Source organism: Phaeobacter sp. JH204B, from assembly GCF_048055755.1.
GTDB classification, from domain to species: Bacteria; Pseudomonadota; Alphaproteobacteria; order Rhodobacterales; family Rhodobacteraceae; genus Phaeobacter; species Phaeobacter bryozoorum.
On the sequence record NZ_JAYMXF010000010.1, the window covers coordinates 112,523 to 168,870 of the forward strand.

General features: G+C 61.4%; 52 protein-coding genes (2 of these 52 running past the window's edge). 29 read left to right on the plus strand and 23 right to left on the minus strand.

Features of this window, described 5'->3' with window-relative positions:
• On the plus strand, nt 1–17 hold the end of the coding sequence (locus VXL81_RS06110) for an RluA family pseudouridine synthase (RefSeq protein ID WP_416553345.1). Its footprint begins 637 nt before the window's first position; the window shows 17 of its 654 coding nt (coding positions 638–654); the start codon falls outside the window, past its left edge; it ends in the stop codon at nt 15–17.
• A 12-nt stretch (nt 18–29) separates the two neighbouring features.
• Here VXL81_RS06110 and VXL81_RS06115 read toward each other — a convergent pair whose 3' ends face one another.
• Together VXL81_RS06115 and VXL81_RS06120 are read right to left on the minus strand one after the other, a co-directional pair.
• Complete coding sequence (locus VXL81_RS06115; protein WP_416546611.1) at nt 30–887, minus strand: alpha-1,2-fucosyltransferase; 858 nt, start codon at nt 885–887, stop codon at nt 30–32.
• Between the two features lie 71 nt (nt 888–958).
• Complete coding sequence (locus VXL81_RS06120) at nt 959–1,462, minus strand: VOC family protein (protein ID WP_416553347.1); 504 nt, start codon at nt 1,460–1,462, stop codon at nt 959–961.
• Between the two features lie 359 nt (nt 1,463–1,821).
• Between VXL81_RS06120 and VXL81_RS06125 the strand changes: the two genes are divergently transcribed.
• Nucleotides 1,822–2,280, plus strand: a complete 459-nt coding sequence (locus VXL81_RS06125; RefSeq protein ID WP_416553349.1) for a glyoxalase superfamily protein — start codon at nt 1,822–1,824, stop codon at nt 2,278–2,280.
• A 123-nt stretch (nt 2,281–2,403) separates the two neighbouring features.
• On the opposite strand, the gene VXL81_RS06130 is transcribed toward VXL81_RS06125, so the two are convergent.
• Nucleotides 2,404–3,843: an aldehyde dehydrogenase family protein gene (locus VXL81_RS06130; protein ID WP_416553351.1), complete on the minus strand. Its 1,440-nt coding sequence runs from the start codon at nt 3,841–3,843 to the stop codon at nt 2,404–2,406.
• Nucleotides 3,844–4,163: 320 nt separating this feature from the next.
• On the opposite strand from VXL81_RS06130, the gene VXL81_RS06135 reads away from it, so the two are divergent.
• Nucleotides 4,164–4,814 carry a peroxiredoxin gene (locus tag VXL81_RS06135; RefSeq protein ID WP_340546903.1) on the plus strand — a complete coding sequence of 217 codons (651 nt, stop codon included), beginning with the start codon at nt 4,164–4,166 and terminating at the stop codon, nt 4,812–4,814.
• Nucleotides 4,815–4,903: 89 nt separating this feature from the next.
• On the opposite strand, the gene VXL81_RS06140 is transcribed toward VXL81_RS06135, so the two are convergent.
• Both VXL81_RS06140 and pnp read right to left on the minus strand, forming a co-directional pair.
• On the minus strand, nt 4,904–5,620 hold the full coding sequence (locus VXL81_RS06140) for a glycosyltransferase family 25 protein (protein ID WP_340546902.1): 717 nt from the start codon (nt 5,618–5,620) through the stop codon (nt 4,904–4,906).
• Nucleotides 5,621–5,742: 122 nt separating this feature from the next.
• Nucleotides 5,743–7,881, minus strand: a complete 2,139-nt coding sequence (gene pnp / locus VXL81_RS06145) for a polyribonucleotide nucleotidyltransferase (RefSeq protein ID WP_340546901.1) — start codon at nt 7,879–7,881, stop codon at nt 5,743–5,745.
• A gap of 353 nt (nt 7,882–8,234) precedes the next feature.
• Between pnp and VXL81_RS06150 the strand changes: the two genes are divergently transcribed.
• Nucleotides 8,235–9,851 (plus strand): class I SAM-dependent methyltransferase, encoded by a 1,617-nt coding sequence (locus VXL81_RS06150; protein ID WP_416553353.1) that lies wholly within the window; start codon nt 8,235–8,237, stop codon nt 9,849–9,851.
• 98 nt (nt 9,852–9,949) lie between these two features.
• Here the strand turns inward: VXL81_RS06150 and rpsO are convergent, their stop codons facing one another.
• The 6 genes from rpsO to rbfA all read right to left on the minus strand — a co-directional run bounded on the left by rpsO (nt 9,950) and on the right by rbfA (nt 14,330).
• Nucleotides 9,950–10,219: a 30S ribosomal protein S15 gene (rpsO, locus tag VXL81_RS06155; protein ID WP_340546899.1), complete on the minus strand. Its 270-nt coding sequence runs from the start codon at nt 10,217–10,219 to the stop codon at nt 9,950–9,952.
• A gap of 213 nt (nt 10,220–10,432) precedes the next feature.
• Nucleotides 10,433–11,473 carry a calcium-binding protein gene (locus VXL81_RS06160; protein ID WP_416553355.1) on the minus strand — a complete coding sequence of 347 codons (1,041 nt, stop codon included), beginning with the start codon at nt 11,471–11,473 and terminating at the stop codon, nt 10,433–10,435.
• 109 nt (nt 11,474–11,582) lie between these two features.
• Nucleotides 11,583–12,101: a DUF1643 domain-containing protein gene (locus VXL81_RS06165; RefSeq protein WP_416553357.1), complete on the minus strand. Its 519-nt coding sequence runs from the start codon at nt 12,099–12,101 to the stop codon at nt 11,583–11,585.
• Between the two features lie 43 nt (nt 12,102–12,144).
• Nucleotides 12,145–13,050 (minus strand): tRNA pseudouridine(55) synthase TruB, encoded by a 906-nt coding sequence (gene truB, locus VXL81_RS06170; RefSeq protein ID WP_416537645.1) that lies wholly within the window; start codon nt 13,048–13,050, stop codon nt 12,145–12,147.
• 129 nt (nt 13,051–13,179) lie between these two features.
• Complete coding sequence (locus VXL81_RS06175; protein WP_416553394.1) at nt 13,180–13,923, minus strand: phosphodiester glycosidase family protein; 744 nt, start codon at nt 13,921–13,923, stop codon at nt 13,180–13,182.
• An 11-nt stretch (nt 13,924–13,934) separates the two neighbouring features.
• On the minus strand, nt 13,935–14,330 hold the full coding sequence (gene rbfA, locus VXL81_RS06180; RefSeq protein WP_340546895.1) for a 30S ribosome-binding factor RbfA: 396 nt from the start codon (nt 14,328–14,330) through the stop codon (nt 13,935–13,937).
• A 113-nt stretch (nt 14,331–14,443) separates the two neighbouring features.
• On the opposite strand from rbfA, the gene dapB reads away from it, so the two are divergent.
• Entirely contained in the window at nt 14,444–15,265 is an 822-nt protein-coding gene (gene dapB, locus VXL81_RS06185; protein WP_416553359.1) for a 4-hydroxy-tetrahydrodipicolinate reductase, read from the plus strand.
• A gap of 60 nt (nt 15,266–15,325) precedes the next feature.
• On the opposite strand, the gene VXL81_RS06190 is transcribed toward dapB, so the two are convergent.
• Nucleotides 15,326–15,532 carry a DUF1674 domain-containing protein gene (locus VXL81_RS06190; protein ID WP_416553361.1) on the minus strand — a complete coding sequence of 69 codons (207 nt, stop codon included), beginning with the start codon at nt 15,530–15,532 and terminating at the stop codon, nt 15,326–15,328.
• A gap of 91 nt (nt 15,533–15,623) precedes the next feature.
• Here VXL81_RS06190 and VXL81_RS06195 point away from each other — a divergent pair, with 91 nt between their 5' ends.
• The 7 genes from VXL81_RS06195 to VXL81_RS06225 all read left to right on the plus strand — a co-directional run bounded on the left by VXL81_RS06195 (nt 15,624) and on the right by VXL81_RS06225 (nt 24,524).
• Nucleotides 15,624–16,886, plus strand: a complete 1,263-nt coding sequence (locus tag VXL81_RS06195; protein ID WP_416537642.1) for an RsmB/NOP family class I SAM-dependent RNA methyltransferase — start codon at nt 15,624–15,626, stop codon at nt 16,884–16,886.
• A 126-nt stretch (nt 16,887–17,012) separates the two neighbouring features.
• Nucleotides 17,013–18,755 (plus strand): heparinase II/III family protein, encoded by a 1,743-nt coding sequence (locus VXL81_RS06200; protein ID WP_416537641.1) that lies wholly within the window; start codon nt 17,013–17,015, stop codon nt 18,753–18,755.
• A gap of 22 nt (nt 18,756–18,777) precedes the next feature.
• Entirely contained in the window at nt 18,778–20,367 is a 1,590-nt protein-coding gene (gene purH / locus VXL81_RS06205) for a bifunctional phosphoribosylaminoimidazolecarboxamide formyltransferase/IMP cyclohydrolase (protein WP_416537640.1), read from the plus strand.
• Nucleotides 20,368–20,438: 71 nt separating this feature from the next.
• Nucleotides 20,439–20,921 carry a signal peptidase II gene (gene lspA / locus VXL81_RS06210; RefSeq protein WP_340546889.1) on the plus strand — a complete coding sequence of 161 codons (483 nt, stop codon included), beginning with the start codon at nt 20,439–20,441 and terminating at the stop codon, nt 20,919–20,921.
• A gap of 53 nt (nt 20,922–20,974) precedes the next feature.
• Nucleotides 20,975–21,490, plus strand: coding sequence for a DUF3035 domain-containing protein (locus VXL81_RS06215; protein WP_416537638.1), 516 nt, complete (start codon nt 20,975–20,977; stop codon nt 21,488–21,490).
• A 293-nt stretch (nt 21,491–21,783) separates the two neighbouring features.
• The gene (locus VXL81_RS06220) at nt 21,784–23,208 is read left to right on the plus strand and encodes a M16 family metallopeptidase (protein ID WP_416534492.1); all 1,425 of its coding nucleotides are present in this window, start codon (nt 21,784–21,786) and stop codon (nt 23,206–23,208) included.
• Nucleotides 23,205–24,524 (plus strand): M16 family metallopeptidase, encoded by a 1,320-nt coding sequence (locus tag VXL81_RS06225; protein WP_340546886.1) that lies wholly within the window; start codon nt 23,205–23,207, stop codon nt 24,522–24,524. Before VXL81_RS06220 ends, VXL81_RS06225 begins: the two co-directional genes overlap by 4 nt.
• 106 nt (nt 24,525–24,630) lie before the next feature.
• Here the strand turns inward: VXL81_RS06225 and VXL81_RS06230 are convergent, their stop codons facing one another.
• Together VXL81_RS06230 and deoC are read right to left on the minus strand one after the other, a co-directional pair.
• A complete protein-coding gene (locus VXL81_RS06230; RefSeq protein WP_416553364.1) occupies nt 24,631–26,967 on the minus strand; it encodes an aldehyde dehydrogenase family protein in 2,337 nt (778 codons plus the stop codon).
• Between the two features lie 86 nt (nt 26,968–27,053).
• The gene (gene deoC / locus VXL81_RS06235) at nt 27,054–28,043 is read right to left on the minus strand and encodes a deoxyribose-phosphate aldolase (protein WP_340546884.1); all 990 of its coding nucleotides are present in this window, start codon (nt 28,041–28,043) and stop codon (nt 27,054–27,056) included.
• A gap of 281 nt (nt 28,044–28,324) precedes the next feature.
• Here deoC and VXL81_RS06240 point away from each other — a divergent pair, with 281 nt between their 5' ends.
• The 8 genes from VXL81_RS06240 (at nt 28,325) to VXL81_RS06275 (ending at nt 37,283) form a co-directional block, all read left to right on the plus strand.
• Nucleotides 28,325–29,278, plus strand: coding sequence for a metal ABC transporter solute-binding protein, Zn/Mn family (locus VXL81_RS06240; RefSeq protein ID WP_416553396.1), 954 nt, complete (start codon nt 28,325–28,327; stop codon nt 29,276–29,278).
• 14 nt (nt 29,279–29,292) lie between these two features.
• Nucleotides 29,293–30,141 carry a metal ABC transporter ATP-binding protein gene (locus tag VXL81_RS06245; RefSeq protein ID WP_416534495.1) on the plus strand — a complete coding sequence of 283 codons (849 nt, stop codon included), beginning with the start codon at nt 29,293–29,295 and terminating at the stop codon, nt 30,139–30,141.
• The gene (locus VXL81_RS06250) at nt 30,141–31,346 is read left to right on the plus strand and encodes a metal ABC transporter permease (protein ID WP_416553366.1); all 1,206 of its coding nucleotides are present in this window, start codon (nt 30,141–30,143) and stop codon (nt 31,344–31,346) included. Before VXL81_RS06245 ends, VXL81_RS06250 begins: the two co-directional genes overlap by 1 nt.
• The gene (locus tag VXL81_RS06255; protein ID WP_416553368.1) at nt 31,343–32,272 is read left to right on the plus strand and encodes a metal ABC transporter permease; all 930 of its coding nucleotides are present in this window, start codon (nt 31,343–31,345) and stop codon (nt 32,270–32,272) included. The genes VXL81_RS06250 and VXL81_RS06255 overlap by 4 nt, the downstream gene beginning before the upstream one ends.
• A gap of 78 nt (nt 32,273–32,350) precedes the next feature.
• A complete protein-coding gene (gene mutL / locus VXL81_RS06260) occupies nt 32,351–34,300 on the plus strand; it encodes a DNA mismatch repair endonuclease MutL (RefSeq protein ID WP_416553370.1) in 1,950 nt (649 codons plus the stop codon).
• Entirely contained in the window at nt 34,300–35,529 is a 1,230-nt protein-coding gene (locus VXL81_RS06265; protein WP_416553372.1) for a DNA recombination protein RmuC, read from the plus strand. The genes mutL and VXL81_RS06265 overlap by 1 nt, the downstream gene beginning before the upstream one ends.
• Nucleotides 35,529–36,830: an adenylate/guanylate cyclase domain-containing protein gene (locus VXL81_RS06270; RefSeq protein ID WP_416553374.1), complete on the plus strand. Its 1,302-nt coding sequence runs from the start codon at nt 35,529–35,531 to the stop codon at nt 36,828–36,830. The genes VXL81_RS06265 and VXL81_RS06270 overlap by 1 nt, the downstream gene beginning before the upstream one ends.
• Nucleotides 36,831–36,959: 129 nt before the next feature.
• Nucleotides 36,960–37,283 (plus strand): DUF3775 domain-containing protein, encoded by a 324-nt coding sequence (locus VXL81_RS06275; RefSeq protein WP_416553376.1) that lies wholly within the window; start codon nt 36,960–36,962, stop codon nt 37,281–37,283.
• Nucleotides 37,284–37,442: 159 nt separating this feature from the next.
• Here VXL81_RS06275 and VXL81_RS06280 read toward each other — a convergent pair whose 3' ends face one another.
• The 7 genes from VXL81_RS06280 to VXL81_RS06310 all read right to left on the minus strand — a co-directional run bounded on the left by VXL81_RS06280 (nt 37,443) and on the right by VXL81_RS06310 (nt 44,237).
• The gene (locus VXL81_RS06280) at nt 37,443–38,585 is read right to left on the minus strand and encodes a saccharopine dehydrogenase family protein (protein WP_416553378.1); all 1,143 of its coding nucleotides are present in this window, start codon (nt 38,583–38,585) and stop codon (nt 37,443–37,445) included.
• Nucleotides 38,586–38,617: 32 nt separating this feature from the next.
• Nucleotides 38,618–39,670 carry a saccharopine dehydrogenase gene (locus VXL81_RS06285; RefSeq protein ID WP_416553380.1) on the minus strand — a complete coding sequence of 351 codons (1,053 nt, stop codon included), beginning with the start codon at nt 39,668–39,670 and terminating at the stop codon, nt 38,618–38,620.
• 10 nt (nt 39,671–39,680) lie between these two features.
• The gene (locus VXL81_RS06290) at nt 39,681–40,295 is read right to left on the minus strand and encodes a glutathione S-transferase family protein (protein WP_416553398.1); all 615 of its coding nucleotides are present in this window, start codon (nt 40,293–40,295) and stop codon (nt 39,681–39,683) included.
• Nucleotides 40,296–40,343: 48 nt separating this feature from the next.
• Nucleotides 40,344–40,994, minus strand: coding sequence for a histidine phosphatase family protein (locus VXL81_RS06295; protein WP_340546873.1), 651 nt, complete (start codon nt 40,992–40,994; stop codon nt 40,344–40,346).
• Nucleotides 40,995–41,307: 313 nt separating this feature from the next.
• Nucleotides 41,308–41,535, minus strand: a complete 228-nt coding sequence (locus VXL81_RS06300) for a WGR domain-containing protein (protein ID WP_340546872.1) — start codon at nt 41,533–41,535, stop codon at nt 41,308–41,310.
• 99 nt (nt 41,536–41,634) lie between these two features.
• On the minus strand, nt 41,635–42,339 hold the full coding sequence (locus VXL81_RS06305; RefSeq protein ID WP_340546871.1) for a response regulator transcription factor: 705 nt from the start codon (nt 42,337–42,339) through the stop codon (nt 41,635–41,637).
• Nucleotides 42,336–44,237, minus strand: coding sequence for a PAS-domain containing protein (locus VXL81_RS06310; protein ID WP_416536731.1), 1,902 nt, complete (start codon nt 44,235–44,237; stop codon nt 42,336–42,338). Before VXL81_RS06310 ends, VXL81_RS06305 begins: the two co-directional genes overlap by 4 nt.
• A 270-nt stretch (nt 44,238–44,507) precedes the next feature.
• Between VXL81_RS06310 and VXL81_RS06315 the strand changes: the two genes are divergently transcribed.
• The 3 genes from VXL81_RS06315 to VXL81_RS06325 all read left to right on the plus strand — a co-directional run bounded on the left by VXL81_RS06315 (nt 44,508) and on the right by VXL81_RS06325 (nt 48,419).
• Nucleotides 44,508–46,451 carry an AMP-binding protein gene (locus VXL81_RS06315; protein ID WP_416537832.1) on the plus strand — a complete coding sequence of 648 codons (1,944 nt, stop codon included), beginning with the start codon at nt 44,508–44,510 and terminating at the stop codon, nt 46,449–46,451.
• 97 nt (nt 46,452–46,548) lie between these two features.
• A complete protein-coding gene (locus VXL81_RS06320) occupies nt 46,549–47,358 on the plus strand; it encodes an ABC transporter ATP-binding protein (protein WP_340547244.1) in 810 nt (269 codons plus the stop codon).
• 74 nt (nt 47,359–47,432) lie between these two features.
• Entirely contained in the window at nt 47,433–48,419 is a 987-nt protein-coding gene (locus VXL81_RS06325) for a branched-chain amino acid ABC transporter permease (protein ID WP_416536730.1), read from the plus strand.
• 57 nt (nt 48,420–48,476) lie between these two features.
• Here the strand turns inward: VXL81_RS06325 and VXL81_RS06330 are convergent, their stop codons facing one another.
• A complete protein-coding gene (locus VXL81_RS06330) occupies nt 48,477–48,821 on the minus strand; it encodes an SHOCT domain-containing protein (protein ID WP_340546868.1) in 345 nt (114 codons plus the stop codon).
• A gap of 102 nt (nt 48,822–48,923) precedes the next feature.
• On the opposite strand from VXL81_RS06330, the gene VXL81_RS06335 reads away from it, so the two are divergent.
• The 6 genes from VXL81_RS06335 to VXL81_RS06360 all read left to right on the plus strand — a co-directional run bounded on the left by VXL81_RS06335 (nt 48,924) and on the right by VXL81_RS06360 (nt 55,819).
• Nucleotides 48,924–49,181, plus strand: a complete 258-nt coding sequence (locus tag VXL81_RS06335; protein ID WP_416542583.1) for a hypothetical protein — start codon at nt 48,924–48,926, stop codon at nt 49,179–49,181.
• A 3-nt stretch (nt 49,182–49,184) separates the two neighbouring features.
• Nucleotides 49,185–50,261 (plus strand): branched-chain amino acid ABC transporter permease, encoded by a 1,077-nt coding sequence (locus VXL81_RS06340; protein WP_416553382.1) that lies wholly within the window; start codon nt 49,185–49,187, stop codon nt 50,259–50,261.
• A gap of 90 nt (nt 50,262–50,351) precedes the next feature.
• Nucleotides 50,352–51,635 carry an ABC transporter substrate-binding protein gene (locus VXL81_RS06345; protein WP_340546865.1) on the plus strand — a complete coding sequence of 428 codons (1,284 nt, stop codon included), beginning with the start codon at nt 50,352–50,354 and terminating at the stop codon, nt 51,633–51,635.
• A gap of 157 nt (nt 51,636–51,792) precedes the next feature.
• Nucleotides 51,793–52,629 (plus strand): ABC transporter ATP-binding protein, encoded by an 837-nt coding sequence (locus VXL81_RS06350; protein WP_024098644.1) that lies wholly within the window; start codon nt 51,793–51,795, stop codon nt 52,627–52,629.
• 14 nt (nt 52,630–52,643) lie between these two features.
• Nucleotides 52,644–53,861 carry a phenylacetate--CoA ligase family protein gene (locus tag VXL81_RS06355; protein WP_340546864.1) on the plus strand — a complete coding sequence of 406 codons (1,218 nt, stop codon included), beginning with the start codon at nt 52,644–52,646 and terminating at the stop codon, nt 53,859–53,861.
• Nucleotides 53,862–54,058: 197 nt separating this feature from the next.
• The gene (locus tag VXL81_RS06360) at nt 54,059–55,819 is read left to right on the plus strand and encodes an iron ABC transporter permease (protein WP_340546863.1); all 1,761 of its coding nucleotides are present in this window, start codon (nt 54,059–54,061) and stop codon (nt 55,817–55,819) included.
• A gap of 31 nt (nt 55,820–55,850) precedes the next feature.
• Here VXL81_RS06360 and VXL81_RS06365 read toward each other — a convergent pair whose 3' ends face one another.
• Nucleotides 55,851–56,348, minus strand: the 3' portion of a protein-coding gene (locus VXL81_RS06365) for a CobW family GTP-binding protein (RefSeq protein WP_416542581.1). Its footprint extends 369 nt past the window's final position; 498 of the gene's 867 nt are visible here — the last part of the coding sequence; the start codon falls outside the window, past its right edge — the gene reads right to left on this strand; its stop codon occupies nt 55,851–55,853.

Here is a 56,348-nt window from a genome sequence, read left to right on the forward strand (position 1 = left end):
TCAAGGCACCGTTCTGATCGCAGCAGTTGCTAGACGCTGATCCGCAGCCAGTCCGGTGGCAGGATATCGGGGTTGTTCAGCTTGGGGTCGCCGAACCATTTTGCCGGTCCCGCAACCCGGCGCTTCGCGTTCTGGTTCAACCAGGCGGCCCACCAGGAGAAGGAGCTGTTGCCGATGATGTTATGCCTGCACAGGCTCATCAGGCGCATGTCCTCGTAGTCGGTTTCCGCGCCATTGAAATCCACCACCACCTTGTCACAGGGGAGGGGGAGGTTGTCCTTGGCCCACTGCGGATCGTCCGAAAATACATAGACCGTTGGCTGTCCCTCCAGCCCGTCCAGCACCTGTTGCAGCGCGGCTTCGTAATAAGACTGATCGCAAAGCACATGCGCCGCGAGCGTCAGATAATCGCCCCGCCGAACATGCAGCGAGATCGCGTTGCTCTCACTGATCCTGGCCGCCATCTCGGCGTTCTGCTGATTTGAGAAGTCAGGGAAGGTGAAGTCGCGCCTGATCCGTTCGGCGCACCCATTGAAATAGTGCTCGCTCTGCCAATAGCCGTGCAGATAGCTGTCGTCGCCCCAGTGTTCGAAATCTGCATTGTAGCCAAGGCCAGCTTCTCGCCGGAGTTTCGGTCCTGCACCCAGCCCCTGCCCGAGGCTGCGCCATACCGCATAGCGCAGTGGTTCGGTCTGGCGCAGCGGAGGTAATTTGTCCGGCGCCGCCAAATCAAGGTCGAAGACACGTGTCAGGACACCTTCGCCGCGCAGCTCCGCGCCACGGCTGTCCAGCGCCAGCGAGACCCCAAGCCGATCCGCCAGCGCGCGCCCGGCGGCATATTGGAACATCTGGTTGCCCAGTCGGCCGTGCAGGCGGGTGATAATCATCGTCGGTCCCTCGAAGAGCTACAGGGGCGTTCATATGCGTGAAGCAGTGTCGTGACCAGTCCCGCCCTCGCTCATCCGCCGTATCGCGCCTGCCAGTCACCAAGGGCTGCGATGCCGAAATCGGGATCCGGCTGATCCGGCATTGGTGCGAGGATCTCGATTGAATGCCCGTCAGGATCCTTGAAGTAGATCGAGAGCGCCGGCATCCAGCCCAGCACCACCGGCTCATCGGTTGGGCTGCCGTTAAAATCGAGCGGTATGATTCCCGCATCCGTCAACCGGTCACAGATGCCATCCATCGCCGCTACGGTACTGCGAAACGCCATGTGCAGCCGCAGTCCCATTGGTGCGGATCCACCGGCCCAGAGCCCCAGCATTCCCTGAGACTGACCGCCCACCCAGTAGAATGCGGCCTGTCGTTCCGGCAGATGGTGGGCCAGCTGCAAACCCATGGTCCCTCCGTAGAATGTCATCGCACGGTCTAGGTCTTTAACCGTCAGATGCGTCTCATAGATTCCGGTCAGTTCCGTTTCGATATGTGTTTTGCCGGTAGCGTTATCCTGAACATGGATCATCTTAAGGCTCCGCTGAATGGTCAGGTAGCGACAGCCTGCAATCTCAAGTCAGGTTTAGATCAAGCGAAAAATCACAGCCGCGTGGCTTCGCCAGACGGATATCTGATGTCATCTGCTGATGGGGCCGGGGCGTGACAATCAGGCCAGCACCTGTTGTGCAGGCTGGCTTGGGTCTTGACCTCGGCCGATTGAACGGCCTAAGGCTGACGTAAGGGTCGGGGCCCTGCCGCTCGCGGTTGAGAAGACCATGGTGAACCCCCGCGCTGAAACTCCTGTCTTTCGCCCTTCCATGTGATGCGCCAATGGCAATGCGGGCCCCATTTATCCGGCGCATCTTGTTGATTGGACAAGAGGCAAGAATGACAAATAGCCAGACAGATCTCCCGCCCATTGGGAGCCTCAAGCAGCAGGCCCGCAATCTGCGCGCTCAGTTGCAGGCACGTAACCACACACTCTCGCATAGCACCGCGCTTGAGATGGTGGCCCGGCAATATGGCTACAAGGATTGGAACACGATCAGCGCCAAGGCTGACAGGCCACGCCCGGATGTTGCGCAGCAGGCGTTGCAGATCGGGCAGATCCTGAGGGGCAGCTACCTTGGCCAGGCCTTCACAGCCGAGCTGCGAGGGTTGCAGGTGTTTGCTGGCGGCGCCCGACGACGCGTTACCCTGCATCTGGAACAACCGGTCGATGTTGTGAAATTCGACAGTTTCTCAGCGCTGCGCCAGCGGATCACCGGAACCATCGGCTGGGATGGCCGCTCAGCTGAGTGTACCTCCGACGGCCTGCCCCAACTGGTGCTTGAACTGCCCAATTAGAGCCTGTTTTGCACCAGCATGAGGCGCCAGCAAAGCCCTGGTCCCAGCAAAGCCCTGATGCAGGAAAGCAAGGAGCCGCCCTCTGGGGGCGGCTCCTGTTGTTCTGGACCCAGAAAAATAGGCCTATTCTGCAGCCCAGCCGCCGACGGCTTTGACTTCCAGGAAGTCCTCGATGCCCCAGCTGCCGCCTTCGCGGCCGTTGCCAGATTGCTTCATCCCGCCAAAGGGAGATCCGGCGGAGCGGGATTTGCCGTTCATCTCGATCATGCCGGCGCGCAGTTTGCGAGCCATGCGATTGGCACGGGCCGCATCCTGTGTCTGCACATAGTTGGTCAGCCCGTAGGGGGTATCGTTGGCGATTTCGATCGCTTCTTCTTCGGTCTCGAAGGGGATAATCGACAGCACCGGGCCAAAGATCTCTTCGCGGGCGATGGCCATCTGGTTGTTCACATCGGCAAAGACGGTGGGCTTGACATAAAAACCCTGGTTCAGCCCATCAGGACGGCCGGTTCCACCTGCGACAAGGCGGGCGCCTTCGTCGATGCCTTTCTGGATCAGATCCTGGATCTTAGTCCATTGCAGTTCGTTCACAACCGGCCCGATGTGGCGGCCTTCGCTGGAGGCGGGGCCAACCTCCACCTTGCTGGCAACAGCAGCAGCTTCTTCGACAGCTTTGTCATAGATGCTTTTCTGAACCAGCATCCGGCTTGGGGCGTTACAGCTCTGGCCGGTGTTGTTCATCATATGCAGGACACCGCGCTTGACGGCCTTGTCATCGGCATCTTCAAAGATGACGTTGGCGCCTTTGCCACCCAGCTCCAGATGAACTTTTTTCAGCGTGTCGGCTGCGGCCTTGGAAATCGCCGTGCCTGCGCGGGTCGACCCGGTAAAGGACACCATATCCACGTCCGGGTGGCTGGACAGCTGAGTGCCGACACCGGCGCCGTCGCCATTGACCAGATTGAATACGCCCGCAGGGAAACCGGCCGCATCCATCATTTCGGCAAAGATCATTGCATTGAGCGGGCTCTGCTCTGAGGGTTTCAGAACCATAGTGCACCCGGCAATGGCCGCCGCGCCAACTTTCAGTGTGACCTGATTCATCGGCCAGTTCCACGGCGTGATCAGCGCAGCGACACCAACCGCCTCGTGGATGATACGATCATTCGGGGCATGGTCACCCAGCGGCGCTTCGAAGGAGAACGCCTTGGCCGCCTTGATGAAATTGCGCAGATGCCAGCTGCCAGCGCCTGCCTGCTGGGTGCGGGCCATATCAATCGGCGCACCCATTTCGATGCTCATTGCCTGCGCCAGATCTTCAGTGCGGCTCTCATAGATCTCGATCAGCTTTTCGACCAGCGCGATGCGCTCTTCTACCGGAGTGGCCATCCAGCCCGGCAGCGCCGCCTTTGCAGCCGCGACGGCAGCATCTGTATCCGCCGCACTGCCAAGCGAGATGACCGCGCAAGGCGCTTCGGTCGATGGGTCGATCACTTCGAAATCATTCGGGGCAGCCGGGGCGACCCATTGGCCGTTGATGTAAAAATCACGTTTCTCGATCATCTGTCGATCTCCCGATTGTCAGGGTGTGACGGGGCGGTGCCCGCGATTGGCGGACACTCTGTCACTGGCGTTTCGGATGAGCAAGGGGGGGAATTCATAATTTGATCAAATTTTGCAGCGGAATAATTTTCGCCACTTTGACCCTATATGGAACGGCGGTATGATGCCCGGCACCAATCCGTGCAGATGTTCCGATGGGGGCAGATTGACGCGTGGGGCGATCTTTTCGTCTGCCTGTCGCCCATCAAGGGTTTAACCTGCGCGCCGAGTGGTTAGGTTACTCACCAGATAGCATTCATTTGACAGCAGAGGAGAGACCCATGGGTTTGCGTATCAATGATGTGGTTCCGGATTTCACCGCAGAAACCGATCAGGGCACCGTCTCGTTTCATGACTGGATCGGCGACAGCTGGGCGATCCTGTTTTCCCACCCCAAGGATTTTACACCGGTTTGCACCACAGAGTTTTCTGCCGTGGCGCAGCTGGCTGATGAATGGGCTGCACGCAACACGAAGGTGATCGGTGTGTCCGTGGATGGTGTCGAAGACCACAAGAAATGGAAAGGCGACATCGAAAGCTACGGCAAAGCTGCGGCAGGCTTTCCGATCATCGCGGATGAAGGTCTGGCTGTCTCCAAGGCTTTCGACATGCTGCCGGCAGAGGCCTATCTGCCTGATGGCCGCACGCCCGCAGATAGCGCCACGGTGCGGTCGGTCTTCATCATCGGACCTGACAAGCAACTGAAGCTGTCGATGACCTACCCGATGACCGTCGGGCGCAATTTTGCGGAGATTCTGCGCGCGCTGGATGGCCTTCAGATGTCCGGCAAAGGTGTAGCAACTCCGGCAAACTGGGTTCCGGGCGAAGATGTCATCATCCCCCCCAGCGTCTCGAACGAGGATGCGAAGGCTAAATTTGGCGAGTTCGAAACGATCTTCCCCTATCTGCGCAAGACCAAAGCGCCAGAGTGATCTGTAGGAAGGCGTAGCGGGGCACGTAAGCGGCCCTGCTGACATGTCGTCATGAACAGGGGCCGTCTGGCCCCTTTTCTATTGCGGGTCTAACCGGGCTTTTGCGATCGCAAGGCGACCTGTGTCCGGTAGAGCGCGCGTTTCAGCTCCCGCGCAAGCTTGCCACCTGCTGGACGGGATTGGATGGTTGATCCGCCCAGGGCCTCGGTCAGCTCAGATGCGCCGTTTGGCCATATGGTATGTACTGGCTGGCGGTGAACCCAGTGCATCTGAAGGAAGGTGTCAACCGGCCGGTCCAGCGTCTCGCTTGCTTCCAGCAATCGGGCGGCGGCGGTCTTGCCCACCACCTGTGCCACGGTTTGCAGTCCGATGCGCCTTGGCAGAAACATGCGCGCCGCGCCTGTTTGCGCTACGACCTGCCGCGCTGACTCGCGCTGTTTGGCAGGCAGGCGGATGAAGTGATCCTTGTCGGCATGGTTGCCGACAAGCGCCATCGCGTCGCGCCAGAGGTTGGGCTCAAACGCCAGATCGTCCTCAACGATCAGTCCGAAATCATCCATGCCTTCCGCGATTTTCTGCCAGCACTTGCGATGGGATAGAAAACATCCGACTTCGCCTGCCCGCAGCGCGAAGGGGTAATGTGGCCGGTGCAGATCCCCATCGCAGAGAGGCACAAGTCCCGCCTGAAGCGCCGCCCGGCCGTTGACCGCCTCGACCACTTCCGGCTGCGGCAGCTGCGCCATCAGACGCGCCACATTTGGCGCGCGTTTCTGATCGTCGGCCATATGAATGATGTAGGATCTCATGCTCCCAGAGGTAGCGATCTTGACCGGTGGTGAAAAGAGGCGAACAGGAACCAGCTGCCACTGAAACGAAGAAACCCCGCCATTTCTGGCGGGGTTCCGGGTGCTTGGAAAGGGAAGGCAGATTACTCTGCGTCTTCTTTCTTCTCGGCTTTGATTTCTTCGCCGGTTTCCTGATCCACGATTTTCATGGACAGGCGGACCTTGCCGCGATCGTCAAAGCCCAGCAGCTTTACTTTCACTTCCTGGCCTTCCTTCAGAACGTCCGAAGGGTGGTTCAGGCGGCGGTTTTCGATCTGGGACACATGCACCAGGCCGTCACGCTTGCCGAAGAAGTTCACGAAGGCGCCGAAGTCGACGATCTTCACAACCTTACCGGTGTAGATGGCGCCTTCTTCCGGCTCTGCCACGATCGAGTGGATCATGTCGTAGGCCTTCTGGATCGCGGTGCCGTCGGCCGATGCGATCTTGATCACGCCGTCGTCGTTGATGTCGACTTTCGCGCCGGAGGTTTCCACGATTTCGCGGATGACCTTACCGCCGGAGCCGATCACTTCACGGATCTTGTCGGTCGGGATCTGCATGGTCTCAATGCGGGGCGCATGGACGGAGAACGCGTTGGTTTCCGACAGTGCCTTGGCCATTTCGCCGAGGATGTGCAGACGGCCGTCTTTGGCCTGATCCAGTGCCTTTTCCATGATCTCAGGCGTGATGCCTGCAACCTTGATGTCCATCTGCAGCGAGGTGATACCGTTCGCAGTACCGGCCACCTTGAAATCCATGTCGCCCAGGTGGTCTTCGTCGCCCAGAATGTCCGACAGGATCGCGTAGGAGCCGTCGTCTTCCAGGATCAGACCCATCGCGACACCGGCAACCGGTGCCTTCAGCGGCACGCCGGCGTCCATCATGGACAGCGAACCACCACAGACCGACGCCATCGAGGAGGAGCCGTTCGATTCGGTGATCTCGGACACCACGCGGATGGTGTAGGGGAAATCGGTCGGAGCAGGCAGAACAGCCTGCAGCGCGCGCCATGCCAGTTTGCCGTGGCCGATTTCGCGGCGACCGGGCGAGCCGACACGACCAACTTCACCCACCGAATAGGGAGGGAAGTTATAGTGCAGCAGGAAGTTGGATTTGAAGTTGCCGTGCAGCGCGTCGATGAACTGCTCATCGTCGCCGGTGCCGAGGGTGGTTACGGCCAGGGCCTGGGTTTCACCACGGGTGAACAGGGCCGAACCATGGGTCCGCGGCAGCAGGCCGGTTTCCGATTCGATCGCGCGCACATCGGTGGTCGAGCGACCGTCGATCCGCTTGCCGGTTTTTACGACGTCGCCGCGCAGAATGGCTGCTTCCAGCTTCTTCATGGCGGAGCCGAGGTTGGCGTCTTCCAGCTGTTCTTCGGTCAGCGATGCCTTGATTGCCTCACGCGCGGCGGCAACAGCGGCGGTGCGCTCCTGCTTGTCGGTGATCGCAAATGCAGCGCGCATCTGCTCTTCGCCTGCGGCTTTCACTGCGGCGAACAGCTCCGAATAGTCAGCAGGCTGGAAATCGAACGGCTCTTTGGCCGCGTCTTCCGCCAAGGAGATGATCAGGTCGATCACCGGCTGGATCTGCTCGTGAGCGAATTTTACCGCACCCAGCATCTCTGCTTCGGTCAGTTCGTAGGCTTCGGATTCAACCATCATCACGGCGTCTTTGGTGCCGGCGACAACCAGATCCAGACGCTGATCAGGGTTCAGGCGCAGATCCTGCATGTCGTCAACGGTCGGGTTCAGGACGTACTCGCCGCCCTCAAAGCCAACGCGCGCAGCCGCAATCGGACCCATGAAGGGTGCGCCGGACAGGGTCAGCGCTGCGGAGGCCGCGATCATCGCAACCATGTCGGGATCGTTGACCAGATCGTGGCTCAGCACGGTGCACATCACCAGGACTTCATTTTTGAAGCCGGGGACGAACAGCGGGCGGATCGGACGGTCGATCAGACGCGCGGTCAGGGTTTCTTTTTCGGTCGGGCGTGCTTCACGCTTGAAAAATCCGCCGGGGACCTTGCCCGCAGCGTAGTATTTTTCCTGATAGTGAACCGTCAGGGGGAAGAAGTCCTGACCCGGCTTCTGCTGGCGGGCAAAAGTGACGTTTGCCATGACCGAGGTTTCGCCCAGGGTGGCAATCACTGTGCCATCGGCCTGACGGGCAACCTTGCCGGTCTCCAGTGTGAGCGTCTCTTCGCCCCACTGCATTGATTTCTTTGTAACGTTAAACATTCAGCTTATCCTAGCTGGGAGCACTCCCGGGCGTATCCCGGGTCTCCCGTTTGATGTGGCGGCCCCATTGCCGCCGACCCCTCTCTATCTTTCTTTCGACTGCCGGGGTCTTGGCAGCACGTCTCAGATAGGCCGCCCTTACAGGATTTTTCCACAGATTGAAAGAGCAAGCGCCAGGAGCCGTCGCAGCCTGTGCCCCGTTTGTCGGCATCGTTCGTGTCGATCCTCCGCTATCTGGGCGTGGTTGGTGAATTGCGGCCTGCGTTAACCGGATCCTCAGCGTTTTTATGGAAAATTTGCGCAATCCAGAAGGGTAAGACGACGTCGACCCCAACACTTAGAACAGGTGCTGAATGAACGATTGGACTTCCGGCTATGTCGCCGAACTCGACTATACGCACGACTTTTTTCACGAGATGACGCCCTCCCGCCTTGCCTTCAGCGCCGTGTCTCGGGGACATCGGCATGGGCTGGACAGCGATGAACTGACCTATTGTGAGCTGGGCTGTGGTCAGGGCTTCACAGCCAATCTTCTGGCCGCAGCCAATCCGCATATCGATGTCCACGCGATGGACTTTAACCCGGCCCATATCGCCGGTGCCAATCGCCTGGCCGCGGAAGCAGGACTGGCAAACGCCCACTTCTACGAAAGATCCTTTGAGGATTTTGAAGAAGAGGCGGAGCTGCCAAATACCTTTGACGTCATTGCGCTTCACGGTGTCTACAGCTGGATTTCGCGAGAGAACCAACAACGGATCACCGGGTTCATCTCCCGTCGTCTGAAACCCGGTGGGTTGGTCTATATCAGTTACAATACGCAGCCGGGCTGGGCGCCATCTATGCCGCTGCGCAGGATTCTGACCGATCGCGCCGCGCAGGGCAGCGGTCCGTTGGAGCAACGTATAGAAGACGCATTGAATTTTGCCGAGCGGTTGAAACAGGTCGGAGCCGAATTTTTTGTCTCAAACCCCGGCCAGTTGAGACGGCTGAGTGAAATGAAAACCATGTCGCGAAACTATCTGGCGCATGAGTTTTTCAACAAGGACTGGACGCCATTCCACTTTGCCGATGTGGCGGAGGATCTGGCGCAGGCCAAACTTGAGTTTCTCGGTGCTGCGAACCCGTTGGATCATGTCGATGACATCTGCTTGAGCAGTCCGCAACTTGCGCTGCTGGCGGAGGAAAGCAATGCAAACAGGCGCGAGGGGCTGCGTGATGTTCTGCTGAATGAACAGTTCCGGGCCGATATCTTTTCGCGTGGGCATGTGCCGCATACGGAACGCGGCAGCGTTGGCGCATGGTTTCAGACTGGCTTTGCCCTCGCACGTCACTATGGATCCGGCCCGTTGAAGATCAGCTGGCGCAATGGGGATGTTGCGCTTGAGGCCGGTCAGTATGAACCTGTCCTGAGAGCTTTGGCCGAGGGGCATAAAACAGTTCGGGCGCTGCTGGAGCAGGGCGTGTTTGCCGATATGACCTGGGGCGAGATCACGCGGCTGCTGACGATCCTGACGGGGGCGGGTCATATCGTTCCCTGTCTGCCTTCAGAAGGCTATGCGGATCGCGCGGCGCAGTGCCAAGCATTTAACCTTGCCGTGTGCAAAAATGCTGAAGACAGCGAAAGACTGGGCTTCCTGGCCTCTCCTGTCACCGGTGGGGGGGTCGCGGTGGATCGCATGGAACAGCTGTTCCTCCTGGCCCAAAGCGAAGGGCAAACGGCGCCCAATGACTGGGCCGAATTTGCCTGGCAGATCCTTGGGCCGCAGGGGCAGCGGTTGGAGCAGGACGGGCGCGTTCTGACCCGGCCTGAGGAAAACCTGGCGGTCTTGCGCGCCCGGGCTCATGCCTTTGCCGCGCGCCGACTGGACATTCTTACCGGGCTTGGCGTGAGCTTGATTGCCGCCGATCCGTTACTGTCTGACGCCGTTGCGCCAAAGGCTGCGCTATCAGGACGTAGCACGGCGGCCTAGTGACCGGGCAATTGCATAATCGGCCTGTGTCTCAAACACGAAAAACGCCCGCTTCCGATAGGAGCGGGCGTTGAATTTCAACCGTCTGGTCGTCGCTATTAGCGACGGATGCCCAGGCGTTTGATGAGGTCCTGATAGCGGGCCACGTCTTTGCCTTTGGTGTAGTCCAGCAGCTTACGGCGCTGAGCAACCATCTTCAGAAGGCCACGACGACCGTGGTTGTCCTTCTTGTGGGTTTTGAAGTGCTCGGTCAGGGTGTTGATGCGCGAGGTCAGGATTGCAACCTGGACTTCCGGGGAACCGGTGTCGCCTTCTTTGGTTGCGAATTCTTTCATCAGGCGGGCTTTTTCTTCAGCAGTGATCGACATCGGGGTCTCCTTTGAAGGTTTGTGTGAATGGCGCAGGCCGGGATGTCGTCCAGCACAGGCCCATGGAGGCGTCTCAGGCTCGGCCGCCTTCCGCAGAAAGCGGCATAACCATTGAACAGGTCGCGCGTATACGCAGATTCTCGGGAAATAGCAAAAGGTTTCGGTCGGGTGTGGGCCGGGGATTGGCGTCGGAGCTAAATGAACGGGATCTGATCAGCCGAGTGTCAGGCCGCTGCTGGCGCTGTTGGTGGCCAATACGCCAAACCGGAGCGCGGCATCCTGATCGACGACCAGAATGTCCGATGCCGACAATTGTTCTGGCCCGGTGACGCGCAGCGCCTCGATCCCGTCAATGGTCACGATATGCTCACCCGGTGCATCCGGGTTGTTGGTGACTTCCACGGTGGGCGCCTCCGGGCCGAATTGATCCCAGATCACAACCAGTTGATCCTCATCGACGTTGAAATCCGACATGTCGATGGCGGCAGTGGGATCAGCCTCGTTACCGTCGCCGACTGCGCTCGCGTGGAACTCACCTGCTGCAAAAATGAGGTGGTCGGCCCCATCCCCTGTCGAAACGATATCACCGGCGCCCGCCAAAATCGTGTCATCCCCGTCGCCACCGTTGAGATAATCCGTGGTAATGCCATCGTCGCTGCCGATCAGGCGATCATTGCCGGTGCCACCAAACAGCGTATCCTTGCCCAGGCCACCAGTCAGGTGATCGTCGCCATCGTTGCCATGTAGCGCGTCTCGCCCGTCCGCCCCGGTCAGCGTGTCATTGCCCTGGCCGCCATGGGCCACGTCATCGCCATCACCACCATCGAGCTGGTCATGACCGAAATGGCCAAACAGCGTGTCGTTGCCGCTGTCTCCGCTCAGACTGTCGTCCCCGCCCTCTCCGTGCAACAGATCGTCACCGTGATGCGCCTCAAGCGTGTCGTCACCCTCACCACCGTAAAGGCTGTCGTCGCCCTCACCGCCCTCGACGGTGTCATCTCCATCGCGGCCGTTCAGCTGATCGTTGCCGCCCAGCCCCTGCAGGTCGTCATCCTGATCGCTGCCGCCGAGCTGGTCGCTGTCCTCTGTGCCGGCCTTCACGAAATCATCAAGTGAAACCATATCGGTTGCTGTGTCATCGGTCACCCCGTCATTGTCTGCAGACCCTGTCTCAGAGGCGTCTGGATCATCGCCGCCCTCGTCAATCAACAAGATACCACCGACGGCGGCGACTCCCAAAATTGCAGCCAGCATCAACATTCCGGCGACCCCTCATGACAACACGCGGAACACCCGCATTATCAAAGTTGCACACGTATTGGTTGAATATCAAAGCAATTCAGAAGCGATGGTTAGCGAGGCCTTACCCGATCAAGGGCAGCCAGCGTTCCGGCTGCTGGGTATAGCGGATGTAAAGCGGGTGCTTTGGGTGGCCGGCCTTGCTCAATCCCAGGTGAAACAGCGGTTTACCGGTTTCGGCGAGAGCACCAGCAACCCTGACCCCTTGCTGGCGAAACGCGCCATGGGTGCCCCAGGCGCAGATAACCCGATCCGCCCAGCCTGCTCCGTCCAAGATCATCGCCAGATTGTCAGGACCGACCGGGTCCGCCGCCCGTTTCATGTCACGCGGATCGGTGGCCCGAATGGCAAAGATATTGGTTGCGCGGAACCCGCCATACCCAAGGGCGCGCGCCCGCCGCTCGCAGCGTTCGATAGTGGGGTCATTCTGCACTTCCGTCGCGGTTGACGGGTTGAGCATGACAAACATCACACGCGGTCCAGCCGGGTCCCAGACACGGCTGAGACTATAGCGGTATTGCTCACAGTCGGAATAGACCGCGCTGGAGGGGGCATCGCCCTTGGTGTGGCTACGGTGGATCATGCGGCTTGTGGTGGCGAGCGTCCGCGCCTGTGTCAACCGTGGTTCAGCGTACGAACACACGGCTGGGGTGCAGCTCGCCGGATTTGTAATGACCAACTGCGACCGCAAGCCCATCCAGCGAGGCCCAAGCCTCTTCCCCGTATTCCACGTCAGAGGCAAGCACCATTCCGGGATTGCCATTGCGCAGTTTCGCCGCGCCTTCGGGAGTACAGGTCAGCTGCGGCAGATCCGCGAGACCTTCCTCCAGCGGGCGCAGAAACCCATCCAGATCCGGGGATTTGGCCATCTCATCCAGAGTTTCCAGGCTGATGCCATCCTCGGCATCAAACGGCCCGGACCAGATACGGCGCAGACATTTCACATGGCCATGGCATCCAAGTGCCGCGCCCAGATCCCGCGCGATCGACCGGACATAGCCGCCCTTGCCACAGGTCATTTCAAGCACGACATGGTCCGCATCCGGCCGGTCCACCAGGATCAGCTCCTCCACCCAGAGCGGGCGAGCTGCGAGCTCGATATCCTCGCCGTCGCGGGCGAGTTTGTAGGCGCGCTGGCCGTCCACCTTCACGGCTGAGAACTTCGGCGGCACCTGCATGATATCACCTAGGAATTGCGGCAGGGCCGCAATGATATCTTCGTCGCTCGGGCGGGTGTCGCTGCTGGCGATTACCTCGCCTTCGGCATCATCGGTATTGGTCGCCTGACCAAGCCGCACGGTAAAGGTATATGCCTTCAGTGCGTCGGTGATATAGGGCACGGTCTTGGTCGCTTCACCTAGGGCCACCGCCAGGACGCCGGTCGCCTCGGGATCGAGCGTGCCGGCATGGCCCGCCTTCTTGGCGTCAAAGGCCCAGCGGACCTTGTTCACAACCGCAGTGGACGTCAGCCCCGCAGGCTTGTCGACCACCAGCCAGCCGGAAATATCGCGCCCTTTGCGTTTGCGTCCCATGTCATACCCCAATGTCATCGTCGGTGAGAGAGGCGCGCGGGGTAGCCCAGCTGTCAGGGCCTGTCAATCGCGCGCAGCTCCGAAATCCACCCGCGTGGGGCCCGGTTTGCGTCGGCGCCCTGTACGGTCTCAGTTCGTGGTCGCGTCCGGCTGCGTCCTGTCGGCCACGACGCCAACCACCGGCCCCATCATGAAGCCGGCATCACTCCGGTTGATCTGGGGCGCGTGCAGCCGTGAAATATTGCCGTCGAAATACAGCGCCCTCGGCAGGCCCAGGTGGTCTCGGAACAGGCTGCCGAACTGGTGAAAGGTGACAGCGTTACGCGAAATCGCAAAAACCACCCGCTGCCCGTCGGCACTGGTCCCGACCCCATTGCGAATGAAATATGAGGTCGAGTCCGGTAGAAACCGCGGATGCAGCGCACCTTCAATCACCAGCATCGGGCCCGACTGCGTGGCATAGCGGCATTGCGGGCCGGTTTTGGCAAAGGTCAGCGTTTCGATCACATCCGTGCGGGTTTCGCCGATGCACAGCACGCCATTTGGCAGCAGACCAAAATTTCCGGGGCCGGGCGTGGTGACCAGCCGCATCTCTTCGGCATCGCCGTCCTGATACAATCCAACCGGCGAGCGATCGCGGTGGTACATGCCTGCATTGGTGGCAAAGGGCAGCGTCTGCCCCTTGGCCTCCAGCTCGCTTTCGATTGTTGAGAAATGCCCGTAGATCTCGCCTGCATCATTCTTCAGAAACAGGCGTAGTTCGTCTTTCGTCACATCGACGTCGCAGATCGTGTAGCGGTTGCCGTCATAGGCGATGTCGCGGCAGTCCACTGCCGCAGCAGGCGCTGCCAAAAAGGCCAGCGCCACACCCATCGCCCAGCGAATCACTCGCCCGTGTCGCGGCGTACCGCGTCCTGCGACAGCATCCTGCGGGTGTCATCCATCCGGTCAAAGGTGTCGTCCAGCTGAAACCGCAGTTCCGGCGTGAACTTCAGCGCCAGCTTCTTGCCGATGATCCGGCGCAGTTCACCCTTGTTGCGGGCCATCAGCTTGAGCGTTTCCTCCTGCCCCTTGCCGCCCAGTGGCAGCACATAGGCGGTCGCAATACGAAGATCGGGTGAGGTGCGGACCTCGCCGACGGTGATCGACAGCCGGTTCAGTTCGGGATCATGCAGGTCGCCGCGCGCAAAAATCTCGGACAGGGCGCGGCGAATCAATTCGCCGACGCGGAGCTGACGTTGTGAGGGCCCGGTGCCCTCGTGGAGTTTGTTCTTAGCCATATATCCGATTTATGCCGAAAGCAGGGCTTTGCCAAGCGCAGCACAAGCGGTTAGGACAAAACCTGCACGAAACCGATCATCCGCGATCCAGCGCACAGACGAGGACCCCTGACATGGCAGATAGCAGCACGGACACACCCGGCATCGTGATCACCGGTGCCTCTGGTCGGATGGGCCAGATGCTGATCCGCACCATCATGGAGCACCCTGGCGCGCGTCTCGTTGGCGCGGTTGAGCGTGATGGGCATGACTGGATCGGCCAGGACGTGGGCCTTGCCATGGGCGGGGCCGAGATCGGCGTCACGGTGACGGATGATGCGCTCGCAGCTTTTGCCAGGGCACAGGCGGTGATTGATTTCACCAGCCCCGAGGCGACGATTGCCTTTGCCGAACTGGCGGCGCAGGCCCGAGCGGTCCATGTCATTGGCACCACCGGGATGAGCGATGCGCAGATTGCGCAGTTGGAACCGGCCTCGCGTCACTCGGTGCAGATGCGCGCCGGCAATATGAGCCTCGGCGTAAACCTGCTGGTACAGCTCACCAAGAAAGTCGCTGCCGCGCTCGACGAGGATTTCGATATCGAAGTGATCGAGGCCCACCATCACCATAAGGTCGACGCGCCATCGGGTACGGCCCTTATGCTGGGGGAGGCCGCCGCCGAGGGGCGCGGTGTGACGCTGGCGGATGTGACCGACAGCGGGCGCGACGGCATCACCGGCGCGCGCAAGCGCGGCGACATCGGCTTCAGCGCGATCCGGGGTGGCGATATCGTTGGCGAACACGACGTGTTGTTTGCCGGTCAGGGCGAGCGCATTGTTCTGCGCCATCTGGCAACCGATCGCGCGATCTTCGCCCGCGGCGCCATCAAAGCTGCGCTTTGGGGGCAGGACAAACAGCCGGGCCAATATGACATGCTCGACGTTCTGGGTCTCTGAGCTTCAGCGCCGTCAGGGCGGATAACCCTAGAAACAGGCCCGATCTCGGTCTGTCAGGCGTCAGAAATCGATGGCGATGCCCTTCTTTTCCCAGTCGCCGTAGCGCGCGGGATCGGGGCCGTCCCGACCGCCAAGTTCAACCGGGCGCTTGGCGGCTTCGGCCTCAGCAGCCTTGCGCCGCTCCGCAGCCTCGGCCAGCGCGCGCTGCGCGGCGGGGGGCAGCGGCTGGGCTGCTACTTGGGTCTTGGATTTCTTAGCGTCACTCATGCCTGCTTCCCTTGTTGTCGTTCTATGATATACGCCCGCGTCCGGCGTCGACAACCCATCGCGCCGCTGCCCCTATTGTCAGGAGACCCGCATGTCCAATGCAAGCCAAGCCCGCCGCCGTGCCATTCACCTGCTGGATCAGGTGCTGGGAGAGGGCAGGCTGTTGTCGGAATGCTACGCAGCGGGTGCGCTGGATAAACTGCCGGCAGAGGAACGCGCGCGCAGCCAGCGCCTGGCAACAGATACGTTGCGCAATCTCGAACGTGCCGACCGCATCCTGCAGAAACACTTGAAAAAATCGACACCGCTCACCGTGCACAACGCGCTGCGCATTGGCACGGTTGAGTTATGCCAGGGCGGGGCGGCGCATGGGGTGGTGAATGATATGGTGGGGATCATTTCTGGCCATCGTCGCCACGGAAAACTGAAGGGGCTGGTCAACGCGGTATTGCGCAAGGTGGCAGAGCAGGGGCCGGCTGAATGGGCCAAGCTGCGGGTGCCTCGCCTGCCGAAATGGCTGCGCAGCCCGCTGTCGCAGGCCTGGGGTGCTCCCGCGATGCTTGCGATCGAGGCTGCGCATCTGGCGGGCGCGCCGCTGGATCTGACTGCCAAACCGGGCGCCGACCTGTCTGCGCTGGACGCCACTAGGCTGCCGACAGGATCCTATCGCATCCACGGGTCCGTGCAGGTTTCTGGTCTGCCAGGGTTCGAGGGGGGCGACTGGTGGGTTCAGGATGCCGCCGCAGCGTTGCCCGCGCAGCTGCTGGCCGCCCAGCCCGGCGAATCGGTGCTTGATCTCTGCGCGGCGCCGGGTGGCAAGACCATGCAGATAGCCGCGGCTGGCGCCACGGTGACCGCCGTCGACCAATCCGCAGGCCGCATGGCACGGCTTTCGGAAAATCTCGCCCGTACCGGTCTGACCGCTACGGTGGTTGTCGGCGATGCCTTGGAGCAGACCGGTGCATATGATGCGGTATTGCTGGATGCACCTTGTTCGGCCACCGGTACGATCCGCCGCCATCCCGATCTGCCCCATGCCAAGGACGGCAGCGGCTTTGGCGCGCTGATTGAGTTGCAGGCACAGATGCTTGCCCATGCCTGGAGCCTCGTGAAACCCGGTGGACGGTTGATCTATTGCACCTGTTCGCTCCTGCCGGATGAGGGCGAATGCCAAGTAGAGGATGCCTTGGAAATGTTTCCCGACATGTCGGTTGGCACTCGACTGCAACAGCTGGACGGGATCGTCGCTGACTGGATCACCGAAGAAGGCGGCTTGCGCCTGCGCCCGGATTACTGGCCCGAGTTGGGCGGCATGGATGGGTTTTACATGGCGGAGCTGCGCAAGGCCGACTGAGACCGGCAACCCCTTGCCGATACTGCCCTGAGGTATCTGCCGCATTATCGGTGACTTGCCCGGTAACCGCCGCTATGCTCGGCGCAAAACGCCCCGGAAAATTTCTCTGGCGTGAGGCAAGAGAGCATGTCCCGATACGATAGAATGGCGCGGCGCGGCACCCGCCTTTTGAACCGCTATTACGCAAGGCGCGCCCGTCGGCAGCCCGGTGCCACGGCCTTTGTGTCGCAGCCTGAGCCGCGCACCATTGGCAGTTTTGCCCGTGGGCGTCAGCTGGTGGCGGGCAATCTTCTGTTTGCAGGCTATCTCGTCGAATCGCCCACGACCGGTCTTTGGGATGTTGTGGCACCTGACCTCGCCTTTGATGCGGAGCGCCACGGGTTTGCCTGGCTGGATGATCTGGCCGCTGTCGGTGATTTTCGCGCCCGCGAAAAAGCGCAGCTCTGGGTCTGGGGCTGGATCGAGGCTCACGGCAATGGCACCGGACCGGGCTGGTCGCCGGATCTGACCGGCCGCCGCGTGATCCGCTGGATCAATCATGCACTGTTTCTGTTAGCTGCGCGTGATGCAAAACAATCCGAGGCATTCTTTGGCGCCCTGTCCCGCCAGACGTGGTTCCTGTCGCGGCGCTGGCAGGGGGCCTCACCTGGATTGCCACGTTTTGAGGCGTTGACCGGGCTGATCTATGCCGGTCTGGCACTCAAGGGGCACGAAGATCAGGTCGATCCGGCCCTGAAAGCCCTCGCCGAGGAATGTGCCAGCCAGATCGACGATCAGGGCGGGCTGCCGACCCGTAACCCGGAGGAACTGCTGGAAGTCTTCACCCTGCTTACCTGGGCTGCCGCGGCGCTGCAGGATGTCGGACGCGGGGTTCCACCAGCACAGGTCGCAGCAATTGAACGGATTGCACCGACCCTGCGTACTTTGCGCCACGCCGATGGCGGACTGGCGCGCTTTCACGGCGGCGGGCGCGGGCTTGAGGGACGGCTCGATCATGCGCTGGCAGCGAGCCATGTCACCAAGCGCCATGCCGACGGGCTTGCAATGGGCTATGCCCGGCTCTCCGGGCGGCGCACCTCTGTCATCATTGACGCCTCTGTGCCGCCCAAGGGGCGCGCCTCATGGAACGGTCATGCCTCCACGCTGGCATTCGAACTGACCTCAGGCCGTCGCCCGCTGATCGTGAACTGCGGCTCTGGCGAAACCTTTGGCGTAGAATGGCGCCGTGCCGGGCGTGCCACGCCGTCGCATTCGACGCTGTGCATCGAGGGCCACTCAAGCGCCCGTCTCTCCGCTCCGGAACGGGGGAGTGGACATGAGCTGATGACAGAAGCCCCGGATAACGTGCCGCTCGATGTATCGGATCTGGAAGATGGCTATCGGTTCCAGGGTGGGCACAACGGATATGAACGTCATTTCGGCCTGACCCACGCGCGCACATTGGAGCTCGCCATGGATGGCCGTGGCCTTGCGGGCGAGGACATGTTGCTGGCGCTGGACACGACGAACAAACGACGCTTTGACAAGGCGATGGATGCCCATTCCCTGAGCGGCATCGGCTTTGAGATCCGCCTGCATCTGCACCCCGATGTGGACGCAGCCCTTGACTTGGGGGGCGCAGCAGTATCCATGGCGCTCAAGAGCGGGGAGATCTGGGTGTTCCGTCATGATGGGACCTGCGAATTGAAGCTGGAGCCCAGCGTGTACCTGGAAAAAACCCGCTTGAAGCCGCGTGCGGCAAAACAGATCGTTCTCTCCGGGCGGGCAATGAATTATGCCACGCGCATCCGGTGGACGCTCAGTAAGGCGCAGGAGACTGCCGTTGCCGTGCGAGACCTGAACCGGGACGACCCCGCGTTAACCGACTGAGCCTGAAAAGGACCGCCCTGCCATGACCGACCTTCACCCCGTACGCCGTGCGCTGCTTTCCGTATCCGACAAGACCGGGTTGATCGACCTGGGTAAGGCCCTGGCGGCACGCGGCGTTGAGCTGCTCTCAACCGGCGGGACGGCCAAGGCGCTGCGCGAGGCAGGCCTGACCGTGAAAGACGTGTCCGAGATCACCGGTTTTCCTGAGATGATGGATGGTCGGGTGAAGACGCTGCACCCGATGGTGCACGGCGGTCTGCTGGCGCTGCGGGACAACGACACGCATGTGGCTGCGATGGAGGAACATGGCATCGGTGCCATCGACCTTCTGGTGGTGAACCTCTATCCATTTGAGGAAACCGTGGCCAAGGGCGGCGACTACGACAGCTGCATCGAGAACATCGACATCGGCGGTCCGGCAATGATCCGCGCCGCCTCCAAGAACCACCTGTTCGTGAACGTTGTGGTGGATGTCGAGGACTACGAACCGCTGCTGGCAGAGCTGGACAAAAACGACGGCCAGACCTCCTATGGCTTCCGTCAGTGGCTTGCACAGAACGCCTATGCTCGCACAGCCGCATATGATGCGGCGGTGTCGAACTGGATGGCAGGCGCGCTGAAGCTTGAGGCACCCCGCCGCCGCGCCGTTGCAGGGCAATTGGCCCAGACCCTGCGCTATGGTGAGAACCCTCATCAGCAGGCGGCGTTTTACCTGGATGGCTCCGCCCGCGCAGGTGTCGCCACCGCACAGCAGGTGCAGGGCAAGGAACTGTCCTATAACAACATCAATGACACCGATGCCGCCTTTGAGCTGGTCAGCGAGTTTGCCCCCGCTGATGGCCCCGCCGTGGCTATCATCAAACACGCCAACCCCTGTGGAGTGGCCCGTGGCGCAACACTGAAAGAGGCCTATCAGAAAGCCTTCGACTGTGACCGGACCTCGGCCTTTGGCGGTATTGTCGCGCTGAACCAGCCGCTGGACGGCGAAACCGCTCAAGAGATCGTCCAGATCTTCACCGAAGTCGTCATCGCCCCCGGTGCCTCGGAAGAGGCAAAGGCGATTTTCGCCGCCAAGAAAAACCTGCGTCTGCTGCTGACCGATGGTCTGCCCAACCCGCAGGATACAGGTCTGACCACCCGTCAGGTCTCCGGCGGTATGCTGGTGCAGGACAAGGACGTCGGCCACCGCGCCATGGACGACCTGAAGGTGGTCACTGAAAAGGCCCCGACTGAAGAACAGATGCAGGATCTGCTCTTTGCCTGGAAGGTGGCGAAACATGTGAAATCCAACGCCATCGTCTATGTAAAATCCGGCCAGACTGTTGGTGTTGGTGCAGGTCAGATGAGCCGTCTGGACAGTGCCACCATCGCAGGCGTCAAGGCGCAGCGCATGGCTGACGCGCTGGAATTGCCCGAAAGCCTCGCCAAAGGATCAGCGGTGGCGTCTGATGCGTTCTTCCCCTTTGCCGACGGCCTGCTGGAAGCGGCAGCGAATGGCGCGACCTGCGTTATCCAGCCCGGTGGTTCCATGCGAGATGACGAGGTGATCAAGGCCGCCAATGACGCCGGTCTGGCGATGGTCTTCACCGGCATGCGCCATTTCCGCCACTAGACACGGTTGACGCCGATCGGACCAGTTTGGTCCGGTCGGCCATCCGAAACCCCGTCAAGAGGAGCCGCGCTATGCGAGCCAAAGTGATGATCTGGGCAGCGGTATTGGCGTTGCTTGCGGATCAGATCAGTAAATATCTGGTGGTTCGGGTCATGGATGTCGCCAATCGCGGCGGCATTGACGTGCTGCCGCCGCTGCTGCGGTTCCGCTATGGTGAAAATACGGGCATCAACTTCGGCCTGTTCGGCGGTGGCACTGACACCACACGCTGGATCCTGATCGGGCTTTCTCTGGTGATCTGCCTGGTGCTGGTGATCTGGATCTCGCGCCTGCCTGCCAATGCCCGCGTCATGCAACTGTCCGCCGGGCTGGTCATCGGCGGCGCGCTGGGTAATGTCGTCGACCGGCTGCTCTATGGCTATGTGCTCGATTTCCTCAATATGTCCTGCTGCGGCATCGACAATCCCTTTGTCTTCAATGTGGCGGACATCTTTATCTTTGCGGGAGCGGCCGGCTTGATCCTATTTGACGGGCGGCAGAAAAACCCTGCGTGACCTCGCTGGGTAAATACGATAAAAGCGGCTCAAACAGGCAGGAGTAACGGGTCATGCGGATCCCTTTTGGTGTGATTGTTCTGATGGGCGCGCTGGCCGTATCTGCCTGCGGGCAAAAAGGGCTGCGTGATCTGCGCCCCTCCGGAACCGGCCCGGATGAATTTATGGTCCTGCCTGCCAAACCGCTGGAAGAACCGGCCAGCTACAAGACGCTGCCGCAGCCGACGCCGGGCGCGGCCAACCTTACCGACCGCAACCCCAAGGGCGAAGCCGTCGCCGTGCTCGGCGGAAATGCCGCAGCGCTGGTTCCCGGTGATGGTGTCCCCGCCAGCGATGGCGCCTTGGTCACTGCAGCCAGCCGCTATGGCGTCGATCCCGACGTGCGTGCGGATCTCGCCGCGCGCGATGCAAAGAAGCGCAAGCGTGAAAACCGCACGGCACGGTTCAAGCTGTTCCCTGTTGACCGCTACCAGGACGCCTACAAACGCGAGGCGATTGCGCCGGATGTGGTCAGCGAACGATTCCGCCGTGCCGGATTCGAGACCCCGTCGGCCCCGCCGGCAGAGTAACGCCGAGTCGGCAGTTTTCGGGGTTATGTGGCGATCACAAAAACGCCATTTCCCTTGCACATGCCCCCCTAGAGCGTAGTTTGATGCCAGCGATGTTGGTCCGTTTTATGGATCAATGCCAATGATATGTCGTCGGATCGGACCTGCTGCTTTGCACGCCCCCACACGGACAGGGTGGCGTATAGCATTGCCCATCGCGGGCAGGTGGCCCTGTCTGACCGGCTGCATTTGTCTATTTTGACGCTACCGGTCTACCCATTGCCGCTGGCGTACCGCAAAAAAGGAGATCACCAATGATCCCCCCTATGAAACCCGTGATCCGCCGGATCATCAGGGCCAGCGCGCTTGTTGCAGCCCTCGTAGCCATGGATTTGGCGACTCTGAGGTCCGGCAACTTTGTTCAGACAGCGCAGGCACAGGGCGCCGATGCGCCGAACGATGCAAGCGACATGGTCACAAGCTTTGTGCTGGACAATGGCATGCAGGTGGTCGTGATCGAAGATCATCGCGCGCCCGTTGTTCAGCATATGGTCTGGTACCGCGCCGGTTCCGCCGACGAACCTGTGGGCCAATCCGGCGTGGCGCATTTCCTCGAACACCTGCTGTTCAAGGCCACCGATACGATGGAGGCCGGAGAGCTGTCAGCCACGGTTGCGGCCAATGGCGGGCGGGACAATGCTTTCACCAGCTATGACTATACCGCCTATTTCCAGCGTGTCGCAGCGGATCGCCTGGGGCTGATGATGCAGATGGAAAGCGACCGCATGGTCAATATCCGCCTGACCGAACAGGATATCGAAACCGAACGCGAAGTCATTCTGGAGGAACGCAATCAGCGCACCGACAGCGAGCCGCGCGCGTTGTTTCGTGAGCAGTTGAATGCGGCGCAGTATCTCAACCATCGCTACGGGCAGCCGATCATTGGCTGGCGCCATGAGATGGAAGAGCTGGACATGGCAGATGCGCTGTCCTTTTACGGGACATACTACGCCCCCAATAATGCGATTCTGGTGGTCTCCGGTGATGTCGATCCCGCAGAGGTGCGTCGCCTTGCCGAGGAGAGCTATGGCAAGATCCCGGCCAACCCGGAGCTGCCCGAACGGCTCCGCAGCAAGGAGCCTCCGCAGACCGCTGCCCGCCGCATTATCTTCAAAGATCCGCGCGTGGCGCAGCCCTTTGTCCAGCGCTCCTATCTGGCGCCTGAACGTGACAGTGGTGCGCAGGAACGCGCAGCGGCGCTATATCTTCTGGCCGAACTATTGGGCGGCGGCAGCACGTCGTATCTGACCAATGCACTACAGTTCGACCAGCAGGTGGCAGTCTATACCGGGGTTTTCTATTCCGATGTCTCGCTGGACGACACCACCTTCGACTTTCTGATCGTGCCGGGCGCGGACATCAGCCTTGAGGATGCCGAGGCCGCGCTTGATGCGACCTTTGCCCGGTTCCTCGAAGAGGGCGTCGATGAGGCACAGCTGGAGCGGATCAAACTGCAACTGCGTGCCGCCGAAGTTTATGCCCGCGACAATGTCGACGGGATCGCAAACCGCTATGGTCGGGCGCTGGCCTCGGGACTGACGGTTGAGGATGTGCAGGCCTGGCCCCGCATCCTGCAATCCATCACGGCGGATGAAATCATCGCAGTTGCCCGCGAAGTGCTGCGACCGGAGGTCTCGGTGACCGGCTGGATGATGCGAGATGAAGAGGTAAGCCAATGAAGGCGATAAAGCTCATCACGGCGGCAATGGCCGTCTGTTTCCTCGCCCTGCCTGTCTGGGCAGAGGTGAAAATCAAGGAAGTCACCTCTCCCGGTGGCATCACCGCCTGGCTGGTCGAGGATCACAGCATCCCCTTTACCGCGCTGGAACTGCGGTTTCGCGGTGGCACATCGCTCGACAAACCGGGAAAGCGTGGCGCGACCTATCTGATGGCCGGCCTGTTGGAAGAGGGCGCCGGACCCTTGCCTGCCCAGGACTACGCCCGCGCGCTGGAAAGCCTGGCGGCGGGGTTCTCCTATGATGCAGACAAGGATACCGTGTCCATTTCGGCGCAATTCCTGAGCGAGAACCGCAATCGGGCGATTGATCTGCTGCGTCAGACCATCCACGAGCCGCGCTTTGATCAGGATGCACTGGACCGGGTGCGTGCGCAGGTCCTCGCCGGACTGCGTTCCGATGCGAAAGATCCCAATGACATTGCCGGGCGGGTGTTCTCGCAGATGGCTTTTGGCGATCATCCCTACGGCACCGAAGGAAACGGGACCATCGAGAGCGTGACCGCCCTCACCCGACAGGACATGTTTGATGCGCATGAAGCGGTCTTTGCCCGCGACCGGCTCTACGTCGGGGCGGTGGGGGATATCACCGAGGCGGAATTGGGAGCGCTTCTCGATACTTTGCTGGCGGATCTGCCAGCGGAAGGCGCGCCAATTCCTGGACCGGCAGATGTCACCATCGAAGGGGGTGTGACCGTTGTTGACTACGACACGCCCCAATCGGTGGCGCTGTTTGGTCATATCGGCATCAAACGCGACGACCCGCGGTATTTTGCGGCCTATCTGCTGAACCAGATCCTCGGTGGGGGATCTTTTGACAGCCGCCTGATGTCGGAGGTGCGCGAGAAACGCGGCCTCACCTACGGTGTCTACAGCTACCTGGTTCCGCGTGATCTTGGTGCTGTCTACATGGGCTCCGTCGCCTCGGCCAATGGCAAGATCGCCGAGACGGTTGAGGTGATCCAGACCGAATGGGCGAAGCTGGCAGCCGAGGGTGTAACGGAGAAGGAACTGGCGGATGCAAAGACCTATCTGACCGGGGCCTACCCACTGCGCTTTGATGGCAATAGCCGGATCGCGTCCATTCTGGCGGGGATGCAGATGGATGACCTGCCCATTGATTACGTCGCCACCCGCAATGACAAGGTGAATGCAGTGACATTGGACGAGATCAACAAGGTGGCAGCGGAGATCCTGCTGCCGGATCAGCTGCATTTCATCGTGGTGGGTCGTCCTGAAGGTCTGCAATCCACCAACTGAGCTGGGCTGGCGGGATATCAAACGGAAAAAAGGGCGCTACCATTTCTGGTAGCGCCCTTTTTGCAGGATATGACGGGTGCAGCCCCTTTGGGCTGCACCCATCGGCTTATTCGCCGTAGGGAATCCAGATGTTCTTTACCTCGGTTGCGGCTTCGAGGAAGCGGCGGCTGTGGTCCGACGTCCAGTCCAGCGCCATGCCATTGTTGACCCATGTACGCTTGAGATTACCGGCGGAGGCAGCCTCGATCGCGGCGGAGAGGTCAGAGGAGGAGAAGCTCCAGACCGCATCTACATTGAGATGGGCGGCCAGCGGTTCGGCCAGTTCGGCGTGACGGCCGGTCAGGATATTGACGACGCCACCGGGCAGATCGGATGTGTCCAGCACCTGATAGAAGTCGGTCGCCGCCAGCGGGTAGGCCTCGGATGCGGCCAGGACCACGCGGTTGCCCATGGCAATGGCGGGTGCCAGCACCGAGATCAGGCCCAGCAAGGGGGCCTCATCCGCGCAGAGTGCGCCGATCACCCCAACAGGTTCCTTCATCGCCAGGGCGACACCGCGGATTGGCACACCATGGGCCTGCCCGTCGTATTTGTCGGCCCAGGCAGCGGCGGTGAACAGGCGCTGGATCGAGGTTTCGACCTCCTGCGCGCCTTGGGACTTGCCGGTCATCCGGTCGATCCGATCGGCAAATTCGCCAGCCCGCGCAGATAGGTTTTCGCCGATGTAGTAAAGGATCTGCGCGCGCAGATGGCCCGTCGTCTTGGCCCAGCCATTGGCCCCGGCTGCAGCCTCCACGGCGTTGCGCACGTCCTTGCGGTTGCCGAGGCCAACGTGGCCCAGCAGCGCGCCGGATTTGCCATGGATGGCTTTGGAATAGCCGCCATCCGGGCGCGCCTGCTTGCCACCGATATAGAGTTTTGCGGTGCGGTCCACGGCATCAACCGGTGCACCTTCACCGTCAAAACCCTTGATCTGGTCAAGAGCTTTGACCTTGCCCTTTGGCTTGGTGTAGGCGCCAAGCCCTTCCCAGCCGCCTTCACGGCCAAAGCCGCTTTCACGGGTGCCGCCAAATCCTGCGGCCGCATCAAAGAGATTGGTGGCATTGACCCAGACCACGCCGGCAACCAGTTTGGGGGCGATGTCCAGCGCGAGATTGACGTTTTCAGTCCAGAGTGTCGCCGCCAGACCGTAGCGGGTGTTATTCGCCAGTTCTACAGCCTCGGACGGGGTGCGGAAGGTGGTCGATACCAGAACCGGACCAAAGATCTCCTCCTGCATCAGCGTGTCGGAGGGCGCCAGACCTTCGATGAGGGTGGGCGGGTAGAAACACCCGCGCTCCGGCACATCTATCTGCGCCTGATACATGCTGCCGGCCGAATTGGCGGCAACCATCTCGCTGATGGTGGTCAGCTGTACCGGGTCGACAATGGCGCCGATGTCGATGCTCTTGTCCAGCGGATTGCCGATGCGCAACTTGTCCATTCGTGCGCGTAGTTTCCTGTGGAAACGGTCGGCGACGCCTTCCTGAACCAGAAGTCGCGAGCCGGCGCAGCAGACCTGTCCCTGATTGAACCAGATTGCATCAACGAGACCTTCAATGGCGGAGTCGATATCGGCGTCTTCAAAGACGATGTAGGGAGATTTGCCGCCCAGCTCCAGCGTCAGTGCCTTGCCGCTGCCTGCGGTGGCTTCGCGAATGCGGCGGCCGACGGCGGTGGACCCGGTAAAGGCGATCTTGTCGACTTCGGCCCCGACGATCATCTCCCCCACGGCGCCATCGCCTGTCACGATGTTCACAACACCCTTGGGCAGGCCCGCCTGACGGCAGATATCAGCAAACAGCAGGGCGGTAAGCGAGGTGTATTCCGCAGGTTTCAGCACCACAGTATTGCCCATGGCCAGGGCCGGCGCGACCTTCCACGCCAGCATCAGCAGCGGAAAGTTCCAAGGGATGATCTGCCCACAGACACCCAGCGCCTCACGGTCGGGCAGTTCGCTTTCCATCAGCTGGGCCATGCCTGCGTGATAGTAGAAATGGCGCTGCGCCAGCGGCACATCAATGTCGCGGCTTTCGCGGATTGGCTTGCCGTTATCCAGCGTTTCCAGAACCGCAAACAGGCGCGCGTGTTTTTGCATCAGTCGCGCGATGGCATAGAGATAGCGTGCGCGGCCGGCGCCGCCGAGGGCAGCCCATTTGCCCTGCGCCTTGCGCGCCGCGGCAACAGCGCTGTCGACATCCGACTGGCTGGCCTGGGTCAATGTGGCCAGAACCTCGCCGGTTGCCGGGTTCTTGCTGTCGAACCCGTCGCCGGGTGCGGTGAAGTCGCCGTCGATGAAATGGCCGAACCGGGCGCCCTGATCCACCAGCCAGGCCAGCGCCTCAGCTGCACTTTCGGGGGCGGGGCCATAGGTCATGGTGTCGAAAATCTCTTTGATAGTCATGTGTCGAGCCTTGTGTCTGTCGCTGCTTGCCCGGATCCGGAAGCGGGCCGGAGGCCCTTCAGGCATCCGGGGGTGGCATCTGAAGGTTAGGCCAGCGCGTGGCGGTAGCCGGCGGAATAGGCGCCGGTGACATGGTGTTCGAGCTGCCGTTCGATATCGCCCAGCAGGCTGGACGCGCCAAAGCGGAACAGATCCGGCTGCAGCCAGCGGTCGCCCAGCTCGTCCTTGATTAGCGACAGATATACCAGCGCATCCTTGGCCTTTGAGATCCCACCAGCGGGTTTGTAGCCAACGCGGTAGCCGGTGCGCTCGTGATAGTCGCGGATGGCGCGGATCATGACCAGGCTGACCGGCAGCGTGGCGTTGACGCTTTCCTTGCCGGTCGAGGTCTTGATGAAATCAGCACCCGCCATCATGCAGATCAGCGAGGCACGCGCAACGTTACGCAATGTGCCCAGCTCTCCGGTGGCGAGGATGGCCTTTACATGTGCGTCGCCACAGGCCTCGCGGAAGGCTTTCATCTCATCATAGAGAGCCTGCCAATTGCCGGACAGCACGTGACGACGGGAGATCACGATATCAATCTCCTTGGCCCCGGCCTTCACACTTTCTTCGATCTCGGCGAGGCGCAGGTGAAACGGCGACAGGCCGCCGGGGAAACCCGTAGACACGGCGGCCACCGGAATACCCGTGCCCTCCAGCGCGTCGACAGCGGTTTCGATCATGTCGTGGTAGACGCAGACCGCGCCGGTGGTGATCGGCTCCATGCCGAGCGCGGTCATCAGGTCGCTGCGCACAGGCTGGCGCGCCTTGGCACAAAGCCGTTGCACACGCCCCACGGTGTCATCACCGGAGAGTGTGGTCAGGTCAATCAGCGTGATCGCCTTCAGCAGCCAGGCCGCCTGATAGTCTTTCTTGACGCTGCGCCGACCTGGCAGCGTGGCACAGCGACGTTCGATGGCGGAGGTGTTTGCCTCAACCCCAAGCGCCCAGTCCAGATCCAGCTCCATGCCGGGGTTACGCGGTTCGCCCACCTGCGGCAGCTGCGCGGTGTGCTCTGCAATTTGGCTTTCCATGCCGGGAATCCTCATTCGAGTTCGGTGCGAAAATCGCACGACCACCCAAGCTTGGCAAGCAAGGGCAGGGTTGTCTGGGGTAAAATTTTGACTGTTTGGACAAAAATTATCTATTTTTGCGAACCATTCTCATTTCTTCTTGCGAATAAGTCGCATTTTCATTGACAGGACATCGCTGAGCGCTCTTATTGATGTCAGATGACAATCAGAGGATCAGCTCCATGCGTTCGAAGCTCAGCACATCAATGAAGATCGCCCACAAGCTGGTGCTGGCTGCTGTGATGGCCTTTGCCGGGCTCGTTGCCGCGACGTTCGGCGGCTCAAACGGCTCTGCTGCGCGGGCGGATGCCCCGCTGAAAGTGGTGGCAACAACTGGCATGATCGCCGATGCCGCCCGCCAGGTTGGCGGTGATGCAGTCGAGGTGCGCGCCCTGATGGGACCCGGGGTAGACCCGCACGCCTATCGGCAGACACGGTCCGATATCGTGGCGATGACCCGTGCAGATCTGGTGCTGTGGCACGGTCTCTATCTTGAGGCACAGATGGAAGAGTTCTTCCACGATCTGGCGCGCAAACGCACGGTGGTTGCCGTCGCCGACGGTCTGGACAAGGACAAGCTGCGCGGCCATGACGCCTATGCAGATAAATATGACCCCCATGTCTGGATGACCCCGGCCCTGTGGAAGGACATGGTCGCAGAGGTTCAGGCGGCGCTGAGTGATGCGCGTCCGGATCAGGCCGATCTTTTTGCCGCCAATGCAGCGGCGCATCTGGCAGAGCTGGATCAGCTCATCGCCTACGGCAACGACATCCTGGCCCAGGTGCCGGTCGAAAATCGGGTGCTGGTCACGGCGCATGATGCCTTTGGGTATTTTGGCCGTGACTTCGGGTTTGAGGTGCTGGGCATTCAAGGCATCTCCACCCAATCCGAAGCCGGCCTCAATCGCATTGGCGCGCTGGTCGATATGCTGGTGGCGCGTCAGATCTCTGCCGTCTTTGTCGAAAGCTCGGTTTCGGATCGTTCGATGCGTGCCCTGATCGAAGGGGCAGCGGCGCAAGGCCATGAGGTTCGCATCGGCGGAGAGCTGTTCTCCGACGCGATGGGCGCCGATGGCAGCTATGAGGGCACCTATGTCGGGATGCTGGATCATAATATGACCACTATCGCGGCTGCTCTTGGCGCCAAGGTGCCACCTAAGGGCATGTCCGGCCGCCTGTCCGGTGCCGGATTTTGAAGGGAACCGATGAGATGAGCGTGGAACTGGCCCGCGACAATGGCGCGCCCACTGCCGCTGAGGGAATCACCCACAGCCTTGACAGGTCGCCGCTGGCCATCAGGGGGCTGACCGTAACCTACGGCGAGAAGCCAGCCGTTTTCTCTGTCGATATGACAGTGGAGCCGGGACGGATGACGGCCATCATCGGCCCGAATGGAGCTGGTAAATCGACCTTGCTGAAGGCCGCGCTTGGCATCGTGCCGCCGGTTTCAGGGCGGGTGCAGGTCTTTGGCAAGCCGCTGGACAGCCAACGGGCCCGCATTGCCTATGTCCCGCAACGGGCCAGCGTCGACTGGGATTTCCCGACACGGGTGATTGACGTTGTAATGATGGGGCTCTACCGCGAGCTGGGCCTGCTGGGCCGCATCACCGGACGCCATCGCACCGAGGCGCAGGCCTGCCTGGACCGTGTCGGGATGGGCGATTTCGCCACCCGCCAGATTGGCCAGCTGTCCGGGGGCCAGCAGCAACGGGTCTTTCTGGCGCGGGCGCTGGCTCAGGGGGCAGATCTTTATCTGCTGGACGAACCCTTTGCCGGTGTCGATGCCGCGACCGAGAAGGCCATTATCGCGGTGCTGAAACAGCTGCGCGCAGATGGTAGGACGGTGGTTGTGGTGCATCACGATCTTGCCACCGTCGGCGAGTATTTCGACAATGTCTTCCTGATCAACACACGCAAAGTCGCAGAGGGTCCGGTTGCACAGGCCTTTACCGCCGAAACCCTGCAAAGCGCCTATGGCGGACGGTTGGCCACTGCGCAGGTTGACCAGCTGGCCGTGGCACCGGGATCTATTCTCCCACAGAGCGGCGGGCCATTCTGATGCTTTGGGACGCCCTGCTGCTGCAAATGGGCTATAATGCGACGCTGGTCGCAATTGGCGCCACATTGCTTGGCATCGCCGCCGGCATCACCGGAACCTTCCTTTTCCTGCGCAAACGGGCGCTGGTCAGCGATGCCATCAGCCATGCCACCTTGCCCGGTGTCGGGCTTGCCTTTCTGGTAATGGTCGCGCTTGGCGGCGATGGTCGCAATCTGGCCGGTCTGCTCCTTGGGTCGGCACTCTCGGCGATGGCCGGGCTGTGGTGCCTCAACTGGCTGACCCGCCGTACCCGTCTGGCCGAGGACGCCGCGATTGGCGCCGTGCTCTCCGTGTTCTTCGGGTTCGGCATCGTGATCCTGACTGTGATCCAGACGCTGGGGGTGGGCCGTCAGGCCGGGCTGGAGGGGTTCCTGCTTGGCTCTACGGCAGGCATGTTGTGGAACGATGCGCTGGTGATTGCGGGAGGTGGCGCGGCCACGCTGCTGTTGATCCTGCTGCTGCGGCGCCCGATGACCCTGGTGGCCTTTGACCCTGAGTACGCCGCGTCACAGGGTGTCTCCGTCTCCCGTATCGACATGATGATGATGGGGCTGGTGATGGCTGTCACCGTTGTCGGGCTGAAAATCGTCGGCCTGATCCTGATCGTGGCGCTGCTGATCATCCCGGCCGTCACCGCCCGGTTCTGGACCGAGCGGTCCGATCTGGTGGTGCTGCTGGCTGGCGGTGCCGGCGGGCTGTCAGCCTATCTTGGTGCGGCGGTATCTTCATCGGCGCCGAACCTGCCCACCGGACCTATCATCGTCCTGATGAGCTTTGGCCTCTTTGCGCTGTCGCTTCTGCTGGCTCCCAATCGCGGGGTGCTGGCGGCTGTGCTGCGCCATCGGCGGTTTCAGCGCCGGGTCCATCTGCGCCAGGGGCTGCTGGCATTGGCGCAGGATCAGGTGATCTATGAGCCGCTGACCCTGCGATTGCTGCGCCAGCGTGGCCTCTTACGCGCCGATGGGGTGCCCACGGAACAGGGCCGCGCCCGCGCCGCCAAGGCGCTGCGAGACGAACATCGCTGGGCGCTGGTGCGCAGCGACCAGACACATGAGGCGGCAGCGGCGCTATATGATGGGCTGCGCGAGATAGAGACAGTTCTGACTGCCGACCAGATTTCCGACATTGACCGCCGCATGGGCGGCCCCCGTGAGGTTCTGCCATGAGCGGCGCTGAATTTGTCCCGTTGTCCCTGACACCTCTGCTGATCGGTGTCTTTGCCGCCGTCGCCTGTGCGCTGCCGGGGAATTTCCTGCTGCTGCGTCGGCAGGCGCTGATTGGCGATGCCATCAGCCACGTTGTTCTACCGGGTATCGTTGTTGCTTTCCTCCTGACCGGGGTGATCGCAGCGGGTCCGATGATGCTGGGGGCTGCTGGAGCTGCCATCGTTGCCGTGGTTGTGATCGAACTGATCCGCCGCCTTGGCCGGATCGAGCCGGGGGCCGCCATGGGCGTGGTCTTCACCACCATGTTCGCAGGCGGTGTATTGCTGCTGGAGCAGACCGATACATCGGCGGTTCATCTGGATGTGGAACACGCGCTCTACGGCAATCTCGAAAGCCTGATCTGGCTTGATGCCACCGGCTGGGAATCGCTGCTGGATCCGGTGGCGCTCAGCTATTTGCCGACCGAGCTGTTGCGCATGGGGCTGACCTTGATCGGGGTCACCGTCTTTATCGCTCTGTTCTGGCGCCCTCTTAAGATTGCGACCTTTGATGAGGGGTTTGCCCGCACGCTGGGTATCCGCACCGATCTGTTGGGGCTGGGGTTGGTGATCACTGCTGCAATCGCCGCCGTTGCGGCCTTTGATGCGGTGGGGTCGATCATCGTGATCGCGATGTTCATCTGCCCGCCGGCCGCTGCGCGGATGATGTCGAACCAACTGGAGGGTCAGCTGGGGTGGAGCGTCGGGTTTGCTGTGATTTCAGCGGTTGTCGGCTATGTCCTGGCGGGCTATGGCCCGCTCTGGCTTGGCGCTGCGGACGCCGTAAGCGCCGCCGGGATGATCGCAACGGTTTCGGGTCTGTTGCTGGCGATTGCGGCACGGTTCGGCCCGTGCCGTCACCGGGCCGGGGCACCAGCAGGGGTCTGATCAACAGGCCGCTGACCGCGCCCGACAGGACGGATTGCGGCTGGAAGAATCGCGCGGCGGCATGCTAAATATTGCGGCATGGCATATGCAGACCCCCAAATCAGCGACAGTTCACAACCGATCATCCGGCAGCTTGATGACAGTGCGATCAACCGCATCGCTGCGGGAGAAGTGGTCGAACGCCCTGCTTCGGCGGTCAAGGAACTGGTGGAAAACGCCATTGATGCGGGGGCCTCTCGGATCACCATCGACATCGCGGATGGTGGCAAGACGCTGATCCGGGTGACCGATGATGGCTGCGGCATGGCACCCGCAGATCTGCCGCTGGCGCTGTCGAGACATGCCACCTCCAAGATCGACGGATCTGACCTGCTGAACATCCATACCTTCGGCTTTCGCGGTGAGGCGCTGCCATCGCTCGGCGCTGTCGGACGGTTGAGCATTACCAGCCGCGCCAAGGGACACGAGGCCGCGAGGATTCGCGTCGCCGGTGGCCAGATGGAGCCGGTGAAACCTGCCGCCCTGCGCGCAGGCACCGTGGTTGAGCTGCGGGATCTGTTCTACGCCACGCCCGCCCGGCTGAAGTTCATGCGCAGCGACCGCGCCGAGACGCAGGCCATTGGCGACGTCATCAAGCGGCTGGCGATGGCGGAACCATCGGTTGGCTTTACCTTGCGTGATGTCTCCGGCGGCGGTGAGGGGCGGGTGACCTTTCGCGCGGACCCGCTGTCGGGTGATCTTTTCGATGCGCTGCACGGGCGGCTCACGACGGTTCTGGGGCGCGAATTTGCGGAAAACGCGCTCAAGATTGATGCCACCCGAGAGGGGGTCCGGCTTTTTGGCTATGCGGCCTTGCCGACCTATTCGCGGGGCGCCGCGGTGGCGCAGTTCCTCTTTGTGAACACCCGACCGGTTAAGGACAAGATGCTGACCGGTGCCCTCAGGGCGGCTTATTTCGATTTTCTCAGCCGCGACCGCCACCCGGCAGCGGCGCTGTTTCTGGACTGCGATCCGGCGCTGGTTGATGTGAACGTCCACCCCGCGAAGTCCGAGGTCCGGTTTCGCGATCCCGGTGTAGCGCGGGGTCTGATCGTCTCAGCGCTGCGCCATGCGCTGGCGGAGGCCGGTCATCGGGCCTCGTCCACGGTTGCGGGCGCGACCCTGGGGGCGATGCGTCCAGAAGCCACTTCGTCAGATCCGGCCGGCGCTGGCGGCCCGCGGATCTACCAGATGGATCGGCCGTCAATGGGCGCGCGCAGCCTTTCTTATGCAGCCCAGCAACCAGAGAGCTTCGCACCTGCTCCCGCTCATCCGGCGCAATCGGTGTCGCCCGGCTTTGCTGAGCTGGCCAGCGCCTATAGCGGCCGTGTGACAGAGGCGCCCAAAGGTGCGATGGCCCCGGGTCAGCCGTCGGACAGACCCGAAACCTCCGCGCCCGGGGCCGAGCATCTGCCGCTTGGTGCCGCACGCGGGCAGGTGCATGAGAACTACATCATTGCCCAGACTGCCGACGGTATGGTGATCGTCGATCAGCACGCCGCCCATGAACGGCTGGTCTACGAGAAGCTGAAACGCCAGATGGCCGAGACCGGCGTAGCTGCGCAGGCCATGCTGATCCCCGAGATCGTCGAGCTTAGCGAGGGGGATTGTGCCCGTATCCTGGGGGTGGCCGATGATCTGGGCCGCTTTGGTCTGGGCATCGAAGCCTTCGGTGGCGGCGCCATCGCTGTGCGTGAAACCCCGGCCATACTCGGCACTGTCAATGCCGCGGCGATGGTGCGCGATATCCTTGATGAGCTGGATGATCAGGGCGAAAGCCAGCTGGTTCAGGCCAAGATCGAAGCCATCCTCAGCCGGGTTGCCTGCCATGGGTCCATCCGCTCGGGCCGCTGGATGCGCGGCGAGGAAATGAACGCCCTGCTGCGCGAAATGGAAGCAACGCCGCATTCCGGACAGTGCAACCACGGGCGTCCCACCTATGTCGAGCTGAAACTGGCCGATATCGAACGTCTGTTCGGGCGGAGCTGATGGAGTCGGTCCTGCTCTTTCTGGAGCGCGCAGAGCCGCAGATGCTGGTGCTTCTGGGGATTGGTGGTCTGATGATGGTGGGGCTCGTCATGCTGCTGCGCAGCCATGCACGCGCTGCCGCGAGCATGGACCCGATCGCACAGCAGATGGCTCATCTGGGACAAAGCGTTCAGCAGTTGCGCGGCGGGCTACAGCATGTCTCCGACGCGCAGGCCAACGCGCAGATGCAGATGATCCAGACCGTTGAGACCCGGCTCGGCGCTGTGCAGCAGCAGGTCAACGACCGTCTCTCCGACAACGCGCTGCGGCAGGCCCGCGCGCTGGCCGAGATGCAGGAGCGCTTGCAGGAGAGCCTGCACGGGTCGACCAAACGCACCGTCACCTCGCTCACTCAATTGCAGGAGCGGCTGGCGGTGATTGACAAGGCGCAGGACAATATCACGAAGCTGTCGGGTGATGTCCTGGGGCTTCAGGACATCCTGGCAAACAAGCAGACGCGCGGCGCTTTTGGTGAAATCCAGCTGAATGATATCGTCTCCAAGGCGCTGCCCTCTGACAGCTATGCCTTTCAGCACACGCTGAGCAACGGCAAGCGCGCCGATTGCCTGATCCATCTGCCCAATCCCCCCGGTCCGATCGTGATCGACAGCAAATTTCCGCTGGAACCCTATGAGGCGCTGCGCAACGCCGAGACCCCGGAGCAGCGCGCCAGCGCCTCGCGCCAGCTGAAGGCGGCATTGCGGGGCCACATCCGGGCGATTTCAGAGAAATACATACTGGAGGGCGAAACGGCGGATGGCGCGCTGATGTTCCTGCCCTCCGAGGCTGTTTATGCCGAACTCCATGCCAATTTTTCCGACATTGTGCGTGAGGGCTTCTCCGCCAAGGTCTGGATCGTTTCGCCAACCACCTGCATGGCCACGCTGAACACGATGCGCGCCATTCTCAAGGATGCGCGGATGCGCGAACAGGCCGGCGCGATCCGCAGCGAGCTGGGACTTCTGCATAAGGATGTCGAACGTCTGGGCGACCGGGTGGGTAATCTGGACCGCCATTTCGGCATGGCGGCAAAGGACATCGCGGAGATCAAGATCAGCGCTGACAAGGCCGGACGCCGGGCGCAGCGGCTGGACAACTTCGACTTTGAAGAAATTGCCCCGACATCAGCTGGCATCGGTCAGCCCCCCGATCCGGTGAATGTCGTTCCGCTGGGGCGTTCCGATAGCTGATGCAACAGACCACCATCGCTCCCCTGCTGAACACGGCCTCAATCGCGGCAGAGCGGCTGGTGTCGGTTCTGCGGATCGCGGTGACGCTGGGCCTGTTTGCCGTATTCGTGGTGACGATGTCGGGGGTGGACTTCAGCTCTCTGGCGCCCTTCCTGCATCGTCAGCTGCTGTTTGCGCTATTGACGATGTTTGCCTATCTGACCCTCGGTATCGTTACCTTTGCTGCGACGACATTCGGGTGGTTCCGGCCCTGGATGTCCTGGATTAGCGTGACGGCGGACTGTGCCTTTCTGCTCTTCAATGTCTGGTTCAGCCTTGAGAACAGCAACTACCCCGGAGGCGTGGCGCTTCTGCTGCCGCCGGCCTGGCTGGTTCCGCTGGTGCTGGCCTACGGTGTCATGCGGATGGACCCGCGCCTGCAGCTGTATACGACGGTTCTGCTGACCGGTGGGCTGGGGATCCTGATCTTCTGGCCGGTGACCCGGCTGGATGTGGGGCAGATGGGCAGTCTGTACAGCGTGCTGGACAGCCCGGCAAACGTGATGAAGCTGACAATGATCCTGCTGGCCGGATTGGTCATGGTTGTGGCGGCTGCGCGGATGCGGCGATTGTTTTACCGGGAGCTGACGGCGGCCGAGGCGCGTGCCAACCTGACCCGCTATCTGCCGGCGCAGGTGGCCGATCAGCTCGCGGATGGCGGGCTTTCGGCGCTGCAACAGGGCCAGCGCCAGCCGATGGCCGTGATGTTTGTCGATATCCGCGGCTTTACCCGCTGGTCGGAATCACGTGATCCGCAGGAGGTCGGAGATTTCATCACCGCATTCCGCAATGAGGTGGAATTCAGCGCCACCCGGCATGGCGGAATGATCGACAAATATATGGGCGATGCGGCAATGCTGCTGTTTGATGATGCGCCTGTGGCGCGCGGCGGCGCAAATGGCGCCGCCCGGGCTCTGGCCTGTGCGGCGACGCTGAGCGAGGCCATTCACCGCTGGTCGGACCGGCGCGTCGCTGCGGGCGAGCCGCCGGTGGACATTGGCATCGGCGTTCACGCAGGTGAGGTGTTTTCTGGTGTTGTCGGCAATGCGGCGAGGCTGGAATATTCGGTCTTTGGAGATGCGGTCAACACCGCCTCCCGCCTCGAGCAGCACAGCAAGACCGTTCCGCTGACCATCATTGCCTCAGCTGTTACGTTTGAGATCGCAGGTATCGCCCCCGCGCGCCAGCGTTGGGTTGCCCTGGCGCCGGTGACGTTGCGCGGGCGCAGCAGGCTGATCGAGATCTACGCCAAAGACAGCTGATCCGTCGCGCGCCGGCCTCCCCGGGGGCGCGGTCTGGCGGCTTCTGCGGTTCTTGCCCCAGATCAAGGACAGCCACGCGGCAATGGGGTCTGATCCTCATGAACAGCGCGGACAATGGAGGACGAGCCCATGCTGGAGATCAGTGCCCGAAAGGTGGCGCAAGTGGCCATGATGGCGCGCGAGCTATCGCGCGCCGAGGGGGAACTCAGGGCGTTTATCGACCGCATGGGCGAGGATGAGCAGGCCGAGCTGGTTGCGATCATGTGGATTGGCCGAGGCAGTTTCGTCGCCGACGATCTGGAGGAGGCCATCGCAACCGCTCAGCAGGAGGCGACCACGCCGACTGCGGATTACCTGATCGGGACACCACATCTGGCGGATAATCTGGAATCCGGCTTGGACGCGCTGGGGATTGATGTTCAGAGCGTCGAAGAGGATGTCATCGGGCGCTGAGCGTTCCGCTGACGGGTTGCGATAGCAGATCGGTATGGCAGGGGGCGCCGAGGTGTGGCGCCCGCATGGCCTGTCGCGCCGGGGCCCTGCCCCGGACCCCGGGATATTTGGGGCCAGAAGATGGCTATCTTCCGCGCAGTCGGTAGCCGGGGCGTGGGTTCAAGACGTGCTGTCGACCACCTCGAGATGCTGGGCCAGCGCACCGATCTTACCCATCCACTGATCCACCAGATCGGCGTCGCTGGGCGCGGCGCTGACGCCGGGAGCGATTTTGCCGTTGATGGCAGCCTCGATGGCGAAGGACACCGGGTAGGAGACCAGCCGCGCCATCGCCGTGCCGCGTTCGTCACCCCAGGCATCCATCACATAGGTCTTGTGCCAGACTTCGGCACCGTCTTTTTCGGCTTTCAGCCCGACGCAAAGCACCACGCGGTCTGGCTCACCGTCGTCATAGGCATTCTCTGCCCAGAATTGATCCGACATTTCCTTGAGCCGGGCATCGCCTTCGGGCCCCGATAGTGTCTCGACCTCCTTGAAGACATCCGCCCAGGCATCGGCCCAGCCGTTGAGGCGCAGGGTGCCGCGAACGAATTCTTTTACCTTCCAGTCCGCGCCGAATTCATACTGCGCCATGAAAGGGAGCGAGTCGCGGTTCGGATAGACTTCGAAGCTTTCGGATGCGGGCAGCGGTGCCTCGTAGGAGGAGATCGCATCCCAGGGGCGGGCGACGTCCAGCGCCTTGAAATCGCGGATCGACTTCGACGGGGAGCGCAGCGCCTTCAGCACGCCGAGCGGCGACCAGCTGAATTTGTAGCGGAACGGGTTCGGTGTCTTGGGGATGCCGCCGCAGTAGGAGATAAAGCTGATCTCATTGTCCGCATCGAAGGCCTTGGAGGCCTTATAGTCGGCAACCAGCGCATGGGCCATCAGGTGGTCGATGCCTGGGTCGAGGCCAACCTCGTTGATCAGGCAGACAGCGGCGTCCTTTGCCCGCTGGTCCAGCGCGCGCATCTCCGGGGCGATGTAAGAGGACGACACGAAATGGGCGCCATGCTCAATTGCCAGCTCAGCCAGCGGCACATGCCAGTCACCGGGCAGCATCGAGACGATCACATCCCTGGGGCTGAGCATCTGGCCCAGATTGGCAAGGCTGAAGGCATGGATATTGGTTGTCAGATCGCCGATTGCATCGCGCGCCTTATCGGGAGTGCGGTTCCAGACCGCGACGTCATGGCCCGCCTCAAGCAGGCGGCGCAGGCCAGGGATTGCGGACAGGCCGGTGCCGCACCAATGGATTGTCATTGTCAGTCTCCGTTGTTTGGTTCCGGCGATGGTCAGCCCGGAAGATGGTCCTTGAAGGTGGTTTCCGCCCGGCCCCAGACGCCACTGGCAAGATCGGTAAGGGTCAGCAGGGAGGGCAGCAGCTGGGCTGCATAGTCTTCGGAGCTTTCGACCGGCAGCATCGAAGGCAGGTTATCAATCGCCATGACGTCCAGTACGGGATCCTGGGCGACCCGCAGGGCAGGGGCCTTCCATGTGGTGGCGCGGTCATAGACAGGAACCGGGTTGTAGTCGCTATCAGGATCGCAGGCGACATCGCCGATGGCGGTCAGCCGACGATCAGCGGTCAGCGCCTCTTGCGGGACGAAGACCGGCGTGCCGGGGCGTGCGAAGATGCAGTTGAGAAAGAGATCATGGGCCAGAATTTCGGGGAAAGGGCCGCCGCTGGCGGTTTCTGCCATATCCCATTTGGTGACCGCGACACCCATCGCCTCGCAGAGATCGGCGGCCCCGGTGCCGACCCGGCCTAGGGCGCCAATGACGATGGCCGAGGGGCGGTCGGTTTTCAGACCATCCAGCTCTGCGCTCAGCTCGGCAAGCAGCGCATCCTTGCCCTCGTAGACGCCAACCGGGCCGCAGAGCTCACCGCGCTGCTGCGCGGCCCAGGTTTTCAGCGTGACGGCCGCACCGGCATAGCCGGCCCAATAGCCGAAGGCCGCAACCCGGCGGCCACTTTCATCGACCAGATATTCCAGATCGTATAGCGTGCCGCCGCCGGCCTGGAACCGTTCAAGAAGCGCTTTGCCGGAGTGCTGCCCCTTGTAGGCATGTCCGAACATGATGTGGCGGTGCGGCAGCGGAGTGCCATCTTCGGGCAGTTCTTTCAGGCCGAAGATGATGGCGTCGCGGGGGGCGTCGGGCCAGCTGTTCTCTGCCGCGATCTCGCAGCCGGCGTCAATGTAGCCCTGCAACGGGATGGCGCGGACCGTGCTTTCCTCGACCGTGACCTTCAGCCCGGCGTCGATGAGCGCTCTGGCACCTTCCGGCGTCAGGCCAACCCGTTCTTCATTCGGGCGCTGTTCGGCCCGTACCCATAGATGTGTCATGTCTTGTCCTTTACAGCATGCCCTTGGCGGTCACCGCGTGCACCGAGTCACGCTGTTCCATAGCCGCCATGAAGGTCTGAATTTTCGGGTAGTTGGCGAGGGTCACGCCGTCGCCCTCCAGCCAGGTGCAGATCACATAGAGATAGCAATCCGCCAGGCTAATGGTGTCGCCCAGCACGTAAGGGCCGCGCAGTCCGAACTGGCTGATATAGTCGCAGGAGGCGGCCATGGTCTGTGGCACCTTGGCCTGCATGTCCTTGAAGCTGGAAGTCTTGCTGGCCCAGCGGCTTCCGCGCAGTTTATGGGCGTGGTTCACATGCATGGTGGAGGCGAGATAGAACATCACCTCACGCATGCGGGCCAGCAGGACCGCCTCGCGGGGGCGCAGAGCGGCATCGGGGGCCATACCGGCCACATATTCCAGCAAGGCGCCGGTTTCCGTCAGGATGCCGCCATCCACCACCAGCGCCGGGACACGGCCCTTGGGGTTGATCTGGGCATAGGCGGTGCCAAGCTGTTCCTTGGTTGCGAAGTCAATACGGATCGGCTCGTAGTCCAGTCCGGACTCTTCCAGAGCGATGGCGACGGCTACCGAAATCGTCCTGGGTGCATAATAGAGCTGCATCATCCTGTCCCTCCCTCAGATAGTGCGGTCCCCGGTCGGATGTCGGGCCTACAGATGGGTCTGTGCGTAATGCCGATCCGGGGCTTCCAGATGGGGCACCGCGTTGAACAGCACCGGGCTCAGCTGACCGCCGATCGCGTGCAGCCGGTGCATCGAACTGTTCATGATCGCGAGCGCCATGCGCGCCATTCCGGTGGTATCCAGCCCCATCGCCTGCCGCATGGCCATCGCGATCAGCCCGCCGGATGTAACCACCAGGGCCGGCCCGTCGCCTGCGGAGATCTCGGCCAAGGCGGAGCGAGTGCGGGTTTCAAAGTCTCGCCAGCTTTCTGGCGGGTTGGTGATCTCATCCGCAGCCCAGGCGGAGAAAACCTTGGGCATGTGCTCGATGAACCCTTCCCGTTCGGTCGGGATCTTCAGCCCGTGCTGGGCCTGCATCGCCTCGGCCAGATTGAAGTATTCCATTTCGTTCAGTCGCGGATCCTGCACCACGTTTTCAAGCCCCATGGCAGTCGCGGTTTGCAGATGGCGGGTCAGCGTGCCGCAATAGACGCGGGTGTAATGCGCGCGCGTCTCGCTCAGATGCGCGCCAAGCCAGCGTGCCTGCTGATGGCCCAGATCGCTCAACCGGTCATAGCTCGCTTCGTCGCGGGCGCTGGTGTTGGCCTGTCCGTGGCGGATCAGCGTGATATGCGTCATGGCGTGTTCCTTTGCGTCCGGGCAAGTCTTAAGCAAGCTTTCCAACGGTGGAAAGGGCCAGTTGTCGATTTCGGATCCAATCCAGTAGGGCGGCACGGTGACAGGCAAATTTGGTCCGGTTCGGACCAAATGTTTCGCGTGCGAAACAAACGAACAAAAGCTTAACGAAGAACCACACAAAAGACCTTGTTTTATAGCTGTTGCGCAATGGGCGCGCGGGGAATTGGGCCGCCGTAAACCGGCGCGCTGTACGGTGGGTGAAAGGGGATCTTGAGCTGATGGGCGACGGCGGTATGCGATGGCTTATCGCAGATCAGGCGCGGTCATAGCCCCGTTTCAGCATCCGTTTGCGGTGCTGATCCGCCGCGATCGAGGCTTCGCGCAGGTTGCCGTAGATATTGATGGCGCTCTGCCCGCTGCCGCCGGCCACCCCCCATTCCCTGAGAACGGAGACTTCAGCGAAGAGGTTCATCGCAAGTTCGATCCGATAGAAGCGCGGGACCCGCGCCGGGTGTTGGCGATAGAGCAGACAGGTAGCCATACCCGAATCATATCGCCGTCGATTCGCTGCGTCCAGTCCGAGCTTGGCCGGAGTATTCCCAGAGCTTGGCGGCTGGATTTCGAGCCGGCGGCGGCGTGATCAGAGCCAGCTGACATCGCCGAGGAAGATATAGCCGGCGCCGTAGATCGTCTTGATCAGGCGCGGGTTCTTCGGGTCTTCGCGCAGCTTGGTGCGCAATCGCGAGATGCGCACATCCATGGCCCGATCAAAGCTTTCGCCAGCACCACCGCCGAGGCTTTCTTGCATCTGGGCGCGGGAAATCAGCCGTTTCGGGCTTTCCAGGAACAGCCGCAGCACCTCGCCCTCGGCATGTGAAAACGGGGTCTCTGCGCCGCTGTCGTCTTCAAGTATGTAGCGATCGAAATGCGCGGTCCAGCCGGAAAACGAGGCGCTGTTTCCCGTGGTTGCCGCGGTGCGGGGGCCCCCGCGCAGCCGGGCGCGGATGCGCGCCACCACCTCGGCCGGGTCAAAGGGTTTGGTAATGTAATCATCTGCCCCGAGCTCCAGCCCGGTAACACGGTCCTGTACCTGTGCGCGTCCAGAAATGATGATCACGGCCGCCCCCTGTTCCAGCGCGAGGCGATGCACCAGCGCCAGCCCATCGGTATCGGGCAGCGAGAGATCGACAAGGCAGACATCGGGAGTCACCCGGTTGAGAGAGGCCTCAAATTCGCGGGCGCGGGCAAAGCTCTGGGTGCGAAATCCGGCTTCCTCCAGCGTGTCGGTCAGGATGCGGCGGATCTCCGGCTCGTCGTCAAGAATGGTGATCAGGGGTCGGCTCATGCGGCGGGTTCCGATTTGATCAGCGCTGAAAGCTGATGAGTGGTAAAGGGTTTCTGCAACACCGGGCAACGTTTCAGCGCCATGCGGAACAGAGGATCGCTGGTCGGCAGGGACGTCATCAGAATGCAGGGCAGGCGAGAGCCCTGCAAGCGGTCGACCAGGTCGATCCCGGTGGCGCTGCCCTGCAGCTTGATATCCGACAGGACCAGAGAGATGCCATCGATATCTGCGGTCAGCGCGCAGGCCTCGTCCACGCTTGTGGCCTCAACCACCGCATAGCCGAGATCTATCAGCATATCGCGGAAGGTGGCGCGCAGCTCCTCGCTGTCCTCCACCAGCAGTGCCAGCCCGCCAGCAGCATCAGGGGCCAGGCGGTATGGAATGCGCAAGGTCACGCTGGCACCGGAAACGGTATTGCCGATCCGCATGTCCCCACCGGTGGATTTGGCCATATCGTAGACCATCGGCAGGCCCAGACCTGATCCTTCGCCGCCCTTGGTGGTGAAGAAAGGGTTCAATGCCTTCTCCAGCGCGGTTTTGGAAAAGCCCGGTCCGGTGTCGGTAACGCTGAGTTCAAGCCAGGTTTGTCCGACGACGTGGGCGCTGACAGTGATCTGACCCTGACTGCCGCAGGCGTCACGTGCGTTCAGAATAAGGTTCAAAAGGGCATCCTGCAGTTTGCCCGGATCCAGCAGCAGTCGCACATCCGGCGTGTGATCCACGATGCTGAGGCCCATGCCCTGCGGCAGCGAAGGCGTCGCCAGCACCTTCAGCTCTTGCAGAAGGCCGTGCAGATCGGTGGCGCGCGGACGCAGGCTGCGGTGTCCTGTCATCTCGGCAATACGGTTGAGGAGGCGCCCGCCACGGCGGGCAGCGGAGAGCGTGGCCTGAACCAGATCGGCCGCCTCCGGGGTCAGATCGGATTTCGCCAGTTTGCCCTGCATCCCGAGGATGATGGTCAGGAGGTTCGAGAAATCATGCGCCAGCCCGCTGGTCATCTGAGCGGCCATTTCGCGGCGACGGGCCTGTTGCAGGGCAACGCGGGTCTGAGTTTCCTCGGTCACATCCATCGACAGGATAAAGACGCCGCCGGTGTCATCGGGGGTGAAGGCCACCCGGATCCGGCGGCTGTCATGGCTTTCAGTGAACTCGAACACCGGGCTTTCGCCCTGGTAGGCCGCCATCAGATGCGGTGCAATCTTGTCATAGGCGGCCGCGCCGAGCGCCTCTGCGATATGCGTGCCGAGGATTTCGGACGGACGGCTGGGAAACACCGAACTGAGGCGCCGGTTAGTATAGGTGTAATAGCCCTCGGCGTCGACATGGGCGATATGGGCGGGCATCATCTCGGTCGTCAGGCGGGTGCGCGCTTCCATCTCCGTGAGCTGACGCTTCGCCTCTTCCAGTGCGGTGATCGTCGCGGCCAGTTTGCGGTTGGTGGCTGACAGCTCTTCGGTATGGGCGATCAGCTGATCGGACATTTCCTCGGACCGGGCCCGCAACAGCTGTTCAATTCGCTTGGTCCGGGTGATGTCGGTGTAGACCGTGACCCAGCCCCCCTGAGGCAGAGGTGCCCCTTCGATAGAGATCACCTGACCGTTGGCGCGTTCGCGTTCCAGATAATGGGGCACGAAATCCAGCGCCTGATCAACGCGCTGCTGCACGAACCCCTCGATATCATCGACCGGTCCATATTCACCGCTGGTGGCAATATGCCGGATCGTCTCGTCAAAGCGTGCACCCGGGGTGATCAACGCATCGGGCAGGTCGAACATCTCCTGAAAACGCTGATTGCACACCACCAGGCGCAGCTCGCTGTCATAGATCGACATCGCCTGGGCAATCAGGTTGAGCCCGGCGGTGGTCATTGTGGCGCGGTGTTTCTCGGATCGGTTCATGCTGTCTCCCCGCCGCATGGCTAGCATCCCGACGGGCCTGCGCAAAGAGCTTAGCCTGCGACAGGGGGCCCCGGTGGGACGATCTGCGTTCGCTGGGCGAACGGCTGTTACAATTCGTAAGATTTGGGAAAACTTCAGGAAAAAGTTGACGCAATAGCATGAGGCCGTCCCTAATCGGGATCAGAATCGCGGTTAGCGATCAGTCCGGCCGCATGGGTCGGAAAGGGGAGGAGAAAGAACGTGGCTCAGACGCAGTCGGGTGCCGCAGGGATGATGTCCCTGCCGGCGCTGCTTGAACGCAATGCGGCGCAGTTTGGCGATCGCCAAGCCTATCGGGAAAAGGAATTCGGCATCTGGCAATGCTGGACCTGGTCCGAGACCCAGAAGGAGATCGAGGCGCTGGCGCTTGGGTTGATCAATCTGGGCGTCAACGAAGGCGACTTTATCGCCATCATCGGGCGCAACCGTCCGTATCTCTACTGGGCGATGGTTGCGGCACAATCCGTGGGCGCGGTGCCGGTGCCGCTCTATCAGGACGCGGTGGCGGAAGAGATGGCCTATGTACTGGGCCACTGCGGTGCGCGGTTTGTGATCGCGGGTGATCAGGAACAGGTCGATAAGGTCATCGAGGTTCAGGAAGAGCTGAGCAATCTGGAGCAGATCATCTATCTGGATCCGCGTGGTATGCGCAAATATGATCACCATGCGCTGCATCAATATTCCCACGTTCAGGATCAGGGCCGCGCGGCGCGCGACGAATGGGCCCCCGATCTGGAAGCCCGCAAGGCCAAGCTGACCTACGACAGCACCTGCGTCATGCTCTACACCTCCGGCACCACGGGCAAGCCGAAGGGTGTCGTCCTGTCCAACCGCAACGTGATCGAAAGCGCCAAGAACTCGGCGGAGTTCGACCGGCTGACGGCGGGAGAGAACATCCTGTCCTATCTGCCGATGGCATGGGTCGGGGATTTCATCTTCTCGATCGGGCAGGCCTATTGGTGCGGCTTCTGCGTGAACTGTCCCGAAAGCGCCGAAACGATGATGACCGACCTTCGCGAGATCGGTCCGACCTATTTCTTTGCGCCGCCACGTGTCTTTGAAGGCCAGCTGACCAGCGTGATGATCCGTATGGAAGACGCGAGCACGCTGAAGCGCAAGATGTTCCACCACTTCCTGGCACATGCAAAAAAGGTGGGCGGCGACATTCTCGACGGGCGTCCGGTAGGCCTGATGGACCGGCTGAAGTACAAGCTGGGCGATCTGCTGGTCTACGGTCCGTTGAAGGATACGCTGGGCTATGGCCGTATTCGCGTCGGCTACACTGCGGGTGAGGCAATCGGGCCGGAAATCTTTGATTTCTACCGTAGTCTGGGCATCAACCTCAAACAGCTCTACGGCCAGACAGAGGCGACGGTGTTCATCACCGTGCAGCCTGATGGTGAGGTGCGCGCAGATACGGTGGGGGTTCCGGCCCCGGATGTGGAGATCAGGATCGCCGAGAATGGCGAGATTTTCTATCGGTCGCCGGGCACCTTTGTTGAATATTACAACAACCCGGAATCCACGGCCTCGACCAAGGATGCCGAGGGTTGGGTGGCCACTGGTGATGCGGGTTTCTTTGAAGAGGGCAGCGGCCATCTGCGCATTATCGACCGTGCCAAGGATGTCGGAAAAATGGCGGATGGCGCGATGTTTGCGCCCAAATACGTCGAGAACAAGCTGAAGTTCTATCCGGATATTCTGGAGGTCGTGCTGTTCGGCAATGGCAGGGACCGCTGTGTTGCCTTCATCAATATCGATCTGACGGCAGTCGGCAACTGGGCAGAACGGAACAATATCGCCTATGCGTCCTATCAGGAGCTGGCGGGGCATCCGAAAGTTCTGCAATCCATCAAAGAGCATGTTGAAAAGGTCAATGAGTCCGTGGCTCAGGACCGGATGCTGTCCGGCTGCCAGGTGCATCGCTTTGTTGTGCTGCACAAGGAACTGGACGCAGATGACGGCGAAATGACCCGGACGCGGAAGGTCCGCCGTGTGGTGGTCGAAGACAAATATGCCGACATCATCGCGGCTCTTTACGATGGCTCGTCACAGATTTCGACACGCACAGAGGTGACTTACGAAGATGGCCGCAAGGGCGCGATCAGTGCCACGCTGGATATCATTGATGCCAAGGTCGTACCGGTGACCCCACAAGCGGTGGCTGCCCAATGAAACGGATTATGACAGGCGCTGCGTCGATGCGGTCGGCGGCGGCGCGGAGCCACAGCACATCAACCAACAAGGCGAAAGGCGTGGTGTCGTGAAGGATATGGAAGACGGCTATATCACCGAGGACGGGCGCAAGATCGGCGGCGTGGTGATGGAGATGAAGAACATCACCCTGCGCTTTGGCGGCGTGGTGGCGATCAAGGATATCTCGTTTGATATTCGCGAAGGCGAGATCCGGGCTATCATCGGCCCCAACGGTGCGGGCAAATCCTCGATGCTGAACGTGATTTCGGGCTTTTATGTCCCACAGGAAGGCGAAGTTCTGTTTCGCGGCAAACCTCGCCCGCAGATGCGCCCCTACGAGGTGGCCCGTCAGGGCATCGCCCGGACATTCCAGAATATCGCGCTGTTTGACGGGATGAGCGTGCTGGACAACGTGATGACCGGGCGGCTCAACTTCATGAAGACCAATCTGCTTCAGCAGGCGATCTGGCGTGGCAAGGCGGAGGCCGAGGAGACCGAAAACCGGGCGGCGGTTGAGCGGATCATCGACTTTCTTGAGATCCAGCACATCCGCAAAACGCCTGTGGCACGGCTGCCTTATGGTCTGAAAAAGCGGGTTGAGCTGGCGCGGGCGCTGGCGGCGGAGCCAAAGCTGCTGCTGCTGGATGAACCAATGGCGGGGATGAACGTCGAGGAAAAAGAGGACATGTCCCGCTTTATCCTGGATGTGAACGACGAGTTTGGCACCACCATCGCGCTGATCGAACACGACATGGGCGTGGTTATGGATCTGTCCGACCGGGTTGTCGTGATGGATTACGGCAAGAAGATCGGCGACGGCACGCCCGAGGAAGTGCGCAACAATCAGGATGTGATCGACGCCTATCTGGGGGTCAGCCATGACTGATGAGCGATTGGGTGGAAAAATTTTCGAAAATTTTTGGCAAGTTTCTTTGAGGAAACTTGCAGGAGGAGAGCGGGATGCCTGAACAACTCGTCTTTGCGATGGAGGTCACGCTGAATGGCCTGATGGCTGGAGTGCTCTATGCGCTGGTCGCGCTGGGGTTTGTCCTGATCTACAAGGCCTCGGGGATCTTCAACTACGCCCAGGGCGTGATGGCATTGTTTGCCGCGATGACTCTGGTTGGGATCATGAACGGGCAGGTTCCGTTCTCCCATGTGATCAACGCGATCTTTGGCGGGCATGTCACCCATTTTGGCTGGACCGTGCCGTCCTTTGTGGCGATCGTCATGACGGTTGGGGTGATGGTTCTCCTGGCCTGGATGGTTCAGCAATTCGTGATGCGCCATCTGGTTGGCCAGGAACCGATCATCCTCTTTATGGCCACCATTGGACTTGCCTATTTCCTCGAAGGGGTGGCGGATCTGATGTGGGGCTCGGAGATCAAGACGCTGGACGTCGGTCTGCCGCAGGGCATCAACCTGTGGATCGACGAGACCACCTATCAGATCTTTGATTATGGTTTCTTCATCGACAATCTCGACATCGTTGCGACCATCATCGCGGCACTGCTGGTGGCGGGGCTGGTGGCCTTTGCGCAATATACCAAACAGGGGCGCGCCATGCGGGCGGTGGCCGACGACCATCAGGCGGCGCTGTCGGTTGGCATTTCGCTGAACTTTATCTGGGTACTGGTCTGGTCTGTCGCGGGGTTTGTCGCGCTGGTCGCCGGGATCATGTGGGGCACGAAGTCCGGCGTGCAGTTCTCGCTGTCGCTCATCGCGCTGAAGGCCCTACCGGTATTGATGCTGGGCGGCTTCACCTCGATCCCCGGCGCAATTGTTGGCGGGCTGATCATTGGCGTAGGCGAAAAACTTTTCGAATTCATGGTCGGCCCGATGGTCGGGGGCGCGACGGAAAACTGGTTTGCCTATGTTCTGGCGCTGCTGTTCCTGGTGTTCCGCCCGCAAGGTCTGTTCGGGGAGAAGATCATTGAACGGGTCTGATGCGCCTTGGCATGGCGTGCGGCCCCGATCTTTCGGGACCGCGTCGCGGTGGCTCCGTCAGCCTTCCAGACGTCGGAAGGCCGCTATGACGATGGCTGCAAACACGGTGACAACCAGCGTGAAGGCTATCGTCAGATCGCCGATCAGCTGTCCGACAAGCACCGTCATGGCCGCCGCCGCGCAGAGCGCAAGCAGCAGCATGCCCCAGGCACCCGGCGCAACATCGCCTGAAGGTCGCGCTGCGGTCCGGGCCACTGGCTGGCGGCTGGCCTGCGGCAGCACCGTTGCCTCCTCGACCGTGTTCAACAGCCGGGTCTTGGCCTTTGTGAACTCCTCGGGAGATATCTCTCCCCTGTCCCGCGCAGCCTCTAGCTGCCGGATTTCCTGCAAGATTGCACTCATCGTTCCCACTCACTTTTCCCACGATGAAGGTGGCAGAAAGATTTGGACGAAATGTGGCGAAAGCCAGAAATCCGAAGAAATGGTTAACGCCGGAGGCGGCCGATGACGAAGCTGATCGCCATCATCAATGTCATTGCCTGGGCCGGGTTCTGGGCCTTTGGATATCTGGCGCTGACCGCCGAAGGGTTTTCCGAAGCACAGATGGTCACAGCATCGCTGTTGGCGGCGGCGGGGCTGATTACCGGGGTTCTTGCCTATCTGCGACTGGCCCGTGCTGCCGAGTTAAGCGGTTACGCCAGCAAGACAAATCAACTCGACGCGAGTCTTAGAAACCGCGCGCAGCAAGAAGGGAGCATCTGAGTCATGTTCTATCGTGAAGCCGGAGATTTCAAAACCTCCTACCAAGATGACAGCCAGACCTTCCCGATCAAATTCGACCGGATCCGTTATTATGTGGTGCTGGCACTGGCGTTTCTGGCGGTTCCTTTTGTGATAAATGACTATTGGGCCAACGCCATTCTGCTGCCGTTTCTGATCTATTCGATCGCGGCGATTGGCCTCAATATCCTGGTGGGATATTGTGGTCAGGTGTCGCTGGGCACCGGTGGTTTCATGGCGGTGGGGGCCTATGCCTGCTACAAGCTGATGACCGCCTTTCCAGAGGTGAGCATGTTCATTCATGTGTTGCTGGCGGGCGGGATCACTTCGCTGGTCTGTATCGCCTTTGGCCTGCCGTCGCTGCGCATCAAGGGGTTCTATCTGGCGGTGGCGACACTGGCGGCGCAGTTCTTTCTGGTGTGGCTATTCAACCGGGTGCCTTGGTTCTACAACTACTCGGCCTCCGGCCAGATCAGCGCGCCTGAGCGGGATGTGTTCGGCATCCTTATCACCGGCCCCAATGCTCCGGCCTGGGCCACCTATATGTTCAGCCTGATTTTCCTGGCGTTTTGCGCACTGGTGGCCCGCAACCTGACCCGTGGCACGATTGGGCGCAGCTGGATGGCGATCCGTGACATGGACATCGCCGCCGAGATCATCGGGGTGAACCCGCTGAAGGCCAAGCTGTCGGCCTTTGGTGTGTCGGGCTTCTTTATCGGTGTCTCCGGCGCGCTGTTCTTTTCCGTCTATCTTGGTGCGGTTGAAGTCGGCGAGGCCTTTGGCATCAACAAGTCGTTCCTGGTGTTGTTCATGGTGATCATCGGCGGTCTGGGGTCGATTTTCGGCTCCTTTGCCGGGGCGGCGTTCCTGGTGCTGCTGCCGGTGGTTCTGAAGGTTGTCGGCGTTGATGTGCTGGGCTGGCCCACCGATATCGTCGCCCATATTCAGCTGGTGATTGTTGGTGCGTTGATCGTGATCTTCCTGATCGCCGAACCGCATGGCATCGCCCAGCTGTGGCGCGTTGCCAAAGAAAAACTGAGACTCTGGCCGTTCCCGCACTAAGCGGGGTCAGCCAGGCAAGACCGCGGGGAAACAACAAGATCAAACCCCGTTTCGACCCACATCGGACAATTCAAGGGAGGATGAGACCCGATGAAAATGAAACTGACGACTCTGGCGCTGGGCGCCATGATGGCCGCTGGCCCTGCGATGGCAGACCTGGTGTTCCCGTCGCTGAGCTATCGCACCGGCCCCTATGCCGCCGGTGGCATCCCCTTTGCCGACGGCTATGCGGATTACTTCACCCTGGTCAACGAGCGTGACGGCGGCATCAATGGTGTGAAGGCCAAGGTCATCGAATGCGAGACCGGCTATAACACGGAAAAAGGTGTGGAATGCTATGAGGCGACCAAAGGCGAAGGCGCGCTGGTCTATCAGCCGCTGTCCACCGGCATCACCTATCAGCTGATCCCGAAAGTTACGGCGGACGGCATCCCGCTGCACACCATGGGCTATGGCCGGACATCGGCAGCCAATGGCGAAGTGTTCAGCAATGTCTTCAACTATCCTGCCAACTACTGGGATGGTGCGTCAGGGATCATCAACTATCTGCTTGAGGAAAACGGCGGTGATCTGAACGGCAAGAAAATCTCGCTGCTGTTCCATAACTCCGCCTACGGCAAAGAGCCGATCCGCACGCTGGAAGAGCTGTCCAAGAAGCACGGCTTCACCCTGTCGACCCTGCCGGTGGATCACCCCGGTCAGGAACAGAAGTCCCAGTGGCTGCAAATTCGCCGTGATCGCCCGGATTTCGTGATCATGTGGGGCTGGGGTGTCATGAACCAGGTTGCCATTCAGGAGGCCGCCAACATTCGCTATCCGATGGAGAATTTCATCGGTGTCTGGTGGTCCGGCGCCGAGCATGACGTGATGGCTGCGGGCGATAAGGCCAATGGATACAAGGCCGTGACTTTCCACGGTGTTGGTCGTGACTTCCCGGTGTTCGATGACATCCAGACGCATGTCGTTGACAAGGGGCTTGCGGCTGGTGCCGGCGATCAGATCGGTAACGTGCTCTATAACCGCGGCATGTATGCGGCGATGTTGGCCGTTGAAGCGGCCAAGACCGCACAGGAGATCCACGGCACCAATGACATCACTCCGGCGATGATGCGTGACGGCATGGAAGCTCTGGAGATGCCCGAGGCGCGCATGTCGGCGCTGGGTATGCCGTATTTCGGCCCGTCCTTTAACGTCTCCTGCGAGAACCACGGTGGCCCCGGCCTGGTTGGTATGACCCAGTGGGATGCCTCGAGCAAAACCTGGAACCTGATCAGTGACTTTGCCCCGAGCGATCGCGACGTGATCCAGCCTCTCATCGAGGAAGATTCCATGGCTTATGCCAAGGAAAACAACATTGAGGTGGGCTGCAAGTAACGCAGTTTGGTCTGCCCCCGGTTTTCGGTCGGGGGCGGACCTGGCGAACCGCGTCGCTGCTGGCGCGCATATCATCCGGTGCGGCGCGCAAGGGCCGCACCCACAGACAGACCCGGAACAGGGCGACCGGGTCAGGACCGCGTGAGGACAACAACAGATGCTGGATACAGCCAAAACCACCGATGTTCAGGCAGAGACCCTGCTTGAGGTCAACAACATCGAAGTGATCTACAACCACGTGATCCTCGTTTTGAAGGGCGTCAGCCTGAAGGTGCCCAAGGGCGGGATCACCGCGCTATTGGGTGGCAATGGCGCGGGCAAGACGACAACACTCAAGGCAGTGTCAAACCTGCTGCATTCGGAGCGGGGCGAGGTCACCAAAGGGTCGATCAGCTACCGCGGCGAGCGGATTCAGGACCGCGATCCTGCCGAACTGGTCAAGAAAGGCGTCATTCAGGTGATGGAGGGGCGTCACTGTTTTGAGCATCTGACCGTTGAGGAAAACCTGCTGACCGGCGCCTATACGCGCAGCGATGGCAATGCGAACATCCAGCGCGATCTTGAGATGGTCTACAGCTATTTCCCGCGCCTGAAGGAACGCCGCCGCAGTCAGGCCGGCTATACCTCCGGCGGGGAGCAGCAGATGGTGGCCATGGGGCGCGCCCTGATGAGCCGCCCTGAGACGATCCTGCTGGACGAGCCGTCCATGGGGCTGGCACCTCAGCTGGTGGAGCAGATCTTTGAAATCGTGAAGTCGATCAATGAAAACGAAGGGGTGACCTTCCTTCTGGCTGAGCAGAACACCAATGTGGCGCTGCGGTATTCGCACTATGGTTACATTCTGGAGTCTGGCCGTGTGGTCATGGATGGCCCGGCGGCTGAGCTGCGCGAGAACCCGGATGTGAAGGAATTCTACCTCGGGATGTCCGACGAAGGACGCAAGAGTTTCCGGGATGTGCGGTCATACCGCCGCCGGAAGCGGTGGTTGAGCTGAGGTGGGGTGCTGACATGACATATTTTGACAGCCTTGAGACCCGCAGTGCAGACGCCCGTGCCGCTGACTTGGCGGAACAGCTGCCACAACAGATTGCCCGTGCTATGGCAGCGCCGGGCTATGGCGAAAGCCTGCGTTCTGTAAATGCGGCGACAATCACCAGCCCGGAGGATCTGGCGGCCCTGCCGGTGCTGCGCAAATCGGACCTGAGCAAGGCGCAGGCCGCGCATCCTCCCTTTGGCGGGTTCACCGTGAAACCGGCCAGCGGATTTGCCCATATCTTCCAGTCGCCTGGTCCGATTTACGAACCGGGTGGTGTGGATCATGACTGGTGGCGCATGGGACGGTTCCTGCATGCGGCCGGGATCGGTGTTGGCGATGTGGTGCAGAATTGTTTCGGCTACCATCTGACACCTGCCGGGATGATCTTTGAGAACGGCGCGCGTGCGGTTGGTGCAGCTGTATTGCCTGCGGGCACCGGTCAGACGGAATTGCAGGTCACTGCGGCGCGTGACGTCGGGGCGACGGCCTATGCCGGGACGCCGGACTATCTGAAGGTGATCCTCGATAAGGCCGATGCCATGGGCGTCAAGCTGGGCTTTACCAAAGCGGCAGTGGGCGGTGGTGCGCTGTTCCCCTCCCTGCGTCAGGAATATGCCGATCGCGGGATTTCCTGTCTGCAGTCATATGCGACGGCGGATCTGGGCAATATCGCCTATGAAAGCGCGGCGATGGAGGGGATGATCGTCGATGAGCAGGTTATCGTCGAAATCGTCACCCCCGGCACCGGCACCCCTGTGGCCGCCGGAGACGTCGGCGAGGTTGTCGTCACCACGCTCAATCCCGACTATCCGCTCATTCGGTTTGCGACGGGCGATCTGAGTGCGGTTCTGCCGGGCGAATCTCCCTGTGGACGCACCAATATGCGGATCAAGGGCTGGATGGGCCGTGCGGACCAGACCACGAAGATCAAGGGCATGTTTGTACGCCCGGAACAGGTCGCCGCGCTGGTCGACAAACATGCCGAGATCGTCAAGGCACGCGTTATCGCCAGCCGAGATGGCGAGATGGATGCGATGACCGTTCAGATCGAGGCACAGGATGGGGACGAAACCGCCTTCTCGCGCTCGGTCGTGGAGGTGCTGAAGCTGAAAGGGCGCGTGGAAGTGGTCGCGCCCGGCGCCCTGCCCAAGGACGGTTTGGTGATCGAGGACCAGCGCAGCTACGACTGATCCCCTTACCTGTGGGGACACCACCCGATCAGGGTATCTGCTGGCGCAACCGGGCTCCTCCCACCGGTTGCGCCAGTTTTTGTGACAGCAACAGCGATAGAGAGAGGCGCGGCGAATGGCTGCGCTTTGGCTTTGTCGCTGGTATTTCCGACGAAAATGATCGAAATAGAGGGCTGCACTGAGGTAGTCCCGTATCTATGCCAAAGATCACACCCATCTCCCCCACCTCCACAGAGGCCAAGCGCTCCGCCAGGGCGCCGATTTTCGATGGCGCAGCAACGGCCGGCGCCGTCCCGTCCGCGGATGCGCCTAATCGGACACGTGGGCGGCGGAAGAAACCGGGGGGGGCGCTGTTTGCGACGGTGGGCTGGGTTGTGGCCCTGTCCTGTCTGTTGCCAATGCTGGCGGTTGCGCTGGCCGCTCTGACCGGTGGCACCGATACGATCCGGCATCTTATGGAAACTGTCTTGCCGGGTTATGCCGGTACCACATTGGTTCTGGTCTTTCTGGTGGCGCTGGGAACCGGGCTGGTTGGGGTAGGAGCGGCCTGGCTGGTCACTATGACCCGGTTTCCGGGCGTGCGCGTGATGGAGGTGGTTCTGATCCTGCCACTGGCCTTCCCGGCCTATGTGCTGGCCTATGCCTATACCTTTGTTCTGGATCATCCCGGCATCGTGCAGACCACCTTGCGGCAGATGACAGGCTGGGGACCACGCGACTATTGGTTCCCGGAGATCCGCTCTGTGGGAGGGGCGGCGGTGATGCTGGTGCTGGTGCTTTACCCCTATGTTTACCTGCTGGCTCGGGCGGCTTTTCTGCAACAAAGCGCGGGTGCGTTTCTGGCGGCGCGCGCACTTGGCAATACCTCGCTACAGGCCTTCTGGCGGGTCAGCCTGCCCATGGCGCGCCCCGCGATTGCGTCCGGTGTTCTGCTGGCGGTGATGGAAACCATCGCTGATTTCGGCACGGTGAGCTATTTTGGCGTGCAGACCTTTGCGACAGGGATTTATACCAGCTGGTTTTCGCTTGCCGACCGGGCGGGTGCGGCGCAGCTGGCGCTCTGTCTTCTGGGATTTGCGCTGACGCTGGCGGTAGCGGAGCGCGCAACGCGAGGTCGTGCGCGCTATCATCATGCGGGCAAGCATCAGGCCAAGATGCCGCCGGTGGAGCTGCATGGGGCGAAGGCGGCTCTGGCCTTTGGGCTGTGCGTCCTGCCTGTCCTTCTCGGGTTCCTGCTGCCAGTGGTGATCCTGGCGCAGATGGGGCTGGAGTCGGAGCAGAACCTGCTGAGCAAACGGTATCTGGGCTTCCTGCAGAATTCAGTGACGCTGGCGACGACGGCGGCTGTCCTTACCGTGATGGCGGCGGTCTGCCTCGGCTTCTACCAACGGCTGCGTCCGGGTCGGCCGTCTGCTCTTGCCGGTTACGTCTCAAGGCTCGGCTATGCGGTGCCGGGCGGGGTGATCGCGGTTGGGCTGATGGTGCCGTTTGCAGCCTTTGATAACGCGTTGGATGCCTGGATGCGGGCGAATTTCGAGATCAGGACCGGACTGCTGATTACCGGCTCGATCTGGCTGCTGGTGGCGGCCTATATGGTGCGCTTTCTGGCGGCGGCATTGGGTGCCTATGAGGGAGGGCAGGCCACCGTTCATGCCAATATGGATGCGGCTGCCCGCTCGCTGGGGCAAAGCCCGCTGGGTATGTTGCGCCGGGTTCACCTGCCTATCCTGACGCCCAGCCTGATGACGGCTTTGCTGATTGTCTTTGTCGATGTGATGAAAGAGCTGCCAGCGACGCTGATTATGCGTCCTTTCAACTATGACACACTGGCAGTGCAGGCCTACCGGCTGGCCTCGGATGAGCGGCTGGAGGGCGCGGCAGTGCCATCGCTGGTCATCATGCTGGTCGGGCTGTTGCCGGTGATTCTGATTTGCAGGCAAGTGGGCCGACGCAGCTAGGCTATCAATGCTGGCGGCGTGGCGCCGGCCTTTAGCTCTGCCACCAAGCCTCGATTTCCTCACGGGAAATCCGGGCCGCCGGGCCAAGGGCAACCAGAACGGTTTCCTCGGCATCGCAGCGCTTGGCCGAGACCTGCCGACCAACCACATGCAGCTCGTAGCCGCCGCCATTGGTGAGGATAAATCCCTTCATCCGATAGATCCCGCTTGGCCGGTTTGCCAGCTTATCACCCAGGCGGCACCGATCCATCGGCTCGGCGCTGCGGTGGTGCCAGGTCGCATAGGCGTGGTGGGCGGATTTTGCAGTTGCCCTGCCAATCGGCAGCGGGACCACGTCAAACAGCAGGTCGGCAATCGGGGCGTCTTCGAGAATCGTCGGCGTGCGGGCCCCCAGCTCGTCCAGCCGGGTCATAACAGCGTCAGAAGGGGCGTCGCATTTGCTGATCAGCACCAGGTCCGCGGCACGGATCTGCTGACTGGTCTGCTCGCGCAGCAGATCGTCGTTCAGCAGATCGCAGAGGTTTTCGCC

Excerpts from the sequence above, each read along its gene's own strand:
- VXL81_RS06115 (WP_416546611.1), bottom strand. The coding sequence starts at position 887 with ATGATTATCACCCGCCTGCACGGCCGACTGGGCAACCAGATGTTCCAA.
- VXL81_RS06120 (WP_416553347.1), bottom strand. The coding sequence starts at position 1,462 with ATGATCCATGTTCAGGATAACGCTACCGGCAAAACACATATCGAAACG.
- VXL81_RS06125 (WP_416553349.1), top strand. The coding sequence starts at position 1,822 with ATGACAAATAGCCAGACAGATCTCCCGCCCATTGGGAGCCTCAAGCAG.
- VXL81_RS06130 (WP_416553351.1), bottom strand. The coding sequence starts at position 3,843 with ATGATCGAGAAACGTGATTTTTACATCAACGGCCAATGGGTCGCCCCG.
- VXL81_RS06135 (WP_340546903.1), top strand. The coding sequence starts at position 4,164 with ATGGGTTTGCGTATCAATGATGTGGTTCCGGATTTCACCGCAGAAACC.
- VXL81_RS06140 (WP_340546902.1), bottom strand. The coding sequence starts at position 5,620 with ATGAGATCCTACATCATTCATATGGCCGACGATCAGAAACGCGCGCCA.
- pnp (WP_340546901.1), bottom strand. The coding sequence starts at position 7,881 with ATGTTTAACGTTACAAAGAAATCAATGCAGTGGGGCGAAGAGACGCTC.
- VXL81_RS06150 (WP_416553353.1), top strand. The coding sequence starts at position 8,235 with ATGAACGATTGGACTTCCGGCTATGTCGCCGAACTCGACTATACGCAC.
- rpsO (WP_340546899.1), bottom strand. The coding sequence starts at position 10,219 with ATGTCGATCACTGCTGAAGAAAAAGCCCGCCTGATGAAAGAATTCGCA.
- VXL81_RS06160 (WP_416553355.1), bottom strand. The coding sequence starts at position 11,473 with ATGCTGGCTGCAATTTTGGGAGTCGCCGCCGTCGGTGGTATCTTGTTG.
- VXL81_RS06165 (WP_416553357.1), bottom strand. The coding sequence starts at position 12,101 with ATGATCCACCGTAGCCACACCAAGGGCGATGCCCCCTCCAGCGCGGTC.
- truB (WP_416537645.1), bottom strand. The coding sequence starts at position 13,050 with ATGGGACGCAAACGCAAAGGGCGCGATATTTCCGGCTGGCTGGTGGTC.
- VXL81_RS06175 (WP_416553394.1), bottom strand. The coding sequence starts at position 13,923 with ATGGGTGTGGCGCTGGCCTTTTTGGCAGCGCCTGCTGCGGCAGTGGAC.
- rbfA (WP_340546895.1), bottom strand. The coding sequence starts at position 14,330 with ATGGCTAAGAACAAACTCCACGAGGGCACCGGGCCCTCACAACGTCAG.
- dapB (WP_416553359.1), top strand. The coding sequence starts at position 14,444 with ATGGCAGATAGCAGCACGGACACACCCGGCATCGTGATCACCGGTGCC.
- VXL81_RS06190 (WP_416553361.1), bottom strand. The coding sequence starts at position 15,532 with ATGAGTGACGCTAAGAAATCCAAGACCCAAGTAGCAGCCCAGCCGCTG.
- VXL81_RS06195 (WP_416537642.1), top strand. The coding sequence starts at position 15,624 with ATGTCCAATGCAAGCCAAGCCCGCCGCCGTGCCATTCACCTGCTGGAT.
- VXL81_RS06200 (WP_416537641.1), top strand. The coding sequence starts at position 17,013 with ATGTCCCGATACGATAGAATGGCGCGGCGCGGCACCCGCCTTTTGAAC.
- purH (WP_416537640.1), top strand. The coding sequence starts at position 18,778 with ATGACCGACCTTCACCCCGTACGCCGTGCGCTGCTTTCCGTATCCGAC.
- lspA (WP_340546889.1), top strand. The coding sequence starts at position 20,439 with ATGCGAGCCAAAGTGATGATCTGGGCAGCGGTATTGGCGTTGCTTGCG.
- VXL81_RS06215 (WP_416537638.1), top strand. The coding sequence starts at position 20,975 with ATGCGGATCCCTTTTGGTGTGATTGTTCTGATGGGCGCGCTGGCCGTA.
- VXL81_RS06220 (WP_416534492.1), top strand. The coding sequence starts at position 21,784 with ATGATCCCCCCTATGAAACCCGTGATCCGCCGGATCATCAGGGCCAGC.
- VXL81_RS06225 (WP_340546886.1), top strand. The coding sequence starts at position 23,205 with ATGAAGGCGATAAAGCTCATCACGGCGGCAATGGCCGTCTGTTTCCTC.
- VXL81_RS06230 (WP_416553364.1), bottom strand. The coding sequence starts at position 26,967 with ATGACTATCAAAGAGATTTTCGACACCATGACCTATGGCCCCGCCCCC.
- deoC (WP_340546884.1), bottom strand. The coding sequence starts at position 28,043 with ATGGAAAGCCAAATTGCAGAGCACACCGCGCAGCTGCCGCAGGTGGGC.
- VXL81_RS06240 (WP_416553396.1), top strand. The coding sequence starts at position 28,325 with ATGGCCTTTGCCGGGCTCGTTGCCGCGACGTTCGGCGGCTCAAACGGC.
- VXL81_RS06245 (WP_416534495.1), top strand. The coding sequence starts at position 29,293 with ATGAGCGTGGAACTGGCCCGCGACAATGGCGCGCCCACTGCCGCTGAG.
- VXL81_RS06250 (WP_416553366.1), top strand. The coding sequence starts at position 30,141 with ATGCTTTGGGACGCCCTGCTGCTGCAAATGGGCTATAATGCGACGCTG.
- VXL81_RS06255 (WP_416553368.1), top strand. The coding sequence starts at position 31,343 with ATGAGCGGCGCTGAATTTGTCCCGTTGTCCCTGACACCTCTGCTGATC.
- mutL (WP_416553370.1), top strand. The coding sequence starts at position 32,351 with ATGGCATATGCAGACCCCCAAATCAGCGACAGTTCACAACCGATCATC.
- VXL81_RS06265 (WP_416553372.1), top strand. The coding sequence starts at position 34,300 with ATGGAGTCGGTCCTGCTCTTTCTGGAGCGCGCAGAGCCGCAGATGCTG.
- VXL81_RS06270 (WP_416553374.1), top strand. The coding sequence starts at position 35,529 with ATGCAACAGACCACCATCGCTCCCCTGCTGAACACGGCCTCAATCGCG.
- VXL81_RS06275 (WP_416553376.1), top strand. The coding sequence starts at position 36,960 with ATGCTGGAGATCAGTGCCCGAAAGGTGGCGCAAGTGGCCATGATGGCG.
- VXL81_RS06280 (WP_416553378.1), bottom strand. The coding sequence starts at position 38,585 with ATGACAATCCATTGGTGCGGCACCGGCCTGTCCGCAATCCCTGGCCTG.
- VXL81_RS06285 (WP_416553380.1), bottom strand. The coding sequence starts at position 39,670 with ATGACACATCTATGGGTACGGGCCGAACAGCGCCCGAATGAAGAACGG.
- VXL81_RS06290 (WP_416553398.1), bottom strand. The coding sequence starts at position 40,295 with ATGCAGCTCTATTATGCACCCAGGACGATTTCGGTAGCCGTCGCCATC.
- VXL81_RS06295 (WP_340546873.1), bottom strand. The coding sequence starts at position 40,994 with ATGACGCATATCACGCTGATCCGCCACGGACAGGCCAACACCAGCGCC.
- VXL81_RS06300 (WP_340546872.1), bottom strand. The coding sequence starts at position 41,535 with ATGGCTACCTGTCTGCTCTATCGCCAACACCCGGCGCGGGTCCCGCGC.
- VXL81_RS06305 (WP_340546871.1), bottom strand. The coding sequence starts at position 42,339 with ATGAGCCGACCCCTGATCACCATTCTTGACGACGAGCCGGAGATCCGC.
- VXL81_RS06310 (WP_416536731.1), bottom strand. The coding sequence starts at position 44,237 with ATGAACCGATCCGAGAAACACCGCGCCACAATGACCACCGCCGGGCTC.
- VXL81_RS06315 (WP_416537832.1), top strand. The coding sequence starts at position 44,508 with ATGATGTCCCTGCCGGCGCTGCTTGAACGCAATGCGGCGCAGTTTGGC.
- VXL81_RS06320 (WP_340547244.1), top strand. The coding sequence starts at position 46,549 with ATGGAAGACGGCTATATCACCGAGGACGGGCGCAAGATCGGCGGCGTG.
- VXL81_RS06325 (WP_416536730.1), top strand. The coding sequence starts at position 47,433 with ATGCCTGAACAACTCGTCTTTGCGATGGAGGTCACGCTGAATGGCCTG.
- VXL81_RS06330 (WP_340546868.1), bottom strand. The coding sequence starts at position 48,821 with ATGAGTGCAATCTTGCAGGAAATCCGGCAGCTAGAGGCTGCGCGGGAC.
- VXL81_RS06335 (WP_416542583.1), top strand. The coding sequence starts at position 48,924 with ATGACGAAGCTGATCGCCATCATCAATGTCATTGCCTGGGCCGGGTTC.
- VXL81_RS06340 (WP_416553382.1), top strand. The coding sequence starts at position 49,185 with ATGTTCTATCGTGAAGCCGGAGATTTCAAAACCTCCTACCAAGATGAC.
- VXL81_RS06345 (WP_340546865.1), top strand. The coding sequence starts at position 50,352 with ATGAAAATGAAACTGACGACTCTGGCGCTGGGCGCCATGATGGCCGCT.
- VXL81_RS06350 (WP_024098644.1), top strand. The coding sequence starts at position 51,793 with ATGCTGGATACAGCCAAAACCACCGATGTTCAGGCAGAGACCCTGCTT.
- VXL81_RS06355 (WP_340546864.1), top strand. The coding sequence starts at position 52,644 with ATGACATATTTTGACAGCCTTGAGACCCGCAGTGCAGACGCCCGTGCC.
- VXL81_RS06360 (WP_340546863.1), top strand. The coding sequence starts at position 54,059 with ATGCCAAAGATCACACCCATCTCCCCCACCTCCACAGAGGCCAAGCGC.